Genomic DNA, 56745 nt, shown 5'->3' with positions numbered 1-56745 from the left:
TCGGAGCCGAACGTCAGCTTCAGTTCCTTCATGGGGCCGATCGTCATGCCGGAGTCACGTGTGCTCTCGTACATCGCCTGGGCCGCCTCGCGTGACTCGACGCGCAGGCCGTCCATGCCCAGGAACGCTCCGCCCTGGAAGCGGTAGAGGACCGGTGTGGTCGGCGCGAGCGTCGCGACGATCGCCGGGACGTCCCACACCACCTCCGCCCAGTAGTGGTCCCGCGCCGTCTCGAGCATGTGACGGTGGACCGGGTTGTCGAGACCCTCGATCACCGCATTGATCTCGTTGATGGTGTCGGTCGCCTTCGGAAACGCTCGCGTCGCCATGGGACTCCTCCTGCCGTCGGCGCGGGATCGCCGGGAAGTGGAACGCATCCTGCCAAACGGTTGGTAGATAAACAATCGAACGCGCGTTCACTCCGTGGCTGCTTTCGGCAGTGCACCGATGATGCGCACGGCGTCACGCATGATCCGGTCCACCAGCTCGGCGCACGACGGCAGGTCGTCGATCGCCCCGGCGACCTGCCCGGACGCCATCACCCCGAGGTCCGTCCGCCCCTCCACCATGGCTGCCCTCAGCAGCATCGGCGTGTTCGCGGCAAGCAGTACCTGGCTCCAGGTCAGGCGCCGTTTGCCGTGCCTGAGCGCGAGGCCGTCGCGGATCATCTGCGGCCAGGTGAGGCCGGAAAGTCTCCGGAAGCTCGACGCCCGGCCCGCCGCCCGCAGCAACGCCCCTACTCGCCCCGCGTGTTCCAGCGATTCGACGAACGGGGTGCGCAGCATGCGGTGCGGCAGGCCGTCCACGGCTCTGGTGACCGTGACGTCCTCCGCGGTCGCCGCCAGGTATGCGGCCTTCACCGCGTCGGGCACCGTCGAGTCCGAGGTGAGCAGGAACCGTGTCCCCATCGCGATGCCCGCCGCCCCGTACGCCAGCGCCGCGACCAGTCCGCGCCCGTCGAAGAAGCCGCCCGCCGCCACCACCGGGATGTCCACCGCGTCCACGACCCGCGGCAGAAGCACGCTCGTGGCCACCGCGCCGGTGTGCCCGCCCCCTTCACAACCCTGCACGATCACCGCGTCCGCACCCCAGGCCGCCACCTTCTCGGCATGCCGACTGGCACCCACGGAGGGGATGACGACCGTTCCCGCCGCCTTGAGTTCGGTGATCAGCTCATGGGAGGGGGCCAGCGCGAACGACGCGACCCGTACGCCCTCGTCCACGATGATCCGAACCCGGTCACCCGCGTCCTGGGCGTCCGCGCGCAGATTGACTCCGAACGGAGCGTCCGTACGGGACTTCACCTCCCGTATCGCGTCCCGCAGCTGGTCCAGGGTCATGGTCGCGGAGGCCAGGATGCCCAGCGCCCCCGCGTTCGCGGTGGCCGAGACCAGCCGGGGACCCGCTACCCACCCCATGCCGGCCTGCACAATCGGGTGCCGGACGCCGACGAGCCGGGTGAGCGCGGTCTCCATCAGCTCCCGACCTCCCGTGCGCGGGCGTTGCCCGGATCGATCACCTCGCGCATCAGGCGCAGTTCCTCGGCGGTCGGTTCGCGGGTGAACGGCACCTCGTCCGGGACGGTCAGGTCGAAGGAGGTCGCCTGCGTGACCTGTTCCACGGTGACCCCCGGGTGCAGTGAGACGAGCCGCATCGAGCGGTCGGGCGTGGCGAAGTCGAGGACGCCCAGGTCGGAGACGACCCGCGCGATGCGATGGAAGCGGGCGGTGCCCGGGTGGCCCGCCGCCCGGTCGTATCCCACCCCGCACACCATGTCGACCTTCTCGACGAAGACCCGCCGCGAGTGCTTCGGTATCCAGTAGCTGGTCGGATGGTTGAGGGTGTTGGCCGACGCGCCCCGCACGCCCAGGAGTTGCCGCTCGGGCCGCTCCCATGCGCCGATGCAGGAGATGTTCTGGTTGCCGAAGCGGTCGATCTGACTCGCGCCCATCATCACGTGCCGCCGCCCGGCGGTGACCAGTGCCAGATGCTGCCGGTAGGGCAGCCAGCCCTCGACGGTGCCGTCCGGGCCCACCAGCAGCGCCTCACCGTCGGTCAGCAGCAGGTCCGGTGAGAAAGTCCGCTTGGCCAGTCGCGCACCGATCGAGGGGATGAGACCCATGGGGCTGGCCAGGATCTCCCCGGCGTCCCGCCAGGCCTCGGCGCAGGCGACCACGCAGTACTCGGCGCGCGTGACCGCCTCGGCGGGGCTCATCGCCGCTCCTGGTGCCAGGCCTGGACGGCCGACCGGTAGGCCTGCTCGTCGCCGCCGAGGAACCGCTCGGCGAACTCCGGCCAGGGGCTCCTCGCGTAGTGTTTCTGGAAGGCCTCGTCCCGGACATGGTCGGGGGCGCAGGATGTGAAGTGGCTGCCGCCCGGTGCCTCGACCACACCGGTCACCGCGTGCCGTTTGACGAGCAGCGTCTGCGGCGAGGCCTCCTTCGTCAGCTCCGCAGTGTCGACGATCCGCTCGCAGGAGACGTACGCGGTGTCGGCCGCCTCGCAGAACAGGTCGTCGAAGTAGGGGTCCGGACCGAGGTACTGGCCGTTGCCCAGCCGGTCGGCGCGGTTGACGTGCACCAGCGCCGCGTCCAGCCGCAGCGCGGGCATCGCGACGAACTCCTCCGCGTCCAGGCCCTTCACACCGAACGGCCACTCGCTGTCATAGGGCGATGTCACCGTCCGCAGGCCGGGATTGACTCGCATCACGTCGGAACCGAGTCCGGCCCGCACCGGCAGGAAGGGCAGCCGGTTCGCCGCCGCGTGCAGGCCCCACATGAACATCGCCTCGTCGATCTCCATCAGCTCGAACGCCCCGCTCTCGCGCGCGGCCCGGTAGTGCGGTTCGAGCGGGACGGAGTCGAGGGTCACGAAGGCGGTGACCAGTTTCCGGATCCGCCCCGCGGCGGCCAGCATGCCGACGTCCGGGCCGCCGTACGAGACGACCGTGAGGTCTCGGACATCGGACCGCAGCAGCGCCCGCACCAGAGCCATGGGCTTGCGGCGTGAGCCCCAGCCGCCGATGCCGAGGGTCATTCCGTTGTGCAGCCGGGCGACCATCTCGTCGGCGGTCATCGTCTTGTCACCCACCTACGCACGCTCCTTCCCGAAGGAGGCCCGGACCCGGTCCGCGATCCCGCTGAGGTTCGCCTCGAAGGTGAAGCCCTGCTCGAAGCGGTAGCTGCGGCGCACGTCCACCGGATCGATGCCGTTGATGGCGGCCTTGGCGAGTCGGAGCAACGCGCCGTCCTTCGCCGCGATCTCGCCCGCCAGCTCCAGCGCGGCCTTGTGCAGTTCGCTCCGCGGTACGACCCGCCACACCGAGCCGTGCGTGTGCAGTTCGGCCGCGGTCACCGTACGCGAGGTGTAGTACAAGGTGCGCAGCAGATGCCCTGGGACCAGTCGTGCCAGATGCGTGGCGGCGCCCAGTGCCCCGCGGTCCAGCTCGGGCAGGCCGAACGTGGCGTCCTCGCTCGCGACGATAGCGTCGGCGTTTCCCACCAGCCCGATCCCGCCCCCGAGGCAGAATCCCTGCACCGCCGCCACCACGGGCACTTCGCACTCGTACACCGCGGAGAAGGCCTCGGCGCAGCCGCGGTTCGCCCCGATCAGCGCGCTTGCGCCCTGCGCCTGCAGCTCTTTGATGTCCACGCCGGCGTTGAACCCCCGTCCCGCCGCGGCCAGTACCACGCATCGGACGTCGCTGCGGCGGCCCGCCTCCCGCACGGCGTCGGCCAGGGCGAACCAGCCGCGCACCGGCAACGCGTTCACCGGCGGGAAGTCCACCGTCACGACGGCGACACCCTTCTTCGGTTCCCCTTGCCGCGGGTCCTCGGGGAACGAGGTGGAGACATTCATCAGCGCATCAGCTACCTTCCCGCGGCACCAGATTCCACCAAACATTTGTTAGGTGTAGTCTTTGAAGCTACCAGCGGGTGGATCCGAACGGCAGTCTCCGTCGAGAACCAAGCGGGAGGACCTGTGGACAAGGCGCATCAGCCTCTGGCCGGCCGGACCGTCGTCGTCACCGGCGGTACCCGCGGCGTCGGGGCCGGGATCGCGCGGACCTTCGCCGCAGCGGGTGCCGACGTCCTGGTCTGCGCCCGACGGGCGCCCGAAGTCCCGCTGAGGAACGTCGAGTTCGCCCCGCTCGACCTGCGCGACCCGCCCGCCGTACGCGCTTTCTTCGCGGCCCTGCCCCGCCTTGACGTGTTGGTCAACAACGCGGGTGGAGCGCCCTACCGCCCTCTCACCGCGGCAGACGCCGAATGGCACACCCGCGTCCTGGACCTCAATCTCACTGCCCCCCTGACTGCCTCGCTCGCCGCGTACGACCGTCTCAAGCGGGCCCGCGGATCGATCGTCATGATCGGCAGCGTGAGCGGCAGCCGCCCCTCACCGGGAACGGCCGCCTACGGGGCGGCCAAGGCGGGCGTGGAGCACCTGGCCCGCTCCATGGCCGTGGAATGGGCCCCGGAGGTCCGGGTCAACACCCTCGTCGTCGGCATGGTGCGCACCGAGAAGGCACATCTCCACTACGGCGACGAGGAAGCAGTCGCCGCCGTCTCGCGCACGGTCCCGCTGGGCCGGCTGGCCACCCCGGCCGACGTCGGCGAAGCCGCCGTCTTCCTTGCCTCCGACGCCGCCGCGTACATCAGTGGGGCCAGTCTGCTGGTGCATGGGGGAGGGGAACGGCCCGCGTTCCTGGATGCGGCAAAGGCCAACGAAGACAACGTGTGACAGCGGCCAACCATACGAAGGACAAGGGGGCATGAGGTGACAGGAATGGCTGAGGGGCGCGTGGTCGTCATCACCGGAGCGGGCCAGGGCCTCGGCCGAGCCCACGCCATCGCGTTCGCCGCCGAGGGGGCCAAGGTCGTCGTCAACGACCTCGGGGTCGGCCTCGACGGCACGCCGCGGCCGGACAGCCCGGCGGGACGCGTCGTGGACGAGATCCACGCGGCCGGTGGCGAGGCGGTCGCGCATCGCGGCGATGTGGCCACCAGCGAGGGCGCCCTCTCGCTGATCGACACCGCTCTGGAGGCGTACGGGAGGCTCGACACCCTCGTCAACAACGCCGGATTCCTGCGCGACCGCATGCTGGTCAACCTCGATGAGGACGACTGGGACGCCGTCCTGCGCGTCCACCTGAGGGGCCACTTCCTGCCCCTGAAACACGCGGCCGAGCGCTGGCGGGCCGAGGCCAAGGCCGGCCGGGCGCCGGTGGCGCGGATCGTCAACACCAGCAGCGGGGCGGGATTGTCGGGGGCGGTCGGGCAGGGCAACTACAGCGCGGCGAAGGCCGGCATCATGGGGCTGACCCTGGTCGCCGCGGCCGAACTCGGCCGCTACGGCGTCCAGGTCAACGCGATCGCGCCCGCGGCCCGGACGCGGATGACGGAGCGGACGTTCGCCGAGGCGATGGCAGCACCTGCGACCGGATTCGACTCGATGGCGCCCGAGAACGTCTCGCCCCTCGTCGTGTGGCTGGGTTCCGGTGCGAGCACGGGCGTGACCGGACGGGTCTTCGAGGTGGAGGGCGGGCGCATCACGGTCATGGAAGGATGGCGGCCGGGCCCGAGCGCGGACAAAGGGACGCGCTGGAGCCCGGCTGAGGCGGGGGAGGCGGCACTGACGTTGCTGGCGGATGCGGAGGTGCCGCGTGGCGTGTACGGCGCGCAGTGAACGCAGCCGGCATTCAACCTTGCGGGCCACCCCAGGCGGTACTCCACCAGGAGCACCACTCTCGCCTGAACTCTCGTCAGCAGTCCACTTCGTGACAGCTCGAGCTCAGAACATCGTGTTGTCGTTGGCCGAAGTCTCTGGAACCTCCTGCTTCGTGACCCAGTGTTCGACGATCCTCCCGCCTCGTACCCGGAACAGATCGAGGACCGCCCTTCCCCGCTCACCCGGCACATCCACGCAGTGGCTGTGGACGCCGACCAGGTCGCCCTCCGCGACCGACCGCTTCGGCATGACCTGCAGCTGCGGGAACTGCTGGAAGTACGCGCCCAGTCCGGCCTTGAGGCCGGTCACCCCGTCAGCCATGCCGGGGTCGTGCTCGTGGTACTCACGGCCGACGTACCTGTCGATCGCGCTCAGATCCCTCTTCACCAGGAGCCTGTCGAAGTACGCCATGACAAGCCGCTTGCTGTGGTCGGTCTGCCACCTCGGCCCGGGCTCCTCGGTCCGCGGCCGGCTCTCCGTGGAGAACATGTCGTTGCCGCCCGCGGAGTGCTCCGGCACCTCCTGCACGATGTCCCAGTGCTCGGCGATCTTGCCGTCCTGGAAGCGGACGATGTCGAAGATGGCCATTCCCCGCGTGCCCGGCGTCAGGATGAAGTTGGAGTGGGCCAGCACGTAGTCGCCTTGGGCGATGATCCGCTTGACGTTCCACCGGGCGTCCGGGTACTGGCTGGCGATCATGGCGGCCGTGGTCTTCAGGGCCGGCGTCCCATCCGGCGCGGACGGGCTGTGCTGGATGTAGTCGGCGAACATGTAACGGTCGACGTTCTCGGTGTTGCCGTCCTCGAACAACTCGTGGAGGAGCTGGATCTCGACGCGCTTGTGGTATTCGAGGCGGTCGGAGTCGCCGTGCCCGGAACCGGGCAGAGTGGCAGCAGCCGACGGAACCGCCGTAACAGGCACGGCAGTGGCGCCCACAACAGAGGCCGCAAGCGCGAAAAAGGCCCTGCGGCCATACTTGGTGGAGGTCATGATGCTTCCCTTACGAAAGTCAAGTGTCGAAATTGGATCTCTGGGGTGGGCTTTGGTGATGCCCTCATGAGGGTCGGCGGCACCACCTGAGTGGGTGGACTGTCAAGCACCGGTAGTCACGTCGCGCGCGGCTGCCAGCATGTCCGGCCAGGCGTCGACCTTCACTCGGGCCGCTGATCGCAGAGCGCCCCGTGCCACCTCCGCGGCGTCGATTCCGCTCCACCCTGTCCAGTCCACGACCGTGCCGAGCTCCCCGGTCGTCATCGGTTGGGCGGCCACGCGCGGGAGTGCGGGGTCGTTTTCCAGATCGGCAGCCAGTGTGGCGGCGGTGACCAGCGCGTCGGCCCGGTTCGTGCCTATGACTCCCGTCGGGCCCCGCTTGATCCAGCCGACCACGTACTCGCGACTCGTCGCGCCGTCGCCACGGTCCACCCGGCCGTCGATGTTGGGGACCACACCGCGGTGCTCGTCGAACGGCAGCCCCGCGACAGGCAGGCCGCGGCTGCCGACGGCGCCGAGGAGCAACTGCGCGGGCAGAGCCGTCTCCAGCCCGCCCCCGAGCGGGCTTCCGGCCGGCGTGAACACGGCTCGCTCCACCCTCGACGTGCCTTCGATCCGCGCGAGCGACAGACCGAAATGGAAGTGCACCGTCCGGGGCTTGCCCGACATCTCACGGCCGCGCCAGCCATCCAGGACGGCCGCGCAGGACGCCTCACCGGAAACCGGATGTGTCGCGGCCGCCGTCCGGTTGTCCGGATGCACCCGCACGTCGGCGTTGGCCAGTGCCCCCATCTCGGTGAGTTCCTTGAGCGTGAACTTCACTTCGTCCGGACCGCGGCGGGCGACGACATGGATGTCGAGCACTGTGCTGCGCGCCAGTTCGTCCAGCACCCGGTCCGGCACGTCAGTCATGGTCAGTTCCTGCGGAGACCTGGCCAGCACGCGAGCGACATCCAGGGCGACGTTGCCCGCACCGACCACAACGGCCGAGCGCACCGCGTCGAGGCCGGTGAAACGGTCCGCGTCCGGGTGGCCGCTGTACCACGATACGAAGTCCGTGGCCGGGTGAACACCGGGCAGCGTCTCACCCGGGACGTTCAGAGCACGGTGCCCGGAAGCACCTACGGCGTACACGACGGCGTCGTACCTGGCGCCGAGCTCCTCGCCAGTGATGTCCCGGCCGATCTCCACGTTTCCGAAGAAGCACACCCCGGGCAGCTGCAGCACCTTCTCCAGCACCGCGGTGAGCTTCTTCATCTTCAGGTGATCCGGTGCCACGCCGTACCGGAGGAGGCCGTAGGGAGTGGGCAGGCGTTCGAACACGTCGACCGCCATGCCGTACGTCCGCGCCAGTGTCTGAGCCGTGTACAGACCCGAGGGCCCGGCTCCGACCACGGCGACGTGCCGCTGCGGCAGCATCCTGATCGTTCTCCTTGTCTGCGGAAATCCCCGGAAGTCGGCCCGTCGGGACGGCGATCCCGGGCACCGGGATCCCTGGCCTACTCGCCGGGAATTCGGTCCGGACCCAGTGGGACGTCGACACCGCTGGCTCCGCCGGGCGATCCGACACCGTCGAAGAAGGCGCGGTTGGCCTCGATGTGCGCCCGCTGTTCGTCGGGAGCACTGGTGTCGAAGAAGATCGCGTCCTGCGGGCAGGCCGGCTCGCACGCCCCGCAGTCGATGCATTCGTCCGGATGGATGTAGAGCTTGCGGGGGCCCTCGTAAATGCAGTCCACCGGGCAGTGGTCGAGGCAGGAACGATCCATTACGTCGACACAGCCGCCGCCGATCACAAACGCCATGGTGCTTGTCTCCTCAGGAAATGATCAGAAGGCGGTCATGCCGCCGTCGACGAGGAAGTCGATGCCGGTGAGGAACCCCGCCTCGTCGCCGGCGAGGTGCAGGGCGAGCGACACGACGTCCGTGGGGACTCCGAGTCGCGCGGTCAGAGTCTGGGACAGGAGCCCGGCCTGGACCGCGGGATCGGCCAACGTCGCCGCCGTGCCAGGGGTTTCGATGGTGCCGGGGCTGATGCTGACGGCCCGGATTCCGTGCGGGGCGCCCTCGGCCGCGAGCTGGCGGGTCATCGCGACGACGCCGCCCTTGGTCGCCGAGTGCGCGAGTATGGGGACCTGCCGGTTGCCTCGATGGGCCGCCACCGATGCGATGTTGATGATGACGCCGCCTCGTTCGGCGAGATGGGGCCAGGCGGCGCGGGTGACGTAGAAGACGAGGTCGAGTTCGTTGCGGAGGGTGAAGCGCCAGTCTTCGTCGGACATGCTCGCCACCGGTGCGAAGCGCGCCGTGGAGGCGTTGTTGTACACCACGTCGATGCGTCCGTGCTCCCGCGCGGCCCGTTCGACCCACGCGGTTGCTTGAGCGCTGTCACCCAGATCGACGGGTGCTTGACCGTCCATCACCCCGCCCGCGGCCTCGACTTCGGACAGCGTCTGTTTGTTCGCCTCCTCGTCGACGTCGCAGCCGACGACGATCGCACCCGCGGCGGCGAACCGCAGCGCCGCCTCACGGCCCATTCCTCCGCCTGTGCCCGTGATCAGTACAACCTTGTCCCGCAGTCCTTGTCTCATGGTTCCTCTGTTCCTGGTGCGGTTTCTGTTGCCGGCCGGACGCCGTGGTCCGGCCGCTGAACACTGCCCGGCGCCCCGTCAAGGCGCAGGGTGGTGGTGAGGGGATCGGCCATCGTCCGGTCTGCCAGTAGGGGGCCGCGGACCATGGACGCGTCGACTGCTTCGATCCGGGCACCGAGCTCCGGGACCTCGTGAAACGTCATGGGAAGCCCCGAGCGCAGCCCGTCGAAGACCAGTCGGCATCCGCGGGCGGCGAGCACGTCACGGTCGCCGGCGAGGTCCTTCGACCAGACACCCAAGTGGTCGAACCGGGGTCCACCCGGTGTGTGCCACGGGCTGCCGGGCGGGCCCTCGATCAGTTCGAGGAACGGTGGGCCCTCGACGGAGAGCGCCACGAGTGTCACCCAGTCCCCGATCTGCCGGGACTTCACAGGCCCGAACTCCACCGACAGTGTCCGGCCGACGGCTGCCCGGGCGGCTTCGACATCCGGCATGGCGAAGCCGACGTGGTACAGGCCTCTCACCGACGGCCGCCCCATCCCTCGGGGACTGTCATGCCTCAGCTCCTCGGGGTGATGCCGAGTTCCTCGGACACGTCCCGCCCAGGGTCACCGTCGGGCAGGTAGGAGTAGTCCCCGGCCATTTGGCGGGCCACGAGTTCGTTGTAGACACGCCGGTAGCGCAGGCCCGCCTTGTCGAACCGGGAGCTGAGATCCCGCTGGCCACCCGGGTTCAGGTAGCTGCCGTTCTGCGGGCGCACCGCCCAGTTGTCCTGCCGGCCCACGATGTGCGCGGTGATCGGGAACAGGGCGCGGGCGTACGCGGGCATCCTCTGCGGGTCGTAGGTGACCGGCGTGCGGGCGCGGGTGCGGGACTCGGGGTTGACCGGGTGCAGCATCCGGATGTCCATGCCCGGCTGGAAGTCACCGCGCAGCAGGCAGATGCCGCTGCGCACGTGTGTGATCGTGACCATCCGGATGTCCTGCTTCTTGGCCCCGCGGGCCAGAGGCTTCTGCGCGTCCGGCATGGGTCGGCCGTGGGCGGTGCGGATCATGGTCACCGTCTCGGACGTCGATTCCACCTCGATGACGTCGTCCTCGGACAGCGCGTCGCCGGTCAGTTTGGAGTGCAGGAAGTCGGCGTGGGTGAGGTCGAGTAGGTTCTCGCAGACCAGCTCGTAGGTGCAGTCGAAGATCACCGAGCCCTGGAAGCGGCGCGGCATGCCCTCACGGGGCAGATGGGGGACGTTCGGCAGCAGGTCCGGGGAGGCGTGATCCGGGTCTCCGTACCAGACCCACGCGTAGCCGTACCGCTCGACGACCGGGTACTCACCGGTGCCGCCTGTGAACTCGCAGGCGCGGCGTAGCCCCGGCGGGCTGCCGGGCAGATCGTCGGTGGCGCGGATCCGGTCGCCGTCGCGCCAGAGGAGCACCGGTTCGCCGTGCATCGCGCGCCGGACCGGCCGCCGCCCCACCTGGGCGGTGTGCACGAGCGGAAACCATGTGTCACGCAGCGCGAAGGCACCCGGCGTGAACTCGGCGGGAACGGTCACCTCAGCGTGGGGAGGGGTGACGGTGGCGGCACTCACGGGGTTCCTCCTTGGGTGTGCGGGAAGGCTTGGACAGGGCGGAGAGCCCGAAGGGCCTCGAGTCCGTCGTCGACCGTGGTGGCCACGCGGTCGGCGGCTGCCTCCGGAATGTCGGAGGCCGTACGCAGTAGCCGGCGCCGGACGCTCGACGCGCCAGCCAGGGCGGAGCGCATGACCGCGCCGTTGCCGCGGGTCGTGGCACTCCAGCGCAGTACGGTGTGGTACGGGCCGACCGGCGTGAGAGCGGCGACCACGTGACACCCGCCGGATCCCCCGCCGGGCGCCACGGCGATGCGGGCGAGGCCGGTGGTCACCGAGAGCGTCGTGGTAGAGGTCAGCACGCGGCGGCTCAGGTCCCCGAAGGTCGATGCGCGCGGAAGGTCACGGGCGAGCCTCGAACGCCGGACGGTCACCGTGGCGGCCGGGCCGCTCCCGCTCGTCGTCACCGTGGGAGCGGAGACCTCCTCTCCCGCGCCCAGCAGTCCGGGCAGTCCGAGTGTGGCGCCCGGGTTCAGCAGCAGCGCCTCGGCGAGGTCGGTGTAGGCCGAACGGACGAGGACGGAACCGGTGACGGTGCGCCCGTCCGCCGCGGCGGCGGCCGACGATTCCACAGGCACCGCGGCCGCGTCCGGCAGGTCGCCCGCCCCGGTCCAGACCAGTACCAGTCCGTCGGCGAGTACGGCGTCGAACATGGTGGTGCCGCCGTCGGGTTCCTCACCAGTGGGCTCTCCGACGGCGGGAGCGGGAACCGGCGTGCGCAGTCCGAAGCCCAGGGCGTCGGCCACGTTCTCGGCCGTCCTGAAGGCGGCCACTCGTATCCCCCGCGGCACTCGCTCGTTCTGGCTGAGATTGGGGATGGCGGTGCACTGGCCGGTGGCGCCGTCGAAGCACCAGCCGTGGTAGGCGCATTGTAGATACCCGTCCTCGGTGATCCTGCCCATCGACAGCGGCAGCCGCCGGTGCGGGCAGGCGTCGTCCACGGCCCGGACGACACCGCCGAGATCGCGGTAGACCGCCAGATCCCGCGTGCCGATCCGGAACGCCGTGGGGTGTCTGCCGATCTCGTCTCCGTGAGCGATGGGCCACCAGGCGTCCGGAAGTCCCACCGACGGGCGCGGGCGTGACGGGCCCCCGCGGCCGGCCGCAGGGCCCTGCACCGTGGTCGTATCAGTCATCCGATGAGCCTCCTCGTTGAGGTCACGTATGAGTTCGCCACCGGTCGCCGTGTCAGTACGCGCCGACGGGGGTGATGTTGGGTTCGATGCCGAAGCGGTCGCGGCCGTAGATCTCGTAGCCGACGGAGGGGATGTGCGTCACGTGGCGCAGGCCGACGTGGAGGTCCTTCCAGAACCTCGAGAGGGGATTGGTGGTGGCGAACGCCGAGGAGCCCGCGATGTACATCAGCTGCTCGATCGAGTCGTGGATCAGCTGCACCGCCTGCGCGCAGGACGCCTTGTGGCGGGCGGCGTCCAGGGGTGTCCAGGACCGCCCCGCGACCGCGGAGGTGTCGATCTCCTCGGCGGCCTGCAGGGTGAGCAGCCGGGCGGTGTCGAGCTGGGCGGCGATCCTGCCCAGGTCGTGCACCACCACCTGGGACTGCGCCTTGGGCATGAACGTGGTGGTGACCAACGGCTTTTGCCGTACGTTCTCCTCGACCAGCTCCAGCATCGCCAGTGCGCCGCCGAGCATCAGGCCCAGTCCGGTCGCGCGCAGGGTCGGGAGCAGGGGCTGACGGTCGGATGCCTCGGTGAAGTGCCGCTTGTCCGGGGCATGGGTTCCGAACGGCTGATCGGCGGTGACGATCATGGCGTCGGGGACGAAGACGTCCTTGACGACGGTCGTGTCGGAACCCGTGGCCTGCATACCGACCATGTACCAGGAGTCCTCGATGGTGACCTGCTCCATCGGCACGTAGGCGAAGTTGATGCCGGGTGTCACCGGCTTGCCCTCGTCGCCCACGAGTATGAAGCCGCACTGGGCCCACTTCGCTTGGCGCGACCCCGAGCTGTAGGGGAACTTTCCGGTGATCCGGTAGCCGCCGTCCACTTTGGTGCCGATCCCGGGCGGGTTGTAGGCACCGCAGATGATGGTTGGGCCCTCCCCGAAGAGGCCTTCCTGCAGCGCGTCCGGTCCGGTGCTGGCGACCCAGGTGGTCGAATTGAGGATCTGAACGACCCACGCCACAGCGGCGTCGCCCTGTCCCAGCTCCATCTGGAACTCGACGAAGGCCCGGTTGGACAGACCGGCCCCACCCCACCTGCGCGGGGTGGCCAGTGAGAACAGATCGAGCTTGTGCAGGGCGGCCACGACCTCAGGGGTGAGGGTGCGCAGTTCCTCGGCTCGTGCGGCCTGCTCCCTGAGCAGGGGGCGCAGCTTGCGTGCAGCCTCGAGAAGCTGGGGCAGGCGGCTGTCGTCGTAACCCTCGATGTTCCGGGTCTGGGGCAGTGCGTCGTCAAGTGTGGTCATGGTGGTGCGCTTTCTTCCGTGCCGGCCGCTGGGTGCTTCCGGCGATGATGTGGTGACGGGGGGCAACCGACTTTGCGGTCAGACCCGAGCGCTGTCGGGTGGCCTGGTGTCGGTGGGCGCCTCACCCCTCGGCGTCGAGTTCGGCGACGAGCCGTTCGCGAAGCCGGAACTTCTGGATCTTGGTGGCGGACATCGGCCACGCGTCCACCACGCGCAGGTACCGGGGGACCTTGAACTTGGCGAGCCCGGCCTGGCAGAAGTCGAGCAGTTCCTCCGTGGTGGCGGTGGCCCCGACAACCAGCTGGACGAAAGCGGCCGGGACCTCGTCGTACTTGTGGTCGGGCACTCCGACCACGGCAGCGATGAGCACGGCCGGGTGGGTGGTGAGGTATGCCTCGACCTCCAGGGCGCCGACGTTCTCGCCGCCGACCTTGAGCATGTCCTTGCTGCGGCCCCGGTACGTGAAGTTGCCGTGCTCGTCGAGCGAGGCAAGGTCGCCGGTGGTGAAGAATCCCTCCGAGTCGAAGGACTCCGCGGTCTTGACGTCATCCTTGTGGTAGCCGCGGAAGACGCTGTACCCGCGCACCCAGACCGCTCCGGTCTCGCCCGCCGGCAGAATCTCGCCGGTCACGAGATCGCGGATCTGTACCTCGATGCCCGCGAAGGGCTTGCCGCTGGTGAGTCTTGCCTCCAGTGGGTCGTCGAGCCGCCCCATCACGGGCGAGCCGCCCAGCTCGGTCGAGCCGTAACAGCTGACGATCACGGTGCCGTCGCCGAGCTTCTTCTGGTAGTCGCGCAGCAGGTCGGGCGGACCGACACAGAGCACGGCGCGTACGCCTGAGAAGGTCGCCGGAGTACGGGAGGGGTGTTCCAGCATCGGACCGAGGAGGGTGGGGTAGGCGGGAAACATGAGGGTGACGCGCTCGCGGACGATCTGCTCGATGGCCTCGTCCGGCGTGAAGTGCGACATCGACACATAGGCTGCCCCGGCCTGTAGTACACCGGCGAGCGGGGCCTGGGCACTCACGTGGAACAAGGGCAGCGGGTTCCACATCCGGTCCTCAACCGTGATGTCGAATCCCTCGGCTCCGACGGCTGCGCCGAGCTCGATGACCGAGGAGTGCGGCAGCGGGCAGCCCTTGGGCATGGACGTCGTGCCGGAGGTGTACATCATGATGTACGGGTCGTCCGGCGTGACAGCCTCGGCCTGGGCGCGCACTTTCACGGGGTCCTGGTCCGCGCCCAGGCGCGTGAACTCCTTGCCGTCCAGGAATCCGGCCGCCTGCCGGGACCCCAGGACGACGGCGTGCTCCAGATCCGGCGCGTCCTTCAGCATGAGCCGCTCCCCGGCCTGGGCCTCCCGCAGGTCAGGGAACACCTCGTACACTCGGGCGACATAGTCGACGTACTCGTCGACCACATCAGTGAGCAGCAGAACCTTCACTCCCGAGTCAGGGATCACATAACCGAGCTCGCGTGGGCTCAGACGAGCGTTGATCGGCACGACCAGGGCGCCGGCCATGGTGGCACCGATCAAGGCGTGGACGAAGTGCATGGAGTTCGGCATCAGCAGCCCGACGGAGTCGCCCGGTCGGACGCCCAGCGCCCGCAGCGAAGCAGCCGTGGCGAGACAGGACGCCTCCAGCTCCCGGTACGTCTCGCGAGTGTCCGGAAAGACGAAGGCGTCGCGGTCGCCGTGGCGGCGGGCGCTCTCCATCACCAGTCGGGGGAGGGTGAGTCCCGAATCCGTCATGTGTTGCTCCCTGGGGTACGGGCCACGGGAACAAAGAGAGCCGTGGCAGTGCTCGAGGACACGAGTGCGGGTGTCGAAGGAAGAGGAAGGGGAGATGCCGCGGAACGGCTCGTCAGCTCGGCCGGCCGGCTGGCTGCTGGGACCCTTCGCGTTGTCCACCAAACGGTGGGTAGGTAGAAGAAGTTCCCTGGATTCTAGAAAGCTCGGCGAGCTGAGGGCAAGGCTTCCGCATCTTTCGGCCAGATGCCCGGGCGGCCTCAGATGCGCCGCGAGGTTGCCTCCAGTCCCCAGCGGACGCGTGACCAGCTGATCGCGATCTCGTCCGGGGTGAGCGAGGCCTGCAAGCCGGCCATCTTCAGGTCACGTCCCCAGCGCTGCCAGCGGCTGCTGTCGTACATCCCGCTGGCGTCTCCGGCGGTCAGTAGCCGCTCACCTGCCTGAAGCACCAGTTTCGCGGCCTGGGTCATGTCGCGGCGGAGGCGGACCCTTTCCTCCAGTTCCAGCTCCCGGCTCTCGTGGCCCACCATGCGCAGCTCGGCGAAGCCGTCCCTGAGCACCTTCGCCGCGGTGTCGATCTCGAACGAGGACTCGGCGAACTTCAGCTGCGTCACCTCGCGCTGGAACGCCTTCTGGCCGGAGTGCAGGTCGACCCGGCTCCGGGCCCGCTCCTCGAAGATGTCCAGCAGTCCTTGCCCCATCCCGATCAGCGGGGCGAGCAGCAGCAGGTTGGCCACCAGGTTCGGCGGCACCTGATACAGCGGTACGTCGGGATAGAGCTTGGCCCCGGGTGATCCCCCGGCGCGGAAGTCGGAACCGGGCAGAATGCGGTGCGGTGGCACCCATGCGTCGTCGATCACCAGCGACTTGCTGCCGGTGCCTCGCAGCCCCATGACGTACCAGTCGTCAACGATCCGGAAATCTCGGCGGGGCACCATGCAGACGCCGAGCGGGGCGGTCACGATGACCCAGTCTGCGTAGTCGATGCCGCTGGAGAACTTGATCGCGGTGTCGGTGATACGCGCACCGTCGCGTTCGGGGGAGGCGTTCATGCGCATCACCGCGGAGGCCGTGGACGACAGGGTGTCCGGGCCCGGGCCCCAGTACTCCTGCTGGAAGTCCAGCTCCATCATGCCGACCAGGAACTGGTGTCCCGGCCACTGGCTGGTCATCCACGCGGTCGACGGGCAGCCGCGGCCGACCTCGCGAGCCACCTCGGCCGCGGTGTCGAGCGAGGCGGACAAGCCCCCGAAGGGAATGGGCTGTCCGGCCAGGTGGAACTGCCTCTGCTTGAGTTCCTCGACGTTCTCGGGCGGGATGCGCCGCAGTTCCTCGGCGCGGGCGCTGCGTTCGATGAGTGTCGATCGCCACTGCCTGGCTCGGGCCAGCAACTCGTCATGGGACGGTCCGACGTCTGTCGCCCTGGTCAGCGATTCGGTCACGTTCAGTTCTCCCGGTAGCGCGGAGGGGACTCGGACGAGTCGCCGACTGGCACGGGAACGCGCACCGAAACCGGTACCTCGTTCCGACTACCAAACGATAGGTTGGTGGCTACCATAGAACCGGAATGCCGCCCGGTCGAGCCCCGTAACGAGGGAATTGCAATGAGGTGAACGCCATAGTCAAAGTTGCCATACAACCGTTTGGTGGGTGTTGACAGGAGGGAGGGACGGTCCTTGAGAATGAAGGGGTTGATCAGCCTGGACGCCCGCAGCGGGCTCGCCATCGGGGGCGCTCAGAAGCCTGTCACCGACGCCCTGAAGGGCTGTCTCCTGTCCCTATCCCCCCGAGACCCCTGCGGAGTCATCTTGCGCATCGCCAATCTCGCCGGACGTCTGGTCATCGTCGTTCCCACGCCGAAGGGCCCGACCGCGGTCGACGTGGAAAACGCCACGTCAGGCCGCTTCTCTTCTGATCCCCACAGCGTCTACGGGCGCTGGGACGAGTTCCGCGGCTGGGCCGCCGAGGCGGAGCTCCCGCCCGGCCGTCCCTTCGCGGCCGAGGAACTTCACGCACCGTCGCCCACGCCGAGCCAGGTCCTCGCCATCGGCCTGAACTATCGCGAGCACGCCGCCGAGACCGGCCACGCCGTTCCGGACACACCTCTGCTGATGTTCACCAAGTGGCCGACCTGCCTCACCGGCCCGGTCACCACCGTCGAGCTCCCGGCAGACGGAAACACCGACTGGGAGGCGGAGGTCGTCGCGGTGATCGGACGGACGGCCCGCAACATCGCTCCACAAGACGTGTGGGACCACGTCGCCGGCCTCACCGTGGGTCAGGATCTCTCCGAGCGCGTCATCCAGATGTCCGGTCCGCTGCCCCAGTTCAGCCTCGGCAAGTCGCTCCCCGGCTTCGGACCCACCGGGCCCTGGCTCGTCACGCCAGATGAGTTCACCAACCCCGACGACCTGGAGTTCGGCTGCGCGGTGAACGGCGAGGAGGTGCAGAAGGGTCGTACCCGCGACCTCGTCTTCAGCATCCCCGAGATGGTGGCGGGCCTCTCCCGGCACATTCCGCTGCTGCCAGGAGACGTGCTGTTCACCGGCACCCCCTCCGGCGTGGGTGTCGGGCGCAAGCCCCCGCGTTTCCTCGCTCCCGGCGACGAACTCGTCAGCCACGTCGAGGGCATCGGCGAGCTGCGCCAGCGCTTCACCGCCTAACCCGACTGGCTGGACCGCCAGCCCACCCTGCCCCCTCAAACCGTGACAGGAGGCCGATCCGATGGCCCTGCACCGGCTCTCGTCGGTCACGATCGGCGTGCCCAACGTCGACGAGACGATCCGCTACTACATCGACTTCGGACTGCATCCCGAGGAGGACGGCTGGTTGTCCACCTTGGACGGAGGCCGGCAGCTCCGCATAGTCCACGCTCCCGTCCGGCGGCTGATCGAACTCGTGATCGGCGTGGACGACATGGACGACCTCCACCGGATCGCTTCCCGCCTGCACCGTCTGGGCATCGACTCCCAGCCCGGCGCAGGCACGCTGACCGCGGTGGAGCGGGTCACCGGCGTCCGCGCCGTCATCGCGATCGAACCGCGGATACAGCAGCCCGAGGTCCCCCCGACCCCGTACAACGGGCCGGGACGGCTGGAGCGGGTCGGGACCAGGGCGCCCGGTGTTCTGCGGGAAGGGCCGGTCCGGCCGCGCAAGCTGGGGCACACGGTCATCGGCTCCACGGATTTCGAGACCTCGCAGTCGTTTTTCACCGACGGCATCGGGTTGAAGATCAGCGATCAGATGAAGGGCGCGGCCGCATTCATGCGCTGCTCGACGGACCATCACAACGTGCTGGTCCTGCGCGCTCCGGTCAACTTCCTGCATCACACGTCCTGGCAGGTGGACGACGTGGACGAGGTCGGCCGGGGCGCTTCGGCGATGCTGGCCGCCGATCCCGCACGGCATGTCTGGGGCCTCGGGCGGCACCATGCCGGCTCCAACTTCTTCTGGTATCTCAAGGACCCGGCCGGCAACTTCAGCGAGTACTACTCCGACCTCGACTGCATCGAGGACGACGCGCTGTGGACCCCTGAGACGTTCGAGGGCGCCAAGTCGCTGTTCAGCTGGGGTCCGCCGCCGCCCCCGTCGTTCGTGGAGCCGGAGGACCTGGCCGCGCTGATGACGGGGCAGCACTCACTGCGCTGAGCGACTCTTTCGCTCAAGGGCTGGATCAGGGGCCGCGACCGTTCACTGGTCGCGGCCCCTGATGTATGCGTTGTGACGTGGGGTGGGCGTGCATCACCACCGGGGCCGGCCCGGCTCCTCACGGGCCGGCCCGGGGCGTTGTCATGCTGTCCAGGCCGCGGCTCGGACCGTCGCCGTCCCTTGCCGTACCCGCCCGCCAGGCCGGTCGAGCCGGACCTCCCGCAGCGGGAAGATCACCGCTGCGGGAGGCCCGGCTCGACCCACGCGTTCCGTCATCGGTGGGGATACGGCTGCTCACAGCAGCGCCTGGACCTCGCCGCCGTCGGCCAGGATCGTTTCGCCGGTGGTGTAGCCGCCCGGAACCGAACTGAGGAACACCGCGAGACTCGCCACCTCGATCGGCTGTCCGGCGCGGCGCAGCGGATTGTTCTCGAAGAAGCGGTCGAGCATGTCCTGGTACGTCACGCCGGCTTCGTCGGCGCGTGCCTGCAGCCATGCCCGCGCCATGTCGGTCTCCACCGATCCGACCGCGATCGTGTTGAAGGTGATGCCGTACTTGCCGTAGTCGCCGGCGAGCGTCTTGTTCAGACCGACGGCGCCGGCACGAGTGGAGTTCGCGAGCACGTACGAGAACAGCTCGGTGGTCCGGATCGGTTGTTTGGCCGTGCCCGAACCGAGCGTCACCACACGGCCGAAACGCTTCTCGATCATCCCGGGCAGGACCGCGCGGACCATGTTGGCGTAGCAGATGGTGACCAGGTGGAAGGCATGCCGGAAGTCGTCGTCATCGAGGGCGGCGAACGAACCCGGCTTGGGCGCCTGGATGTTGAACACGGCGATCTCCGGGGCGCCGAACGTCTCTCGGGCGAACTCCACGGCGCGGGCGTAGTTCTCCACTTCGGTGAGATCGGCGGAGAAGCCGGCGGCCTCACCACCGGCGTCGCGGATGGCGTCCACGGTCTCGTCGATCGCCTTCTTCTCCCGGGCCACGACCACGACTCGGGCGCCTGCCTTGCCGAACAGCTTGCTCGCCTCGTGGCCGATGCCTTTGCTGCCGCCGGTCACGAGTGCGACCTTGCCAGAAATGCCAAGATCCATATCTTCCTCCTTAGTGCGCATGCCTGCTGACTTTGCGGGAGCACGGGGGAGCGGATGACCATGGCGCGGTCCGCGGCTCCTGGCTCACTCGGCCTGAAGCCGCGGACCGTGACCTCCAGCGGTCAGACAACGCCAACCGCCCGCCGCCGACGGTTCGTCAGGGACGGGTACGGATCGTCGCGGTCCCCTGCAGGACCCTCGTGCCGGGGCGGTCGAGCCAGACTTCGCAGGTGACCGTGCCGTCGTCGCTCGTCCCAGTGACGGTGCCTGACGCCGTGACCCGGTCGCCCGCGAAGACGTTGGCGAGCAGTCGGGTGGACAGGCCGGTGACCCGGCCCTCCGGAAACGCCTCCCGCAGCATGTTGAGCAGGTAGGCGATGTTGACGGGTCCCTGATTGACCGGTGCTTCGCCGATGCCGAGCGCCCGTACGGCGTCGGCGTCGACGTGGATGACGTTGGGGTCGCCGAGGATCAGCGCCATGACGTGCATCCGGGTGGCGTCCACCTCGCCCGTCCAGGTGGGCAGCTGGTCTCCGCTGTTGATCACGCCTGCACCGCCTCTCTCCGGGGCAGCACGAAAGTCTCCCGGCAGCGCGCCACCAGCTCCCCGTCCGTTCCGCGGACTTCGTACTCGACGGTGACCAGATCGAACACGCCCAGCGCGCGGCCCTTCTTGCGCGCGGCCCCCGTCACACGCCCGGTGACCGCGTACTCCATGCCGGCCTCGAAGGGCTTGAGCATGTCCAGGTCGCACTCGCCGAGCATCGGTCCGTCGGCACCGCTGCTGCCGAACAGCCCAAGAAGCCCTTCGACGTCGAGGCCGATGCCGGTCTGCGCGGCGACGAAGGACCAGATCGGGTGAGGCTCGGGGGAGGACCCTGACGAGGCGGGAGCGAGCACCGCGGCGTCCAGCATGCGGCTGACCACCGGATCGATCCGGTATCGGCCTGGCGGGAGCTCGGTGCCGACGAGGGCGGCGAGCTCCGCCTCGTCGGGCACGGTCGCGGCGCCCATCAGAACGACCTGGGCAGGCCGAGGCCTTCGGCGATCGTGTTGCGGGCCATCTCGTTGGTGATCGGGCCGATCCGGAAGAGGCGGGCGTCGCGCCAGTAGCGCTGCATGTCCGTCTCCGCCGAGTAGCCCATACCGCCGAGGATCTGGATGCCGAGGTCGGCGGCGTTGACCGCGTGCTCGGACGCGATCACCTTGGCCATGTTGGCCTCCTGACCGCACGGGAGGCCCTGCGACTGAAGCCAGGCCGCCTTCTGTACGACGAGCTCGGTCTGCGCGCGCCACATCGCGATGTTGGCGACGTGGTGCTGGAGTGCCTGGAACTCGCCGATCTTGTGTCCGAACGCCTCACGGACCTGCATGTAGGCGAGCGCGTCCTCAAGCACCCCGTCCAGGATGCCCAGGCAGAACGAGGACAGCATGATCCGCTCGTTGTTCAGGGTCGGCAGCAGCATGTACCAGGCGCGGTTGGGCTCGCCGAGCACGAGATCGTCCGGGATGAAGACGTCGTCGAGGTAGACGTCGCAGGAACCCATGGCCCGCATGCCGAGCTTGGGGATCTCGCGGATCGTCACGCCCTCGGACTTCGCGGGCACCACGAACAGCGTGACGCCCTGATGGCGCTTGGGCGCGTCCTTGTCGGTGAGGGCCAGCAGCAGGATGTAGTCGGCGACATGGGCCGCCGAGCACCAGGTCTTCTGCCCGTTGAGGATCCAGCCGCCGTCGCCGCGCACGGCGGTGGTGCGCATCATGCCCAGCAGGTCGGTGCCGCCGCTGGGTTCGGTGAAGCCGATGGACCAGCGGGAGCGGCCGGCCGCGATCTCGGGCAGGAAGCGGCGCTTCTGTTCCTCGCTGCCGTACAGGCCGATCGACTTGCCGCCCGCGAACGAGGTGATGCCCCAGATCCACGTCAGCCCGGCGAGTGAGCGAGCCAGCCCGCGGGCCAGGGTCATCTGGGTGAGGATGTCGCCGCCCTGGCCGCCGTACTCCTCGGGGATGCCGATGCCGTGGAAGCCGGCGTCGGCCAGCTTGTCCCACAGGGCGAAGGGGTAGTCGTGCTCGGCCTTCTCCAGCTCGCGGGCCCACTCCTTCGGGGCCTCTCCCTCGACCCAGTCGTGCACGAGCTTGGCGAGATCCTGCTGCTCCTCGGCCAGCTGAAAGTCCATGAATGCTCCTTACCGATCAAAGGCCTTGATGGGCCAGGGGGTTGGGGGTATCCGGCTGCAGGACCACCTTTCCGAAGACTTCGCCGCTCTCCAGCCGGGCGAAGGCCTTGGGCGCGTCCGCGAACGAGTGGACCCCGTCGATGTACGGACGGATTCCGTGGTGCACGCACAGCGCCAGCACGGACTCCAGATCGCGGCGGCGCCCCATCGCGCTGCCACGTACGGTGATGTTGTTCAGTGAGAGCCGTGACAGGTCGGCGGCGGGACCGGCTCCGGTGGTCCAGCCCGCGACCACGACGGTGCCGCCCGGGCGCACGCTGCGTACCGAGTGACCCCAGGTGGCCTCGCCGACCGTGTCGATCACGGCGTCCACCCGCTCCGGTAGCCGCTCGCCGGAGGCGAAGGTGCGGTCGGCGCCGATCGCGGCGGCCTTGTCCCGCTTGGCCTCCGACCGGCTGGTCACCCACATCCGCAGGCCCGCCGCCGCGCCCAGCTGGACGGCGGCGGTCGAGACCCCGCCGCCGGCGCCCTGCACCAGAACGGTGTCCCCGGGGCGGACGTCGGCCCGGTCGAACAGCATGCGATAGGCGGTCAGCCAGGCCGTGGGCAGACAGGCGGCCTCGGCGAAAGTCAGCTGCTCGGGTTTGGGCACCAGGTTCGCGGTGGGCACCACGACCTGCTCGGCGAAGGCCCCGCCGAGGGAGTCGGAGAGAGTGCCGCGCCTGGGGTCGAGGAGTTCGTCCCCGCCTCCGCGGGTGGCCTCGGCGACGAGGGCGTGGACCACGATGGGGGCGCCGTCGGGAGTGGTTCCGGCCACGTCGCAGCCCAGGACGTGCGGGTAGGCGGCGACGCCTCCCGCACCGCGCAGGGTCCACAGGTCGTGGTGGTTGAGAGAGGCCGCGGCCACCGTGACCAGCGTCTGTCCGGGGCCTGGTTCGGGGAGCGGCAGGTCGGTGACATCGACGCAACGCACAGGGTCGTCAGCGTCGGCAGAGGTAGCGACGACTGCTTTCATGAGGGCGACGCTAGCTTACCTGCCAACTGTTTGGTAGATAAGAGCGGGGATTCCACCTGCCAACTGTTTGGTAGATAGCATGGGAAGCCTCGTACCGGCACTGCTGTGATCCGTGCAGCGTGCCGAACTACACCGGGGACACACGGCGAGGAGGCCGACAGTGCAGGTACAGAACTCGGTTGCCCTGATCACAGGAGGAGCGGGCGGTCTGGGGGCCGGCGTGGCCCGGATGATCACTGCCGGCGGTGGGCGAGTGGTCCTCATCGACCTCCCTTCCTCGCCCGGCAAGGAACTGGTCGCGGAGCTTGGGACGGACAGCGCCTTGTTCGTCCCCACTGACATCACCGACACCGAACAAGTGGCGTCGGCGGTCGAGGCCGCCAGGGAGCGGTTCGGCCGGATCGACCTCTGCGTCAACGCGGCCGGGATTAGCCCCGGCATCCGCACGATCGACCGCTCAGGGAATCTCTTTCCGCTCGACGTCTTCCGCGCCGCCGTGGAGATCAACCTCATCGGTGCGTTCGACGTCTCCCGGCAGGCGGCCCTGGCGATGACCCACAACGAGCCGGGGGAGGACGGCGAGCGGGGACTGATCGTCCAGGTCTCCTCCATCGCCGCGGTCGAGGGGCAGGTCGGCCAGACCGCCTACACCGCCTCCAAGGCGGGCCTGGCGGCGATGGTGCTGCCGCTGGCCCGGGACCTGGCCCCGTCCGGCATCCGCGTCATGGGCGTGATGCCCGGCATCATGGACACCCCGATGCTGGCCGGCCTGGACGACAAGCGACGCTCGGCCCTGGTGGGACTGAGCCTCTTCCCCAAGCGCCTCGGCACCCCGGCCGACTTCGCCGCGCTGGTCCGGTCCTTCATGGAGAACACCCTGCTCAACGCCGACGTCGTGCGCCTCGACGCCGCCGCCCGGCTGGTGTGAACATGCGCAGAACACTGTTCACCGAGGCACACGGAGACTTCCGGGACGCGTTCCGTTCCTTCCTGCTCAAGCACGCTGCTCCCCACACTGAGCGCTGGGAGGCCCAGGGCTTCGTCGACCGCCCGTTCTGGAAGGAGGCAGGGGCAGCGGGGTTCCTCTCCTTCGAGGCATCGGAAGAGTACGGCGGACTCGGCGTCGACGACTTCCGCTACAACGTGGTCATCGCAGAGGAGCTGGTGCGGAACGAGGTAGCGGGGGACGGATTCGCCCTGCACAACGACATCGTCACGCCCTACCTGCTCCACCAGTGCAGCCCGCAGCAGCAGCGCCGCTGGCTGCCCGGCTGCGTCGCCGGCGACACGGTGACCGCGATCGCGATGACCGAGCCTGGTGCGGGCTCCGACCTGGCCAGGATCCGCACGACGGCGCGACTCGAAGGCGACGAGGTCGTGCTCGACGGTGCCAAGACCTTCATCACCAACGGGACCACCGCCGATCTGGTCTTTGTCCTCGCCCGGACCGGCGAGGCGAGCGGCCGCGGGATGACGCTCGTCGCGGTCGAAGCGGGCACGGCTGGCTTCGAACAGGGCCGTCCCCTGCACAAGATCGGGCGGCGGGCACAGGACACCGGCGAGATGTCCTTCACCGGGTGCAGGGTGTCGGCTGCCAACATCGTGGGAGAGCCGGGGCGAGCGCTGGAGCTCGTGAAGCAGAACCTTCCGCGCGAGCGGCTGTCGATCGCCGTGACCGCGGCCGCCGCGGCCCGGCACGCCTTCGAGCTGGCCCTGGACTACTGCAAGGAACGGCAGACCTTCGGCCAGATTCTCGCCAGGCACCAGACGGTGCTGCACCGCCTAGCCGAGATGCTTACCGCGATCGAGGTGACGGCCAGTCATATCGACCGGTGCGTGGAGGCGTTGAACGCCGGAGAACTGACCGCAGAAGAAGCCGCAGCCGCCAAACTCTGGGCCACCGAGACGCAGTGGTCGGTCACCGACCAGGCCCTGCAGCTCTTCGGAGGCTACGGCTACATGGAGGAATACCCCATCGCTCGCATCTGGCGCGACGCGCGGGTGCAGCGCATCTACGGAGGGACCAGCGAGATCATGACCGAGATCGTGGGACGGGGGCTGCTGCGATGAACGGACTCGACCTGGCCGGGCGGACCGCCCTCGTCACGGGCGGTTCACGGGGCATCGGAAGCGCGGTCGTACGCCGACTCGCCGCCGCGGGCGCAGACGTCGCCTTCTCCTACCGACGGGAGGAGGAACAGGCCGCGGCCCTGCGCGACAAGCTGCTCGCGGACGGCCGCAGGGCCGCGACGTTCCAGGCGGACCTCGCCGAGACCGGGGCCGCCGCACGGCTGCACCGCGACTGTGTGGCGGAGCTCGGCGTGCCGACCCTGCTGGTGTGCAACGCGGGTAACGCCTCGCGCGGCAACTCCGTCATCGAGACCCCCGAGACGGAGTTCGAGCTCCTGTGGCGGGTCCATGTCCTGTCCACCCTGGAACTGCTGAGAGCCGCCATACCGGCGATGAGGGCGGCGGGCGGCGGCTCGGTGGTTCTGGTGTCCAGCTCCTACGCGGCCTCCCGCCCCGCGGGCACCGCCCCCTACATCGCGGCCAAGTCGGCGCTGGAGGGCATCGCGACCGTGCTGGCCAAGGAGGAACGCCCGCACGAGATCCGGGTCAACGTCGTGGCCCCGGGCCTGGTGGCCACAGACATGGGCGACCGGTTGGTCCGCTCCGGCGGCGTCCACCGCAGCGCGAGGGACCTGGACGCCGGAGCGCCCTTCGGCAGAGTGTGCCGGCCCGAGGACGTGGCTGACGTCGTCCTCACCGCCCTGGCCCCCCTCTCGTCCTACGTCACGGGGCACCTCTACGTCGTGGATGGCGGTGACTCACTGTGACACTCCACTGCGAGGAGGTGTCGGGGGCCAACGGCGCTGTTGCAGTCGTCACCTTCGACAACCCGCCGGTCAACACGCTCACCTACGATCTCATGCGCCGATTTCTCGACCATGTGGACAAGTGGCGCGACGACGAGAACACCGCCGTGGTCGTCTTGGCCTCGGCCGTTCCGGACTTCTTCACGGCCGGTGGCGACGTGGGCGAGTTGCTCGCCTCCGCGGGCAGTGCGGACTCCATAGCTGCTCACACAGAGCTCACCGACATGCTGTTCGGAGAACTCGATGCGCTCCCTCAGCCGCTTGTCGCGGCTGTGGACGGCGTTGCCGTGGGGGGTGGGCTCGAACTGCTGCTCTGCTGTGACCTGGTGGTGGCCTCCGACCGATCCCGCTTCGGTACACCGGAGGTCACGCTCGGCCTGATCCCTGGGGCGGGTGGCACGCAACGGCTCCCCCGCCGGGTGGGCCCGGGACCGGCCCTCGACATGCTGCTCACCGGTCGCCTCGTCACAGCCGATCACGCCCGGACGATCGGGCTGGTGAACGAAGTCACCACGCCGCAACACGTCAAGGACCAGGCGCTGAGCCTGGCCGGACGCCTGGCCCGCCTGCCCCGTGCGGCGGTACGCGCCGCCAAGGCCGCAGGCAAGGCCGCGGCCGACATGTCGTTGTCCGATGGGCTTGTCTTCGAACGGAAGCTGTTCACCGACCAGCTCCTCGGTGACGAGGCGCGGGACCGGCTGGCCGCCTTCGTCAGGGGCGAGCGTCTCTGATCCGCCGACTCCTCTCGCGGAGGCGGAGGGTGCAGAGGCGTGGCGACTGAGCGGCGCCGGATCAGTCGGCACCGGACACGTGAGTGGCGGTGCCGCCATGGCCGGTGGCCTCGGCGGGCCCAAGCTCAGCGATCCGGCCCATGGCGGCCGCGTAGCTTTCGTGCGGGGGCGCGTCGTGTGGGCTGGACTCCTGTCTGGCCGAGTAGCGCGGGTGACGGGATGTGGCGCAGCAAGGGCGCTTCAACACCGCCGCCCGCACGTGTGATGCTGTCGAGTGCGACGGCGAACGCCTCGGGCGCCATGCACAAAACGCTCGTGGCTCCCGATGAGGGTGGCGTGCCCGTGAAGCAGCGGATCATACGGGTCTCCGGAAGTCCTCCTGTGCCTGGCATACCCGCTGGCGCTAGGTGGTGCGAAGGTGTGCTGTGCCGGGTCGCTACCATGGGCGGCATGGCAGACGAGCCGGGCGGACGGTCGCGCAAAGCACCGAGGGCTTCCCGAGGAACGTCCGGACTCAACAGGCAAGGCGGTGGCTGACAGCCACCCGCGGGTCACCCTTGAGACAGCGTCACAGAAAATTACCGCCGAGGACCTCGGACCTCGGTAAGGGCGAATCTGCGGTGCAAGAGGTCACCGGTGCCCAGGGCGGCCTGGTCAGCTGGGTGAACCCCCACCTGGGAGCAACGCCCCCCCGCCGAAGAACGCAGAGGAGTTCCCTTGGCCACCCCTGTACGCATTGGACTGATCGGCTACGGCTTCGGCGGCCGCGTCTTCCACGCCCCGCTGCTCGTTGCCGCCCCGGAGTACGAATTCCTGGGCGTGGTCACCAGTTCCCCTGAGCGCCGAGCCCAGGTCGCCCAGGACATGAGCCGACGGGTCTTCGACTCAATGGAGGACCTGGCCCGCGCCGGTGCCGAGGCGGTCGTCGTCTCCACCCCGGCGGCCACGCACGTGACCCTGGTGCAGCAGGCGCTGGAACTGGGCCTGGCTGTCGTCTGCGACAAGCCGTTCGCACTCGACGCGGCCTCGGCCCGTGCGACCGTCGAACTCGCGGAGAAGAAGGGCCGTCCGCTGACGGTGTACCAGAACCGTCGGTGGGACTCCGATTTCCTCACCCTGCGGACGCTGCTCGACAGCGGCGAAATCGGGGCCGTGCTCCGCTATGAGGCCCGGTTTGAGGTCTTCCGGCCCGAGGCAGGTGCTCCTGCCGCGGGTGGCGGCACCCTTGTCGACTTCGGCAGCCACCTGGTCGACCAGGCCCTGGTGCTGTCCGGCCCGGTGGAGCGGGTGTACGCGGAGATGCACCACCGCGAGGACGAGGAAGGACTCGACGACGACGTCTTCGTGGCCCTGACGCACCGCGACGGGGTGCAGTCCCACCTGTGGGGCAGCTGGCGGCAGGGTGCGCCGGGGCCCAGCCTGCGCGTGACCGGGACTACCGGGACCTTCGTGGTCGACCACAGGGACAGCCAGGACCGCGGGCTGATGACCGGTGCGACGCCGCAGTCCGAGGGCGACAGCTGGGGTACCGTGCCCGAACAACTCTGGGGCCAGGTGCGCCGCGGAGATACCGCCGAGCCCGTCATGTCGAGCCGCGGCAGGTGGGACCTGTTCTATACGTCCTTCGCCGCCGCGGTCCGCGGTGAGGGACCTGTTCCCGTCGACCCCTGGGACGCGGTGGCCACCGCCACCGTCCTGGACGCCGCGCGGTCCAGCGCCCGCGACGGCCAGGTGGTGCGCCTTCCTTGACGTGACCCCGCGCCGGTGGCTTGCGGGCGGTGGCTCAGGAGGCTGCTGGGCCACCCCGGCTGGGACGAGCGGTGTTCAGGCCGAACAGTTCGCATATCGGTCTGATCCGCCGAACTTCATCGTGCACGGTCGTATGTGAGCCGACGGACAAGTCCGATCCGGTCGGTGACCGCCTCGATCAGCCGGACGGTGTGGCGTCCGTCCGGCGCGACGTCGCTCCTGGATTCAGCGATACCGGTGCAGAAGAGAGAGGCCGGAACGCCGCGCTGGTCGTCGAGACCGGGCAGGCCGCCGTTGTACACGCCGTCGACGCGCACCGCGAACGGCACCTCGGTTCCGGCCGAGAAGGCGTCCAGGACGGTCCACCGCGCGTCCGACAGCACGGGCCGAACAGGAACTGCGCCGGTCGGCCCGTCGTCGAATCGGTCGGTCGGCGCGCTGTCGATTCCGCCTTCCCGCAGCCAAGCCACAACGGAGTTGAGCGCCGTGACGTCTTCAGCCGCGACCGGAGTGCTCCAGGGGTCGTGTCCCGGTGCGCCCACCGGGTCCGGGACGCCGTCGGTCAACTGCCGTCGCCTGGCGAAGTAGTCCTGCTCGACGGTGCAGTCGAGCAGCCGCGCACCGTCCCAGTGGTAGAGGCTGATGCCGCGCCAGGCGGCGAGCCGCCCCCCATGCCGCCGTGAGGCGCCGTGCTCGGTGAAGACCAAGGCGAGCCGTTCGCCGTTGGTGACGAGCCGGTGAACAGTGAATCCCAGGCCGGGGAACTGGTCGTACTGCCGCTGTGTGGCAGCGCGGTAGGCCGTGTCGCGGCCACGGATCTCGTGCTCGCCCATCCGCAGCAGGTAGTCGTCCACCATCAAGGAGGCCAGCTGCGAGAAGTCGTGGGACGCCGTATAGGCGAAGGAGTACCGGCGCATCAGGGCGTGGAAGGGCGTGAGGCCCGTCGCAGCGTCTGGGGAATCAGTTCGCAAGGGCATGATGTCAACCATACGTTTGTTTGGTAAATCGCCTCAAGGCCTCCCCGGGCCGACCGAACCGTGGACCCTGGGGGCGGGCTCTCAGGCCTCGAGGGATTTGCGGCACATGCGGGAGATCTCCTCCGCGATCGCCTCGGGCGAGGAGCTACCTCCGGGCCGGTACCACCGGTAGACCCAGTTCGCGGCCCCGAGTATGGTCAGCGCCCCCAGGCGGGGATCGGCATCGGGACGGATCGTGCCGTCATCCTTACCGTCGATGACGAGCTTCTCCAGCCTGACGATGAAACCGTGCACGGGCAGTTCGGCCCGGCGGTCCGCGGTGAGCTGATCCGCCTCGTGCAGGTACACGGTCGTTTCGGTGAGGTGCTCGATCAGGAAGATCACGTGCTCTCGGACCAGCACCTCCAGCCGGTCGATGGCCGGCCCGTCGTCCGGCACGCGCTCGGCCAGGCGTTCCTCAGCCAGTACGAGCACCGAGCGGACGAGCTCGAAGAGCAGGTCTTCCTTGGTACGGATGTAGTAGTAGAGGCTGCCCTTGAGCATGCCGAGCTCATCCGCGATGCCCTGCAGGGTGGTCGCGGAGTACCCCTTGTCCGCGAAGGTCTTCGCGGCGACCTGGAGGAGCTCGGCCCAGCGCTCGTCCCCGGGCTTTCGGGTGGCTTCCGTACGCCCGGGCCGACTCTTTCTGGCCGTGCGTCCGACCCCACCCACGCGCGTTTTACCAGTCACTTCGGGCACCTTACACGATCGCTGTTGACGGAACTCCGACTTGTATCGCAGGCTATTCTACCAACCGATCGTTTGACAGTGAGGTTCCCATGACGATCTACGTCGCTCCCGAGCTGGGAGACCTGGACCTGCGCGGCGAGTCCGCGAGCCGGGATCCCTATACCGTCTACGACGCCCTGCGGGCACGCGGTCCGGTCGTCCTGAGCTCCGTACACCGCGCGTGGCTGATTACCTCGCACGCCGCCGTCGCCGACGCGTACACCCGTCCTGAACTGTCGTCGGACCGCATCGGGGCGATGATCGACGCTGGACACGTCGGTCTGGGTGAGCACTCGCTCAGCGTGCTGACACTGATGCGTGACTGGATGGTTGTCTCCGACCCGCCCGCCCACACCCGGCTGCGCCGGGTCGCCGCAGCCGCCTTCAAGCGCCAGCGGATCGGTCTGATGGCCGACCGGATCCGGGACCGCGTCGACGAGTTGCTGGACGCCTTCGTGCGCTCCGGCGAATCAGACCTCATCGAACACGTCGCCCATCCTCTGCCGGCCTCCCTGATCGCGGAGCTGCTGGGCGCGCCCGCCGACGACCGGGACAGATTCCGTCACTGGTCGGACGACCTCGCCCTGGTGGCGTTCGGCGCGGGAGGCGAGGCGCAGGAGGAACGGCACGCCCGGGCGTTGTCCGGGCTGGAGAGCATGTTCACCTACTTCCGTGACCTTCTGGAGCGGGCTCGATCGGCATCCGACGACACGATGCTGTCCGTCCTCGCCGCTGCCCAGCCCGACGGCGAACGGCTGACCGACGACGAGATCCTGTCCATGTGCGCCCTGCTGCTGTTCGCCGGCCATGAGACGACGATCAACTCGATCTCCAACGGCATCCTTGCTCTGCTGCGTCACCCCGAGCAGCTCCAGCAGCTCAAGGCCGACCCGTCGCTGATGGCCGGCGCGGTGGAGGAGATGCTGCGTTACGACGGCCCGGTCAAGCTCACCGTACGGTGGGTGAACCGGGATCTCGAACTGGGCGGCCAGACGCTGCGCACGGGCGACCGCGCGTACCTCGTGAACTCGGCGGCCAACCGCGACCCGTCGGTGTTCGCCTCCCCCGCCTCCTTCGACATCCGACGCTCGCCCAACCCGCACTTGGCCTTCGGCCGCGGCGTGCACGCCTGCATCGGGGCCCAGCTGGCCCGGCTCGAAATGCGGGTCGCGATCGAACGGATCCTGGAGCGGCTGCCCGGGCTGCGCCTGGACGAGGAGCCGCAGTGGCTGCCGAGCCTCGCCTCGCGGGCCATGCGCGAACTGCCGGTGGTGCACGATGCCCGCTGAGCGCGCCGATCCCCACGCCGCAGAAGCCACGGGGACTGTCCGGGTCGTCGCACGGACCGAAACCTGCGAGGGCAGCGCCCAGTGCATGCTGGCCCTCCCCGACCGCTTCGTCCTCGACGGACGGTCCCGAGTCGTCGTCGAGGTCGCCGAAGTGGACGAGGCGGACTACGACGATGTCGCGGCGGCGGTGCGGAACTGCCCCACCGGCTCGCTGCGGATCGAGTTCTGAATGACCCGGCCCGTGCCTGCGCCGCAGGACACAGGCCGGTCCGGAAAGAAGGGAAGAGATGACGACTCATGAGACATCCCTGGTGATCGGGAGCGATCTTCAAGGCCGGTTCCGTGAGGTGATGGCCGGCGTCGCCACACCCGTCTCGGTGGTCACCGCGCTGAGCGACGGCCGACCGCATGGCACCACGGTCAGTGCCTTCACGTCACTGTCTATGGCGCCGCCGATGGTGCTGGTCTCGCTCGATCGCCGTTCGAACCTGCTTGCGCTGATTCGACGTTCAGGCCGGTTCGGCCTGAACGTCCTCGGAGCACACCAGACCGCGCTGGCCATGGCATTTGCCAAGAAGGGCGCCGACAAGTTCACCGACGTGGTCTGGAGCCAGGAAGACGCGGTGCCCCGTCTGTCCGGCGCGCTCGGGTGGCTTTCGTGCGACGTGACAGACCTCGTCGACGGGGGCGACCACGTGGTGGTGTTCGGTGCGGTCCGCGCCGCCCAGGCCACCGAGGGCAAGCCCCTGACCTACCACGCTCGGATGTTCGGCACCCACGCGGCACTCGAACAGGTCTGACCGACCAGCCCCGGCGTCTGCCTGGGCAGCCTCGCGGCGGGACAGCGGTGACCGGCGTTTGCCGGGCACTCCCGCGTCGTGCGCCGCCCCTCGGGGAGTTCTCCGCCCTCATCTTTCGTAGCCAGAAGCGCCTTGGCTGTGTCCGCCGGATACGAGACGTGGCAGCAACACGGGGCTCACTGGGCGGAACTTCGCGGTCAACGCGGACCAGGCCTCCAAGAACCACCGGGCCACTGCACAGCCACCGGCAGGGCGAAGAGCGCTCCTACTCCCGACTGGCTACTGCCGTCCCCGTCATGATCCGAGGAAATCGCACGTGACCACGGCCGGGACGCGTGTGAGTCGACACATCGCCACGGCCAACTTTTCCCGAACCTTCACCTCCTTCTTCTTCCTGGAGTTCCCTGATGCGAGACGCAGTCATCGTCGAAGCGGTACGTACTCCTCTCGGCAAGCGCGGCGGGGGGTTGTCCGGCGTGCACGCCGTGGACCTCGCGGCTCACGTGCTCGAAGCCCTGTCCGAACGCTCCGGCATCGACCCCGCAGTCGTGGAGGACGTGTTCTGGGGGTGCGTCAGCCAGACCGGCGAGCAGACCTTCAATATCGGCCGCAACGCGGTCCTGGCGGCGGGCTGGCCCGAATCGGTGCCCGGCACCACCATCGACCGGCAGTGCGGCTCTTCCCAGCAGGCGGTCTCCTTCGCGGCGGCGACGGTGATCAGCGGCCAGGCGGAAGTCGTCGTGGCCGGAGGTGTGGAGTCGATGAGCCGGGTGCCGATGGGCTCCGCCAACGGTGACGGCTCGGTCGGGCATCCGCTCGGACCGCGGTTCCTGGCGCGCTACGACGGTGTGTATCCGAACCAGGGCCTGGGTGCGGAGATGATCGCGGAACGTTGGGGCTTCTCACGGACGCAGCTTGACGAGTTCTCCCTCGCCTCGCACGAGAAGGCCGCGAAAGCCCAGGCCGCGGGGGCATTCGAGGCGGAGATCGCGCCGGTGCCGGTGGGCGACGGCCGGGTCGTCGGCGTGGACGAGGGCGTCCGGCCGGGCGGCACGCTGGAGATCCTCGGCGGCCTCAAGACACCGTTCAAGCCGGACGGCGTCATCAGTGCGGGTAACGCCAGCCAGATCTCCGACGGTGCGGCCGCCCTGCTCGTGATGACTTCAGAGAAGGCACGTGAGCTGGGGTTGCGCCCGATCGTCCGGATCCACACGACCGTCATGGCGGCCGACGACCCCATGATCATGCTGACCGCCCCGATGCCTGCCACGCGGAAGGTGCTGCAGCGGGCCGGGCTGACCCTGGACGACATCGGAATCTACGAGGTCAACGAGGCGTTCGCACCAGTACCGCTCGCCTGGCTGCACGACCTGTCCGCGGACGAGAGCCGACTCAACCCCCTGGGCGGGGCGATCGCCCTGGGCCACCCGCTGGGTGGTTCCGGCGCCCGCATCATGACCACCCTCGTCCACCGGATGCGGGCCACCGGCACGCGCTATGGACTGCAGACGATGTGCGAGGGCGGCGGCATGGCCAACGCCACCGTGCTGGAGCTGCTGGACCAGTGACGCAGCCCGAATCCGTGGCGGAACAGGACGTTCCGGCGAGCTAACTATCTACCGGTTGTTTGATAGACCCGATAGACTCCTTCACCAGCGGGAGCAGGGCTCCCGCCCGACGCCTGGTGCGCTCGACGGCGACCGCACGAAGGGAAGCACATCATGGAAGCTCCCAAGCTCACGTCCCACGTGGACATCGACTCGCTCACGCATCTCACGCCGGAGCAGAGGAAGCACGTGCAGACCTGGATGGATCTCCAGGACCTCCTCAACACCGGCGAGTTCGGCGAGAAGATGGACGCCTTCTTCCACCCGGACATGACCTACGGCAACCCCTCGCGTCCGGACCTGGGCACCTACCGGGAGTGGAAGGTGTCCCCGCGTGAGCTGTACAAGAGGTTCCCGCCCTCGCGCTATCGGACGCTCAGCGCGCTCGGCAAGGGCGACAACGAGATCTGGGTCCACTGTGAGCACATGGGCGAGCACGTCGGCGGCCGCTACATGGGCGTAGAGCCGACGGGAAACCCTGTCAGGGTCGAGTGGTTCTCGATCGTCACCTTCAAGGACGGCCTGATCCACCGGATCTTCAGCATCGCCGACACCCTCAGCATGCTGATCCAGGTCGGTGTGGTGGCGCCGTCGACCCTCCCGGTCGACCCCTACAAGTAGCCCCCCTCACCGGCAGCAGCCGACGCCACCGGGCGAGCGCTGCGCACCGTAACCCCCTCTTGATCCTTCCTACACCCCTCAACGGCGAGAGACGGAGCCCCGATGACGACTTATGTACTCCTGCACGGCGGCGGAATGGGCGGATGGGTCTGGCGCCACGTCGCCGCCCCGCTCCGCGCGGCCGGCCATGACGTGCTGACTCCGACCTTCACCGGCTTCGGCGAACGGGTGCACCTGCTGTCCAAGGACCACGGGCACGACGTGCACGTCCAGGACGTGCTCGGAGTCCTGCGGTACGAGGACGTCAGCGATGTCGTCCTCGTCGGACACAGCTTCGCGGGAACCGTGATCCCGGGCGTGGTGGCCCAGGAGGGCGGCCGCATCGGGCGCGTCGTCTACCTGGACGCGGTGATGAGCTATTCCGGCGAGAGCGTCTCCGAGACCATGGGCCAGATGCTCGCCGACCAGATGCCAGGTGTTCGCGCCGCGGTCCAGGGTGGGCAGGCCGGCCCAGGGACGGACGTACACCTGCGCCAGCGTGAACTGCTGGCGGCCAATCCCCACGACGTGCCGGCTGAGCGCATGGAGTGGCTACTCGAGCACCTCTCCGACATGCCGCTGCGGTCCGTGGTCGACCCGGTCGCCGTCGGTGTGGAGACCCTTCCCCGGACCACCGAGTACATCGCCGCCAAGAACGACCCGACGATGGCCAGGTCCCACGAACGCGCGGTCGAACTCGGCTGGCAGGTGCACGAGTGGAAGGCCGACCACAGCTTCATCGTCGGCCAGCCCGAGCAGGTGGCCGACTTCCTGCTGGGCCGCAGCTGACCCGAGGAGCCGCGCGGTGTACGAGACGTTCTCCGTTGCCGGTCGGACAGCCCTGGTCACCGGTGCCACCTCCGGGATCGGAGCGATGGCCGCGGCGGCCCTGGCCGAAGCCGGGGCCACGGTGCACATCGTGGCCCGCGGCGCCGCCGACTGCGAAGAGACCGCGGCCAAGCTCCCTGGCGCGGTCGCGCTCCCTGGGGACGTGTCGACCCTGGACGGCGTGGAGGCGCTGGCCGGCCACGTGACGGGTCCTGTGCACATCCTGGTCAACAACGCCGGAACGGTGCGGGAGAACCCGCTGGGATCCTTCACCGAGGCCGACTGGGACGATGTGGTCGATCTCAATCTCAAGGCCCCGTTCTTCCTCACCCAGCGGCTCCTTCCCGCACTGCGGGCTGGCGCCTCCCCGCACGCGCCGGCCACGGTCATCAACGTCGGCTCGGTCGGCGGGCTGCGCGTCGGCCCCCGGCAGACGTACTCGTACGCCGCCTCCAAGGCCGGGCTGCACCAGCTGACCAAGTCGATGGCACGGCGGCTGGCCGGCGAACACATCACGGTGAATGCGATCGCCCCGGGGCTTTTCCCCAGCCGGATGACACCGGGCGACGGCGAGGCCGTACAGGCGGCGGTGAGCGTGTCCGTCCCCCGGGGCCGCATCGGGCGAGCCGAGGACATCGGCGGCGCGGTCCGCTTCCTCGCCTCGCCCGCCGCCGGATACATAACCGGCACCATCATCCCGGTCGACGGCGGCATGAGCCTGTAGACCCTGGTCGCAGTCATGCCGTGCCCGGCCGCGCCGGACACGGCCGGGCACACGGAAAGACAGGAACGAGGAGAGCATCACCATGGCTCCTGGAGCGGCACCTCCCGGTGACGGCGTGTTGTGGCGGCCGACCGAGTCGTCGATCGCCGCCACCCGGCTCGGCGCGTTCGCCCACTGGGTGTCCGAGCGGCGTGGCACCGCCTTCGGCGAGCCCGTGGACTACGACAGAATCTGGCACTGGTCGGTCGAATCGCCCCAGGAGTTCTGGGGCGACCTCGCCACCTGGACGGGCGCCCTGCCCGGTGTCCCCGACGCGGAGGTCCTGACCGACGCATCCATGCCCGGCGCGACCTGGTTTCCCGGCCGCACCCTCAACTACGCCGAGCAGGCGCTGCGACCAGCCGTCGACGGGCGCGTCGATCCGGGCAGCCCCGCCCTGATCGCGGTGGCCGAGGACTCCGAACCGGTCGACATCTCCTGGCAATCGCTGCGCGGACAGGTCGGAGCGCTCGCCGCGACCCTGCGGCGGCTCGGCGTGCGACCAGGCGACCGGGTCGTCGGCTACCTGCCGAACATCCCCGAAGCCGTGGTGGCCCTGCTCGCCACGGCCGCCGTCGGAGCCGTCTGGTCCGCATGCGCTCCCGACTTCGGTGCCCGCGCCGCGCTCGACCGCTTCACCCAGATCGAACCGGTCGTCCTGATCACGGTTGACGGGTATCGCTTCAACGGGCGGGCCCACGACCGTCGCGAGGCCGTCGGCGAGCTGCGCGCCGCGCTGCCCACGCTCCGGGCCACGATCCATGTGCCGCGACTGCAACCGGAGGAACTTTCCGAAGGTGGGCTGGCCTGGGCCGACACTGTCGCGGACTCGCAGGAGCCCGTCTTCGAGGCCCTCCCGTTCGACGCTCCCCTGTGGATCGTGTACTCCTCGGGCACCACCGGCCTGCCCAAGGGCATCGTCCACGGCCACGGCGGCATCGTGCTGGAGCAGTTGAAGATCGCCCAGCTGCACCAGGACGTGCACCCCGGTGACCGCTACTACTGGTACGCCTCAACCGCGTGGATCATGTGGAACATCGCCACGTCCGCCCTGCTGTCCGCCGCCACGGTGGTGGTGCACGACGGGGCGCCCGGCTTCCCCGACCTGGACGCCCAGTTCTCCGTTGCCGCTGCCACCGGCGTCACCCATCTGGGCACCAGCGCCGGGTACCTCAGCACCTGCGAGAAGGCTCGTCTGCACCCCGGCAAGGACCATGACCTCAGCAGACTGCGTGTCGTGGGCTCCACCGGCTCACCCTTGCCCACCTCGACGTTCTCGTGGGTGTACGACGCGATACGGCCGGATGTCCTCCTGGCCTCCATCTCCGGGGGCACGGACGTGGCCACGGGCTTCCTCGGAGCGAGCCCGCTGCTGCCGGTGATCGCCGGAGAGCTGCAGCGCCCCATGCTCGGCGTCGCCGCGGCCGCCTGGGACGAGGACGGCCACGCCGTGCGGGGCGAACTCGGCGAACTGGTCGTCACCCTGCCGATGCCCTCCATGCCCCTGTACTTCTGGAACGACCCCGACGGCACCCGTTACCGCCAGGCCTACTTCGAACCGTGGCCCGGAACCTGGCGGCACGGGGACTGGATCGAGACCACGGGCAGCGGCGGAGTGGTGGTCACGGGCCGGTCGGACGCCACACTCAACCGTGGCGGGGTACGCATCGGCACCGCCGACATCTACGCCATCGTCGAGCACCTGCCGGAGATCGCCGACTGCCTGGTCCTCGGCGTCGAGCAGCCCGACGGCGGCTACTGGATGCCGCTGTTCGTCCAGCTCACCGACGGACAGGAGCTCACCGAAGCGCTCACCGAACGGATCCGGCAGTCGATCCGCCACCAGGCCAGCCCCCGGCACGTGCCGGACGAGATCCTGGAAGTCCCGGGCGTCCCCCGCACCCGGACCGGCAAACGGCTGGAAGTTCCGCTCAAGCGACTCTTCATGGGCATCGCGCCGGACTCGGCGGTCAACCCTGCCACCGTCGACGATCCAGATCTCCTCGCCCACTACGCACGCCTGGCCCGTGAGCGCGGCGCCACCACGACCTGACCCCCTCTTGCTTGCCTTTCCGTCCTCGACAAGTCCGTGGAGTGAATCCCGACATGCATCGCATCCTGGTCGTCAACAGTTCTACCCGGCAGGGACGGTTCAGCGACGGCGTCGCCGGCTGGGCCGTACAACGGCTGAAGGAGCGAGGCGACTTCCTCGTCGACCTGCTCGACCTGCGCGACCACCCCCTGCCTCTCTTCGACGGCGCTCCGCCGGCCTACCACCCCCGCGAGTACGCCGACGAGAACGTCGCCCGCCTCGCCCGGCGGATCGACGCCGCCGACGGCTACGTCGTCCTGGTCGCCGAATACAACCACGGATACACCGCCGCCCTGAAGAACGCGCTCGACCACACCTTCGCCGAGTGGCAGCGCAAGCCCGTGACCTTCATCGGCTGGGGCAACGTCGGCGGCGCCCGCGCCATCGAGCAACTGCGCGAGGTCGCAGTCGAGTTCGAGATGGCCCCGCTGCGCCACGCCGTCCACATCCTGCCGGACGTGATGCGGGCGGCCCGCGACCGGGGCGGCCAGGCCGACGAGACGCTGCTCGCTCCGCTCGAGCCGCGGCTCGAACTCCTCGCGAACGACCTCGCCTGGTGGACCGACGCCCTGGCGTCAGCGCGTACGCGAGAAGACCACTGACCCGACGCGGATGAGAACGGCGCACCTCAGGATCGGACATGCGGCATGGTGACGCACCCGCGAGCCTCACCGTCCCTTCACTCCGTCGGGAGTCTGCCGGCCGACTCCCGACGGACCCGCCGCCTCCCCAAGCACACGCCCCGCACAGGAGAAACCCCATGCCCACTGCCCCTTCAGGCCCCCTCGCCGGGCTGCGCGTCCTCGAACTCGGAGGCATCGGCCCCGGACCGTTCTGCGGGATGATCCTCGCCGACATGGGCGCGGAGGTCATCCGCATCGACCGGACGGCCGAGGCGGGACGCCCCGCCTTCAACCCTGTTCTGCAACGAGGGCGCCGCTCGGTCGCTCTGGACCTGAAGGCCACTGAAGGGACCCGGACGGCGTTGAGGCTGGTCGACACCGCCGATGCGCTGATCGAGGGCTTCCGGCCGGGTGTTGCCGAGCGCCTCGGCCTGGGCCCGGAGGAATGCCTGGCACGCAACCCCAAGCTGGTCTACGGGCGGATGACCGGATGGGGCCAGGACGGCCCGCTCGCCCACACACCGGGCCACGACATCAACTACATCGCGCTGTCCGGGGCGTTGCACGCCATCGGGCCGGCTGACGGCGATCCCACCGTGCCGCTCAACCTGATCGGCGACATGGGTGGCGGGGGCCTGCTGCTCGCCCTGGGCATCGTCGGCGGGCTGGTGCACGCCAGGGCCACCGGCCGCGGCCAGGTAGTGGACGCGGCGATGACCGACGGCAGCGCCCTGCAGCTCGCCCTGGTCCACGGCATGATGGCTCAGGGACAGTGGACCGACCGGCGGGGCGGCAACCAGCTCGACGGCGCCGCGCCCTTCTACCGCACCTACCGTTGTGCGGACGTCGGCCACATGGCCGTGGGCTGCATCGAGCCGCAGTTCTACGCGGAGTTCCTCGACGTGCTCGGACTGAGCACCGACCCGCTGTTCGCCAAACAGAACGACACCTCTGCCTGGCCGGCCATGGCCGCCCGTCTGGAGGAGATCTTCGCCCACCGCACGCGCTCCGAATGGACCGCCGCTTTCACGGACCGCGAGGCCTGCACCACCCCGGTGCTCGACTTCACCGAGGCCGCCACCCACCCGCACAACGTCGCGCGCGGCACCTACCTCACCCGGGACGACGACCTCCTCTCGCCCGCCCCTGCCCCCCGCTTCCTGGGAACGCCCACCGCGGCAGGCCACCCGGCCCCTTCAAACGGTGCGCACACCGACGAGGTCCTCCTGGCCGCCGGACTCAGCGCCGACGAACTTGCCGCCCTGCGCACCCAGGGCGTCATCGCCTGACCAACCCCGTCTGCCTCACCCAGCAGCGTCTGCTGTCCCCGGAGGTCCGGCAGAGCCGCTCGCACGCCGCGGCCGCACGCTCCCGCATCCACCACCGCAGCGACTCCGATCGGCCGCTCCCGCCTCCTCGCACAAGGAGTTCAGCATGAAAGCCTGGCACTACGTGTCCATCGACAAGCCCCTCACCGAGGTCACTCTGCCCGATCCCGTGGCAGGCCCCGGCCAAGTCGTCATCGACGTCAAGGGCGCCGGTCTGTGTCACACCGACATCTCTTTCCTCGACGGCCATGTCCCCGGCATGCCCACCCACCTTCCGATCGTGCTCGGCCACGAGGTGGCCGGCGTCATCACCGAACTCGGCGACGACGTCACCGACTTCGCGGTCGGCGAGCGGGTCGCCCTCGCCCCGAACGGGAATCCGTTCACCGCACCCGGAGTCGGCCGTGACGGCGGATTCGCCGAGCGCACCATCGGCCTTGTCCCCGAACTCGTACGGATTCCGGACAGCGTCTCGTATGCCCAGGCCGCGACGGCCACCGACGCGGGCGGAACCGCCCACCACGCGGTCAAGGTCGTCGGTGGTGTGGAGGCCGGCGTGCGTCTCGGAGTGATCGGCCTCGGCGGCCTGGGCCAGATGGGCGCGCGTATCGGCGTGCTGCTCGGCGCGGAGGTCTACGCCGCCGACATCCGCGAGGAACAGGAGCCGGTGGCCTGCGCATTGGGGGTGGCCGGCTTCTTCGCGGACGCCGCCGGGTTCGCCTCGCTGGGCCTCGACGTGATTGTCGACTTCGCTGGGGTCGACACGACCGCGACCGCGATCGACGCGGTCCGTGCGGGCGGGCGCGTCGTCCAGATCGGCGCGTCCAAGCCGGATACCACCATCAACCTGATATCGCTGGTCAACCGCAATGTCTCGCTGCTCGGCAGTCTCGGCGGTGACAAGGCGGATGTTGCTGCGGTCATCGATCTGTTCGCGACCGGAGAACTCGCCCCTCCGATCAGCACGCTCCCCTTCGAGGAGATCGGCACGGGCATCGAGGCGTTGCGCCGCGGCGAGGTGGCCGGTCGCAGCGTGTCCGTCCGGCCGTGAGTGAGGGATGGTTTGCTGGGCACCAAAGGTATTGATGGCGGGACAACAGTCACAGGCAGTGCTTGATCATCAACGCGCAGGTGTCGTTGATCCTGTGCTGATCGTGCCGAGATTCGCGGCCAACGTACGGACGTCGGGCGTCGGTGTCGTGCCCTGTGCCGGATCAGCTCTTGGGGTGTTGATCTCTTCGGTCGGCTGGGGGAAGCGTCAAACATTTTTCTTGGGCAGTGGCCTCTGAGCGACCGCACCACCGACGGACAACACCCCGCTCCTCGGCCTCAGAGCGCTGGTGAGGAGTTCGTGGTGATGGGCTGCTCGGTCCAGATGGTCTTGCCATGTTGCCCGTAGCGGCTGCCCCAGCGGGTGGTGAGCTGGGCGACCAGGAACAGGCCACGTCCGCCTTCGTCGGTGGTGAGGGCGCGGCGCAGGCGCGGCTGGGTGTTGCTCGGGTCGGTGACTTCGCAGACCAGGATGTCCTCGTGGATGAGCCGCAGGCCGAGCGGGGCGCCGCCGTAGCGGATGGCGTTGGTGACCAGCTCGCTGACGATCAGCTCGGTGGTGAGGACCAGGTCGTCCAGCCCCCAGGCGGTCAGCTGACGGGTCGCCGCTTCGCGGGCCTTTGTGACAACGGCGGGGTCCGCGGGGAACTCCCAGCTCGCGATGTTCTCTGCGGGCGTCGCGCGGGTGCGGGCGAGGAGCAGGGCGATGTCGTCGCTGGGCGGGGTGTCATCGGTGTCGGTCAGCAGTGCGCGGCCGGTGTCATCCAAACGCCGGTCGGGGCTGCACAGAGCGATGAGCCTGCGCGTCAGCCGGTGGATGCCGGCGTCGACGTCGTGGTCGTCGCCTTCGACCAGGCCGTCGGTGAACAGGGCGAGAAGGCTGCCGGGCTCGAGGGTGACTGTGGTGGTCTCGAACGGCATGCCGCCGACACCCAGGGGCGGGCCGGGGGAGACCTCGAAGTCCTGAACCGTGCGGTCGGGCCGGACTGCGATGGGTGGGAAGTGCCCGGCGCTGGCCATGGTGCAGCAGCGGCTGACCGGATCGTAGACGGCGTACAGGCAGGTGGCGCCGACGGTGTCCCGGTCTTGAGGAGGAGCCTCGGCGGCGAGTTGCTGGACGAGGGCGTCGAGGTGGGTGAGGAGCTCGTTCGGCTCCAGCTCGAGATCGGCCAGGGTGCGGACGGCGGTGCGCAGGCGTCCCATCGTGGCGCTGGCGCGCAGGCCGTGGCCGATCACGTCACCCACGACGAAGGCCACTCGGAGGGAGGGCAGGGGGATGACATCGAACCAGTCGCCGCTGATGTCCGCCCCGCCGGCCGCAGGCCGGTACAGGCCCGTGGTTTCGGCGGCCGGGGTGTCGGTGGTGGCGCGGGGAAGGAGGCTCTGCTGCAAGGCAACGGCCGCCCGGTGCTCACGGGCGTACCGGCGGGCGTTGTCCACGCTCAGAGCGGCTCGTGACGCGATCTCCGCGAGCAGGTCGGCGTCATCCTGGTCGTGGGGTTCGGTCTGCTCGGTGCGCCAGACCGAAACCACCCCCAGCATGAGGCCACGGGCGAACAAGGGAGCGGTGACGTTCGAATGTCCACGCTCCGGCACGTTCAGACGTATCAGTTCGGTGTTGTCTTCGACCGCTGAACTGATGCTCGCCACATCAGGCACAAGGATGGTCTCACCGTACTGGAGGCGCCGCAGTACGGCGATGTCGGGCTGAATCGGCATCGTGGAGCCCGGCTGAAGCAGGCCAGCGGGCCACTGGCCGCTGGCCGAGGCGACGGCGGCCCGGTGCATGTGCCAGAGCCCCGGGCCGAGGATCTTCGGTGGTTCGTCACCCTTGAGGACGGCCTCGGCCAGGTCCACCGACGTCAGGTCCCCGAGGGCAGGGACGAGGACGTCCGCCAGGTCCTGGGCGGTGCGGGTGATGTCGAGCGAGCCGCCGATACGGGTGGCGGCTTCGTGCCTCAGGTCCACATGCCGACGGGGTTGCTTACTTTCGGTGACCATCGCTGCGACCCCTGTGGGGCGGCCCGCTGCGTCCTCCAGCCGGAAGGCGGACAAGGAGAAGAACGACTGGCTTCCTGGTTCGCGTGGCGATCGCATCCGCTGCGTTTGGTCGATCACCGTTCTCCCTGTCTCCAGAACCCGGCGCAGCACTGCTTCGGTGTGCTCGGTGGAGATGGCGTCACGCAGCCGAGGAGCAAGGCCTGGACGCGGTCCGTCGCAGATGGCAGAGGTGGCGTTGGTCCGTACGACGTTCATGCCGGTGTCGTGGATGCGCACCGCGATCCGGTCCTGGGCGAGCAGTGAGTGAAGGAAGGACGCGCTCTGTTCCCAGTCGGCCACGCCTGGAGCGGGGCTCGCCAGGATCAGCAGTTCGGCCGAGCCGTCCAGGGGCAGGGCGTGGAGAACAACCTCTATCCTCCGGCCCGAGCGGTGTTGGAGCGTCACCCGACCCGTCGGCGGGCTCCACGGCGTAGACCGCGGTGCCAGGGAGCCCCCGTCGTCCGCTTCGGGGAACAGCGTCCGGATAGGCCGGCCGCAGACCTCGGCTGCTGTACGGCCCACCAGCTCCGTGGCCGTACGGGACCAGCGCAGCACCGTGCCCTCTTCGTCGACCAGGACCGCTGCCATGCCGCTGAGTGAAAAGGCACTACCCGGATCGCCAGAGGAGTTCATCCCGCTCCCCGTAGATGGTGTGGTGACAATCACCTTACATGTGCATATAAGGGGTAGCAGATGTCCGCGGCGATCGGCACTCGATCAGGGACCCCGGATCCCCCGATGCGGTGCGTGGCGACCATGGCGCGCGAGCAGGGCACTGAGTCGGCGACGGTGCGCGCCCCGAGGGACAGCAGCGGCGGTCTGATCCCCAGCCGTGCTCTGCACAGCGTGAAGCCCGCCTCCTCCGCCTGTTCCGGTTCACGGATGGCCGACTCCTGCCGGCCGGAGGCGACGGGCGCGCGGAAGAGGTCTCGTCGCGGTCAAGCACACGAGGGCTTGACCGCGACGTCAAGGGTGGACGGGGCGGAGTCTGGGCCGGTGAGGCCGTGTGGGGGAGGAACTCGACCAGTCAGTCGCTGTAGGGGTAGAAACCACGACCGGTCTTACGCCCGAGGTGACCGGCGGCGACCATGCGGCGCAGCAGGGCGGGCGGTGCGTACAGCGGTTCCTTGAACTCCTCGTACATGGACTCGGCCACCGCCTGCGCGGTGTCCAGGCCGATGAGGTCGAGCAGGCGCAGCGGGCCCATGGGATGGGCGCAGCCGAGCTCCATGCCCTGGTCGATGTCGTCCGGGCGTGCTGCGCCGGACTCCACCATACGAACCGCGCTGAGCAGATAGGGCACGAGGAGCGCGTTGACGACGAAGCCGGAGCGGTCGGGGGCTTGGACGGCCTGCTTGCCCAGCTGCGCGGCGAAGTCGCGAGTGCGCTGCACCGTGTCCGTGCTGGTCGTCAGGGCCGGGATGACCTCGACCAGTTGCTGCACGGGCACGGGGTTGAAGAAGTGCATGCCGATGACATGCGTCGGCCGCTCAGTGGCTACGGCGAGATCGACGATGGGGATGGAGGAGGTGTTGGTGGCCAGGATCGCCATTGGGTCTTCCATGACCTTGGCAAGCGTTCCGAGCACGGCGGTTTTGATGTCGCGATTCTCGGCGACGGCCTCGACTACGAACTGACGGTCGGCCAGATCGCCCAGGTCGTGGGTGAACGACAGTCGGGCGAGGGCCTGGTCGCGCTGCTGCTCACTGAGCTTGCCGCGTCGTACTCCTCGATCGAGGGATGCGGTGAGTCGGCGGCGGCCGCTCTCCAGCGCGTCGGGATTGGCCTCTGCGACGCGGACGTCGATACCGCCGCGGGCGGCGATTTCGGCGATGCCGGAGCCCATGAGGCCGCAGCCGACGACTCCGAGGCGGGTGACGGGGTCCATCTGGTGTCCAATCCTGGGTCAGACGTTACGGCGGTACTGGCCGCCGACCTCGAAGAAGGCGTCGGTGATCTGCTGCAGTGAGCAGACCTGGGCGGCGTCCATGAGGACGGCGAAGACGTTGCTGCCGCTCATGGCCGCGTCCCTGAGGGCGGCGAGGGCGGCGTGGGCGGGCTCATGGTGGCTGGCCTGGTAGTTCCGGACGCGGTCGAGCTGGGACTGCTTCTCCTCTTCTGTGGCTCGAGCCAGCTCGATGGTGCCGGGTCCGGTGGTGTCGGCGTGGGGGTTGCGGAAGGTGTTGACGCCGATGATGGGCAGGGTGCCGTCGTGCTTGCGCTGTTCGTAGAGCATGGACTCGTCCTGGATGCGGCCGCGTTGGTAGCCGGTCTCCATGGCGCCGAGGACGCCGCCGCGCTCGCTGATCCGCTCGAACTCCTGCAGGACGGCCTCCTCGACGAGGTCGGTGAGTTCGTCGATGACGAACGACCCCTGGAGGGGGTTCTCGTTCATGGCCAGGCCCCATTCCCGGTTGATGATCAGCTGGATGGCCAGGGCCCGGCGGACGGAGTCCTCCGTGGGAGTGGTGACCGCTTCGTCGTAGGCGTTGGTGTGCAGGCTGTTGCAGTTGTCGTAGATCGCGATGAGCCCCTGCAGGGTGGTGCGGATGTCGTTGAAGTCCATCTCCTGGGCGTGCAGGGAGCGGCCGGAGGTCTGGACGTGGTACTTCAGCTTCTGCGACCGCTCGTTGGCCCCGTACTTCTCCTTCATCGCCACCGCCCAGATCCGGCGGGCGACCCGGCCCAGCACCGAGTACTCCGGGTCCATGCCGTTGGAGAAGAAGAACGACAGGTTGGGCGCGAAGTCGTCGATGTGCATGCCCCGCGCGAGGTAGGCCTCGACGTAGGTGAAACCGTTGGCCAGGGTGAAGGCGAGCTGGCTGATGGGGTTCGCGCCGGCCTCGGCGATGTGGTAGCCCGAGATGGACACCGAGTAGAAGTTGCGGACCTGCTGCTCGATGAACCACTCCTGGATGTCGGCCATCATCCGCAGGGAGAACTCGGTGGAGAACAGGCAGGTGTTCTGCCCCTGGTCCTCCTTGAGGATGTCGGCCTGGACGGTGCCGCGCACGTTCGCCAGCGCGTGCGCCCGCAGTTCGGCTGCCTCGTCGGGTGAGGGGTCGCGGCCCTCGGCGGCCCGGAAGCGGTCGATCTGCTGGTCGATGGCGGTGTTGAGGAAGAAGGCCAGGATGGTCGGCGCGGGCCCGTTGATGGTCATGGAGACGGAGGTGGTCGGGGCGACCAGGTCGAAACCGTCGTAGAGCGCCTTCATGTCCTCCAAAGTGGCCACGGAGACTCCGGAGGTGCCGACCTTGCCATAGATGTCGGGGCGTTCGTCTGGGTCGCGGCCGTAGAGGGTGACGGAGTCGAAGGCGGTGGACAGCCGGGTGGCCGGCTGACCTTCGGAGAGCATCTTGAAGCGCCGGTTGGTGCGGAACGGGTCGCCCTCGCCGGCGAACATCCGTGCCGGGTCCTCGCCGTCGCGCTTGAACGGGAACACCCCGGCGGTGAAGGGGAAGGCGCCGGGCAGGTTCTCCCGGCGCCAGAAGCTCACGAGCTCCCCGTGGTCGGTGAAGCGGGGCAGCGCGACGCGGGGAATCCTGTTGCCGGAGAGGGACTCGCGGGTCAGCTTGGTGCGGATCTCCTTGTCCCGGACCGTCACGACCTGCTCGTCGCCGGAGTACGACGCCACGACAGCGGGCCAGTTGCTGATCTGCTCGGTGATGGCGCGTGGGAGGTTCCTCCGGGCGTCATCGAGTAGCGACTGCACGTTCGCGACGTCGGAGCCGGCGTCGGCGAGTTCGCTCCTGACGGTCTCCAGACGCTGCACCCGCCGGGCCGACTCCGCGAGCTGCGCGGTCTGCGAGTGATACCCGCGGATCGTCTCGGTGATCTCGGCGAGATAGCGCACCCGGTCCGTGGGAACCACCTGCCGGATGCCGGATGAGTGGCGCACGTCGACCGGCGTCAGCGTGCCCTCGGACAGTGGCAGACCCTTCTCGGCCAGAGCGGTCCTGAGATGCTGGTAGAGCCCGGTGACGCCGTCGTCGTTGAAGGTGGCCGCGGAGGTCCCGTACACCGGCATGTCCTCGGGACGCAGGCCGAACGCCTCTCGGTTGCGGACCAGTTGGCGGCCCACGTCGCGCAGGGCGTCCTTCGCACCCCGCCGCTCGAACTTGTTGATCGCCACGACATCCGCGAAGTCGAGCATGTCGATCTTCTCCAGCTGCGAGGCGGCGCCGAACTCCGGCGTCATCACGTACAGCGAGGTGTCGACGAACGGCACGATCGCCGCGTCGCCCTGGCCGATACCGGGTGTCTCCACGATCACCAGGTCAAAGCCGGATGCCTTCACCACATCGATCACATCCGCCAGGTGCTCAGGCAGCTCGCGACTGCCACGGGTGGCCAGGCTCCGGAAGAAGACCCTGTTGCCGTCGAGGGAGTTCATGCGGATCCGGTCGCCCAGCAGCGCGCCCCCGCCCCGGCGGCGGGTCGGGTCGACTGCGATCACCGCGATCCGCAACTTGTCCTGCTGATCGACACGGAAGCGGCGCACCAGTTCGTCGGTCAGCGAGGACTTTCCCGAGCCGCCGGTGCCGGTGATGCCGAGCACTGGCGTGACCCGTGCCGCCGCCGCGGCACGCAGCTGTCCCAGGAGATCCGGGGGCAGCTTGCCGAACTCCGCACCCGTGATGGCACGGGCGATCGCGAACCGGTCGCCGGCAAGTACAGCGGCGGCGTCGGCCGGCCCGCCGTCCCACAGGTCGAAGTCGCACTTCAGCACCACCGAGTTGACCATCCCGGCCAGGCCCAACCGCTGGCCGTCCTCCGGCGAGAAGATGGTCACCCCGCTGTCGCGCAGCCGGTCTATCTCCTCGGGCACGATGACGCCGCCCCCGCCGCCCACCACGCGGACGTGGTCGGCGCCCTGCGCCCGCAACGACTCGACCAGGTACTCGAAGTACTCGACATGCCCACCCTGGTAGGACGAGACCGCTACGCCGTGCGCGTCCTCCTCGAGCGCCGCGTCCACGACCTCCTGCACGGACCGGTTGTGGCCAAGGTGGATCACCTCGGCGCCCTGGGACTGGAAGATCCGCCGCATGATGTTGATCGAGGCGTCATGCCCGTCGAACAGGGCCGAAGCGGTAACCAGACGGACGGGGTGCACGGGACGGTGCTGATCGCTCATGTGGGCCTTCCCAGACAGGTCAGGGGGACTGACCCCAAAATACTAGGACGTCCTAGTAAATCGCCTCGGGTCTGGAAGGCTGTGGCGAGAAGCACAGAGGGTGCGTGAGTTCCGGCCCGTGAGTGTTCGTGCCGGCCAACGCCCGCGGCGTTTGACCGACAGGGCGGAGTCCTGGCCGGATTTCGCTGCCGAGCTTGACGTCTTGGGCGGTGTCCAACGACGCTTGAGCGAACCACTTGGTCATTGTCCAAGAGGGTCGGGTTCGGGAGGATTCCGCCACGACCGACGTGACGCCTGCTGTGCCCTGCCTTGACCGGCCCTCACGCGACATGTCCGGCGGATGGGATTGCAGTGAGGGAAGAGTGGTGGATCAGGTCTCAGATGGGTGTGCCACGCCCGTGTCCGCGGCGTGATTCGCCGGGGCGGCCCATGGTTCGCATCCGTGATGGACGCGGTCTCGTCCTTGGGGGCCTGCCTGCCGCCGCCGCGTCGCTGCACCCGTTGTCCTGCTCGGTCGTCGCGATCCGGATGGCCGAGCCCTGCAGATTGCGATGGTCGGCCACTCCGCTCCCGGTCTGGCGCGGACCTGGCTTCTCGGGGCCGGGCAACGGCGTCCGTCCGTCTTCTCGTTTCGGCGAACGCGCCGTTCGGGCTGTTCCAAGGACCGAGTGACGCCATGACACCTCTGTGAGGAACGCGCTGTGAGTACAGATCGATTCATCCACCTCCCGCAGGGCGAGAGCAGGCCCACCCGCGTACCTGTGCAGCCCGTGTTCGCGGTGAAGGCGGGAAGCGAGGACACCGGCGGTGTCTTCTCCCTGCTGGAGGTGGTCGTCGGCCATGACGTGCCCCTCCACATCCACCACAATGACGACGAGGTCGTCTACATGCTCGAGGGTGAGATGGAGGCGACGTTCGACGGCCGCGTCTACGCGGTCAAGCCGGGCGACTTCTTGTTGCTGCCCCGCGGTGTTCCACACGCCATTCATCCGACCTCGGATGTCCCGCCCCGCCTGCTTCAGGTCTCGTCCCCTGGTGGATTCGAGCACTTCATCGAAGATGTGGCCGCAGGTATGGGGGAGGCAGCTTGAACGACTTTTCCCCCGACGCGGTACAGGAGATCACCGACAAGCACGGAATAACCTTCCTGCCTCCGCGTTCTTGATCTAGTGGCGCGGACTTCGTCCGCTTCGGGCGGCCTGCATGCCGACGGTGTGGGCCGCCCGGATGAGTCGGAAGTGCGCACAGGTGGCGTGCCGCGTCGCCGTGGTTCTCGACGAACCGGAAGGCGGACAGGTTCGCAGAACAGCTCGGCGTGCCCCGTGGTTGAACGTGCAGCGGCCGAATCCGCGCCCGCGGTGCCATCGCTCTCCCGTGCGGGACGGCCCCTGAATGGACCGAGGCGATAGGTCGCACCAGCCGTTTGCCGCCCACCCTCTTCCCGCCCTGTCGTGGCCGAGTGGGGCGAACGGTAACGGGACTTCGGCCTTGACCGACTGCGTGACGATGATCCCGGCCATCGACTCCGTGTCGCGGCACTCCCGCTCGCGCACCCGTCGTCGCGGCTACGCCGCCCGGCGGGACATGATCGATCTCCTCGGCTGTGCGGCCTCCCGGCAGGCCCATCGTGTGCAATGGGAGTGTGTGGTCAGTGGGGCTGAACCGACGTCCATCGCCAAGATCTGGAGGTCGGGTGTAGCCGGAAGTCATCTGGTGAGTGATATGCGTCTCATGTGAGAGGGGTGGAAGTGGAGAGCTTTCTCCAGTTGTCTTGGATGGTGAACAAGGAGGGCGCCCCGTTGGGGTGACGTACCCCTCCTGCCCGGGAGCAAGGGAACACATGAACTCAGATACCAGGGTGGACACACAGGGTGGGCGCCTTCCGTTGAAGCGCCGCGGCCTGCTGGCAGGAACGGTCGCTGCCGCGGGTGTCGCGATGACGGCCGGACTTTCTTCCCCCGCGCAGGCCGCCACGACGAGCGTGACCGAGCCCGATCGCTTCCCCGCCGGCCGGCCGCTGCTCATCCGCGGGGCCACCGTCATCACGATGGACCGAGCACGCGGGATCTTGCCGGATACCGATGTCCTCGTCGTGCGCGACAAGATCAAGGCGGTGGGCAGAAAGCTGTCCGCGGCGCACGGTGCGACCATCATCGAGGCCAGGGGCGCCCTACTGATCCCGGGCTTCGTCGACACCCATCGCCACATGTGGCAGAGCGCGCTGCGTGGTGCGGGCGCCGACTGGACGCTGACCAACTACCTGACCGCGATGGGGATGTTGCCCCCGCTTTTCCGCCCCGAGGACATTTACGCCGGCAACTACCTCGGCATGGTCGATGCGGTGGCCGACGGCGTCACCACCGTCCTGGACTGGTCCCACGGGTCCGTCACGCCCGCCCACGCCGATGCCGCCGTCGATGCCCTGATGGCCGTACCCGGCCGGGCACGCTGGGCGTACGGCCGGTTCCCCCTCGACCTCTCCTGGGTCACCAGCGGTGAGGTCGACCGGATCAGGGAGGCGCGGTTCAGCAGCGATGACCAGCTGGTGACCATGCAGCTGGCACTGCACGCGCCGTCGGACTCCGTCGGGGATGCCGCGTGGCGCTACGCGGTGGAACACGATGTCCCGGTGAACTCGCACGTCGGCTTCTTCGGCGCGGCCTCGGACTCGGACGTCAGGCGCCTGGTGGAGAACAAGTTCCTGAGCCCGAGCACGACGCTCGCCCACGCCACTGCCATGTCGGACGACTCCTACCGGCTGATCGCCGACAGCGGTGCCTTCGTATCGCTGTCGGCGGAGAGCGACCTGAACATGGGACAGGGCTACCCGCCCACGGGGGTGGTACGTCGCTTCGGCATCCCCATCTCCCTGTCCGTCGACAGCCTGCTGGGGTGGAGCGGCGACATGTTCTCCAACATGCGGGCCATCCTCAGCGCCGAGCGCGGGCTGGTCCACCTGCGCGCACATGAGCGCGGGGAAATGGTGGCCAGCCTCGACCTGCGCGCCGCCGACGTTCTGCGCTATGCCACCCTCGGCGGCGCCGAGGCCCTGGGCATGGCCGACCGGATCGGCTCCATCACACCGGGCAAGCTCGCCGACCTCGTGCTGCTCCGGCAGGACACGCCGTCGATGACTCCAGTGAACAACCCCATCGGACACCTGGTGTTCCATGCGGGACGCGGGGACATCGACACCGTCGTCGTGAACGGCAGAGTGCTCAAGCACCGAGGCGAGCTGATCGGCGTCAACCTCCCCCGGGCGCGCCGACTGGCCGAGGCGACCCAGGACCATCTCGTTTCCTCCATAGGGGAAGAGGCGTGGCGAAACCTGATCGATCCGCCTCGCCCCTGAACTGTCCTGGACCTGACGGAAGGCTCCGCCGCCGTCAGCCGCGGCCTACCGGATGCGCGGTCGTCGTGGGCGTCGCCACCGACGACCGGCGTGGCCATCACCACCCGACTGACCGAGCGAGCGGCCGGCGGACGACGCGGAGTTCCCGCTCTCCGTCGGCGCCGCCGCCCTCGGACCGCTGGGGACGGCATCCTCGGGCGCATCAGCCTCCGCGTCGACGACCGCACGCTCCTCGTCCGCTGCCGGGGGCCGCGCGAACGCGGCCTGCTGTACACCGAGCCGGACGACATACGCCTGGTCGACCTCGAGGAGCCGCGGCCGCTCTCGGGAACTCGACGGATGGGCCGCACCGAACGAACTCCCCCTGCACACGGAGGTCCTGCGCAGCCGCCGGGATGTGACCTGCGTCGTCCACGCGCATCCCCTGGCGGTCGTGGCGGCCGATCTCGCGGGACTGCGGTTCCGCCCCCCTCATCGACGCCTTCGACATCCCCGGCACACGGCTGCCGCTCGTGCCGTACCGGTCCACCCGCGAGGGGTCCTGATCCGCGACCGTCGGCTCGCGTCGAGATGGCCGCCGCGCTCGGGGACGGTGAGGCCGTCGTGCTGCGCGGTCACGGACTGACCACCACCGGCGCCGGCGTCCCCGAGGCCGTACTGCGTGCCATCCCGGTCGACACCATCGCCCGCCTCTCCCTGGACGTCGTTAAGGCGGGCGGAACCCTGACGCATCTCCCCGATGAGGGCATGCGCGAACTCCCCGGTCTTGGTGGCTCGTTCAACCACGACATGGCGTGGCGACACGAACTGGCCCGGCTCGTCCGGCACATGCAGGGAACCGCACCAGGGTCCCGGTTCCTTGCCTCTTGAGCGTCGAACTCGGGGACTTCAGCTGCTTGGGCCGTGTGGAGGCTGATGTGGCACGTATCGCCTCCGAGCGGACAGCTGACATGTCTTCAGCTGTTGACCGAGTGGTAATAGTAATGGACACGACACTCGGGGAGTGCGTCCGATTACTCTCTGTGTCGGCCTGGTGGTCGAGGGTCTGACGAAACGCGCGACAGTCGGCTGCGGGGCGTCGCTGGGGGCTCCCCTGCTGTCACAGCTTGCGGAAGTCCCAGGAGGCGATCTTCGACGGGGTCAGGCGGATCCATGCGTGGCGGCCGTCGTGCGGCATTGCCTCCAGGTCGAAGTTCTTACGGGCGAACAACGCTTCCAGCGCGTTGAGCTCGGTGCACGGTTCTCCAGTGCGGGGAATCTCGCCCACGAACTCCACGGTTCCCGACAGTTCGGCCCCGCGCAGCTCTCCGTACCCCTCGCCCGAGTCGATGAGTATCGCGACGCGCGGGTCGTGACGGAGGTCGGCCCACCGCTTGCTGCGCACGATGGAGTACAACCACAACGAGGTCCCGTCCCATGCGAACCACAGGGCACTGACGTGCGGGGTGCCTGCGCTTGACACGGTGGCGGTCCGGCAGGTGCGCTCGGTGGTGAGGAACTCGTCCAGCTCGTCCGGCGTCATCATGATGCTCCGGCTCCTGCGCTGAGTTGCAGCCATGCGGACCTCTCTTCACTTGCGTCAGGACGTCGGGATGTCGGAACGTCAGGGGCCACGTCGTTTCTGACGTACCGTCAGAAGCATGGGTCATTTTCCTTGAGCTCGCAATGGATGAGAACCCTCTTCCGGCTCCCGACGTCGATCGACGCGCCCTGCGTCCGCGACGGCTGCGCCGGGTGTTCCCGCAGTCGGGTACGCGGGAGCAGTCGATATGGTTCCGTCGCGTGGACGTCCGGCTCCGCGCCGCCTGGAGGAGGCGGTGGCTGGTGAGTGTCGAGCCTGCGGCCGGAGGCGATCCGAGGCGTCCGGGGCGATGCGGGTCCGCAGGCCGGAGCCGGTGACTGGTGGCGCTGCGGGCACGTGGTCGAGACCGTCATGCGAAGCGGGTGAAGCCGTCCTCGCCGCAGCCCCGAGCGCCGGCCCGGCCTGGAGGTGCTTCTCGACCTGCTTCGCACCGACGCCCTCCGCCGACGATGACGCGCGGCCGTCGAACTCGGGACACCGGGCCCTCGCGGACACGGTCGAGGCCCGCCACTTCGTACTGCTCCGACGGGGTCACGGCCGTCCGGCGCAGTGTCTGACGGGTCAGCCGACGGGGTGGCCGACGGCCTTGGGGGAGGGGCCGTAGTGGTTGACGTCCGGTGTGCTGTCCACCGTCATGCCCACGAGGTAGATGATCGGGCCGATGAGGGGGATCAGGGCGATGAGCATTCTCCAGCCCGACTTGCCGGTGTCGTGCAACCGACGAACGGAGACCGACAGCATGGGCACGAGGAACGGCAGTAGGAGGATGGTGAGAAGCGGAAGTTCGAAGGCGAAGCTGATCCCGACAATCGCGGCGGCGGCGCCCGTGTACACCACGGAGAACCACCAGTACTCCGAGCGCGGCGCGCGACCGGAGAACGTGGCGTACTTGGAGGTGAGGCACGTGCGTGCCGCGTCGGTGAACGACATGCTGGGCACGGCGATCCTTTCGCAGAGATATGGAATGGAGAGGGAGGTGGATCGGGCCGTAGGGTCCGGCCCGATCCGATGATCCAGGCGACGCCATCTCGGGCGGAGTGGACCGTGGGGATGCCCCCACATGGGGGGGTGTCTGGCCAGTGATCCGGATAGGGTTTTCCGGTTTGGCCCGGTCAGTCTAGCACGAAAAATGGATAGGGCAATCCGATTGCTGGGAGAGGCCACCGCGACTGCAGAGGAGGACCACACAGGCACAGGCCCCGACACCGGTCTCGGTCGGCATCGAGGCCTCGGATGGCCATCTCGAACGCACCTCACTGAACGTCCGGTCCCGTTCCGCACGCATCCCGCGGGGTGTCTTCGTCCCCGTCGGCCGTCTGGCGATGAGTGCTGCGGTCAGCGCGGTTCGCGGACGACGGCGACGCCTCCCGGTGGGACGGTGACGGTACCGGTGATCGGTGTGCCGGTGAGGAGTTCGATGCCTTCGGCGCGCGCTTCGGCCCCCTTTCCGGTGTGGTCGATGAGGAACAGGTAGTCGGCCTCCGTGCCCCGCCGCCGCACGACCTCGACGCCGGCGAGCGCCTCGTGCTCCGGTGTGACGCCCGCCTCCTGGCGAATGCGGTGGAGCAGGGCGGCGAGCGTGTCCTGGTCGGGGCGGGTGGCCAGATACCAGGCGGTGCCGTTGCCGTACTGGTGCCGTGTCACGGCGGGGTGGCCGGTCAGTGGGCCGTCGGCGTAGGAGGCGACGGTGGCTGCGCCGGTGAGCCGGACCCGTTCCGACCACAGGTCGGCGGTGGCGGCCGGAGGCACATCGCCGGTCAGGCCGGTCGCCTCTCCCGGCAGGAGGGGGAAGAGCTCGTCGGTGACCACGCCGAGCACGTCGCGGAACGCACCGGGGTAGCCGCCCAGGTATACATGAGCGTTCTCGTCGACCATGCCGCTGTGGAAGCCCACGGCCAGGGTGCCCCCGCTTTCGGCGAAGCGGGCGAGGCCGGCCGCGGCCGCCTCTGTCACCAGGTACAGAGACGGGGCGAGGACGAGCTTGTAGTGGTCGAGTCCGGGGTCGTCTGGGCGTACGAAGTCGACGGCGACTCCGGCCCGCCACAGGGGCGTGTACCAGTCACGCACCAGGTCCTGGTAGCGCAGTTCGCCGCTGGGCTGGGAGGGCAGTTCCAGCGCCCAGCGTGCGTCCCAGTCCCACACGATCGCCACCTGCGCCGCGCTGACGGAACCCCGCACCTCGGCCAGGGCCTTCAACTCCGTGCCCAGTTGGACGACGTCCCGCCAGATCTGGCTGTCGGTACCGGAGTGCGGGAGCATCGCCGAGTGCCACTGTTCGGCGCCGGCCTTGGCCGCACGCCACTGGAAGAACGAAATGCCGTCGGCGCCGTGGGCCACGTGTGCCAGGGCGTTGCGCCGCATTTCTCCTGGCCGCTTGGCCCGGTTGACGGGCTGCCAGTTGACGGCGCCGGTCGAGTGCTCCATGAGGAACCACGGGCCGCCGGCGAGGGATCGCATCAGGTCGCCGTTGAGGGCGATGTCGATCTCGGCCTCCGGGTCGTCGGACATCAGGTAGTGGTCGTTGGAGAGGATGTCCAACTCGGGTGCCCAGCGCCAGTAGTCCATCGCGTCGATGGTGCGCAGGACCATGAAGTTGGTGGTGGCGGGGAGGTCCGGAGCGGCCCGGCGCAGCACGTTCCGCTCGGCGGTGCACAGCGAGAGCAGCTCGTCCGAGCAGAAGCGGCGCCAGTCCAGCTGGTGGGTGGGGTTGGGGACGGCGCCGGTGGCGCGGGGCGGCAGGATCTGGTCCCAGTCGTAGTACCACTGGCTCCAGAAGGTGGTGCCCCAGGCATGGTTGAGGGCGTTGAGGTCGTCGCCGTAGCGGGCCCGCAACCAGGTGCGGAACGCGGCGGCGCTGGTGTCGCAGTAGCAGGCGTCGTTGTGGCAGCCGTATTCGTTGTGGATGTGCCACAGGGCGACGGCCGGGTGGGCGGCGTAGCGCTCGGCGAGGGCCTCGGCGATGCGCAGGGCGGCTCTGCGGTAGGCGGGGCTGGACGGGCAGAAGGTCTGGCGGCTGCCGTACGACAGCGTGCGGCCGTCCTTGTCGACCGGCAGTGCTTCCGGGTACGCCTGGAAGAACCATGCGGGCGGGGAGGCGGTGGGGGTGGCGAGGTCGGCGGCGATGCCGTTCTCGTGCAGCAGATCGAGGATCTTGTCCATGCGGGAGAAGTCGTAGACGCCCTCCGCGGGTTCCAGCAGGGCCCAGGAGAAGATGCCGACGTTGACCATGGTCACCCCGGCCTCGCGCATGAGGCGCATGTCCTCGGCCCAGACCTCCTCGGGCCACTGCTCGGGGTTGTAGTCGCCGCCGTAGGCGATGCCGGGCAGGCGAAGGCGGCGTTCAGTACTCACTGGTGGTGCTCCACGAGGTAGCAGGAACAGATGATTTGAGAGGGCCGTCAGCCCTCGACGGCGCGGATCAGCCCTTGTTGGCGCCGAGGGTGAGG

Annotated in this window: 52 protein-coding genes (1 of these 52 only partly in view); 24 read left to right on the top strand and 28 right to left on the bottom strand. The window is 69.0% G+C overall.

Going from position 1 to position 56745, the window contains the following annotated elements; genetic code table 11:
* The 5 genes from AC3ETA_RS38305 to AC3ETA_RS38285 all read right to left on the bottom strand — a co-directional run.
* Nucleotides 1-329 carry the 5' portion of a hypothetical protein gene (locus AC3ETA_RS38305; RefSeq protein WP_432197516.1) on the bottom strand. 235 nt of this gene lie to the left of the window's left edge, so only the first 329 of its 564 coding nucleotides appear in the window; the start codon lies at nucleotides 327-329; its stop codon lies off the left edge, out of view.
* Between the two features lie 87 nt (nucleotides 330-416).
* Entirely contained in the window at nucleotides 417-1475 is a 1059-nt protein-coding gene (locus AC3ETA_RS38300; RefSeq protein WP_432197515.1) for an NAD(P)H-dependent flavin oxidoreductase, read from the bottom strand.
* On the bottom strand, nucleotides 1475-2215 hold the full coding sequence (locus AC3ETA_RS38295) for a CoA-transferase subunit beta (protein WP_432197514.1): 741 nt from the start codon (nucleotides 2213-2215) through the stop codon (nucleotides 1475-1477). Before AC3ETA_RS38295 ends, AC3ETA_RS38300 begins: the two co-directional genes overlap by 1 nt.
* Nucleotides 2212-3090: a CoA transferase subunit A gene (locus tag AC3ETA_RS38290; protein ID WP_432197513.1), complete on the bottom strand. Its 879-nt coding sequence runs from the start codon at nucleotides 3088-3090 to the stop codon at nucleotides 2212-2214. Before AC3ETA_RS38290 ends, AC3ETA_RS38295 begins: the two co-directional genes overlap by 4 nt.
* Nucleotides 3091-3858: an enoyl-CoA hydratase family protein gene (locus tag AC3ETA_RS38285; protein ID WP_432197512.1), complete on the bottom strand. Its 768-nt coding sequence runs from the start codon at nucleotides 3856-3858 to the stop codon at nucleotides 3091-3093.
* Nucleotides 3859-3981: 123 nt separating this feature from the next.
* On the opposite strand from AC3ETA_RS38285, the gene AC3ETA_RS38280 reads away from it, so the two are divergent.
* Both AC3ETA_RS38280 and AC3ETA_RS38275 read left to right on the top strand, forming a co-directional pair.
* A complete protein-coding gene (locus AC3ETA_RS38280; RefSeq protein WP_432197511.1) occupies nucleotides 3982-4740 on the top strand; it encodes an SDR family oxidoreductase in 759 nt (252 codons plus the stop codon).
* A 36-nt stretch (nucleotides 4741-4776) separates the two neighbouring features.
* The gene (locus AC3ETA_RS38275; protein ID WP_432197510.1) at nucleotides 4777-5685 is read left to right on the top strand and encodes an SDR family oxidoreductase; all 909 of its coding nucleotides are present in this window, start codon (nucleotides 4777-4779) and stop codon (nucleotides 5683-5685) included.
* 105 nt (nucleotides 5686-5790) lie between these two features.
* On the opposite strand, the gene AC3ETA_RS38270 is transcribed toward AC3ETA_RS38275, so the two are convergent.
* The 10 genes from AC3ETA_RS38270 to AC3ETA_RS38225 all read right to left on the bottom strand — a co-directional run bounded on the left by AC3ETA_RS38270 (nucleotide 5791) and on the right by AC3ETA_RS38225 (nucleotide 16551).
* Entirely contained in the window at nucleotides 5791-6717 is a 927-nt protein-coding gene (locus AC3ETA_RS38270; RefSeq protein ID WP_432197509.1) for a nuclear transport factor 2 family protein, read from the bottom strand.
* A gap of 102 nt (nucleotides 6718-6819) precedes the next feature.
* Nucleotides 6820-8136, bottom strand: coding sequence for an FAD-dependent oxidoreductase (locus tag AC3ETA_RS38265; protein ID WP_432197508.1), 1317 nt, complete (start codon nucleotides 8134-8136; stop codon nucleotides 6820-6822).
* A gap of 80 nt (nucleotides 8137-8216) precedes the next feature.
* Nucleotides 8217-8519, bottom strand: a complete 303-nt coding sequence (gene fdxA, locus AC3ETA_RS38260) for a ferredoxin (RefSeq protein ID WP_432197507.1) — start codon at nucleotides 8517-8519, stop codon at nucleotides 8217-8219.
* A 24-nt stretch (nucleotides 8520-8543) separates the two neighbouring features.
* Nucleotides 8544-9305: an SDR family NAD(P)-dependent oxidoreductase gene (locus AC3ETA_RS38255; RefSeq protein ID WP_432197506.1), complete on the bottom strand. Its 762-nt coding sequence runs from the start codon at nucleotides 9303-9305 to the stop codon at nucleotides 8544-8546.
* Nucleotides 9302-9829, bottom strand: a complete 528-nt coding sequence (locus AC3ETA_RS38250; RefSeq protein ID WP_432197505.1) for a VOC family protein — start codon at nucleotides 9827-9829, stop codon at nucleotides 9302-9304. The genes AC3ETA_RS38255 and AC3ETA_RS38250 overlap by 4 nt, the downstream gene beginning before the upstream one ends.
* Nucleotides 9830-9864: 35 nt before the next feature.
* Nucleotides 9865-10893 carry a hypothetical protein gene (locus AC3ETA_RS38245; RefSeq protein WP_432197504.1) on the bottom strand — a complete coding sequence of 343 codons (1029 nt, stop codon included), beginning with the start codon at nucleotides 10891-10893 and terminating at the stop codon, nucleotides 9865-9867.
* Nucleotides 10890-12068, bottom strand: coding sequence for a Rieske 2Fe-2S domain-containing protein (locus AC3ETA_RS38240; protein WP_432197503.1), 1179 nt, complete (start codon nucleotides 12066-12068; stop codon nucleotides 10890-10892). Before AC3ETA_RS38240 ends, AC3ETA_RS38245 begins: the two co-directional genes overlap by 4 nt.
* Nucleotides 12069-12120: 52 nt before the next feature.
* Nucleotides 12121-13359: an acyl-CoA dehydrogenase family protein gene (locus AC3ETA_RS38235; RefSeq protein ID WP_432197502.1), complete on the bottom strand. Its 1239-nt coding sequence runs from the start codon at nucleotides 13357-13359 to the stop codon at nucleotides 12121-12123.
* Nucleotides 13360-13480: 121 nt separating this feature from the next.
* Nucleotides 13481-15112, bottom strand: a complete 1632-nt coding sequence (locus tag AC3ETA_RS38230; protein WP_432197501.1) for a class I adenylate-forming enzyme family protein — start codon at nucleotides 15110-15112, stop codon at nucleotides 13481-13483.
* A 257-nt stretch (nucleotides 15113-15369) separates the two neighbouring features.
* Nucleotides 15370-16551, bottom strand: coding sequence for an acyl-CoA dehydrogenase family protein (locus tag AC3ETA_RS38225; RefSeq protein WP_432197500.1), 1182 nt, complete (start codon nucleotides 16549-16551; stop codon nucleotides 15370-15372).
* 366 nt (nucleotides 16552-16917) lie between these two features.
* On the opposite strand from AC3ETA_RS38225, the gene AC3ETA_RS38220 reads away from it, so the two are divergent.
* Together AC3ETA_RS38220 and AC3ETA_RS38215 are read left to right on the top strand one after the other, a co-directional pair.
* On the top strand, nucleotides 16918-17772 hold the full coding sequence (locus AC3ETA_RS38220) for a fumarylacetoacetate hydrolase family protein (protein ID WP_432197499.1): 855 nt from the start codon (nucleotides 16918-16920) through the stop codon (nucleotides 17770-17772).
* Nucleotides 17773-17833: 61 nt separating this feature from the next.
* Nucleotides 17834-18757 carry a VOC family protein gene (locus tag AC3ETA_RS38215; RefSeq protein ID WP_432197498.1) on the top strand — a complete coding sequence of 308 codons (924 nt, stop codon included), beginning with the start codon at nucleotides 17834-17836 and terminating at the stop codon, nucleotides 18755-18757.
* A gap of 294 nt (nucleotides 18758-19051) precedes the next feature.
* Here AC3ETA_RS38215 and AC3ETA_RS38210 read toward each other — a convergent pair whose 3' ends face one another.
* The 5 genes from AC3ETA_RS38210 to AC3ETA_RS38190 all read right to left on the bottom strand — a co-directional run bounded on the left by AC3ETA_RS38210 (nucleotide 19052) and on the right by AC3ETA_RS38190 (nucleotide 23047).
* Nucleotides 19052-19855: an SDR family oxidoreductase gene (locus AC3ETA_RS38210; RefSeq protein ID WP_432197497.1), complete on the bottom strand. Its 804-nt coding sequence runs from the start codon at nucleotides 19853-19855 to the stop codon at nucleotides 19052-19054.
* A gap of 157 nt (nucleotides 19856-20012) precedes the next feature.
* On the bottom strand, nucleotides 20013-20402 hold the full coding sequence (locus AC3ETA_RS38205) for a MaoC/PaaZ C-terminal domain-containing protein (RefSeq protein WP_432197496.1): 390 nt from the start codon (nucleotides 20400-20402) through the stop codon (nucleotides 20013-20015).
* Nucleotides 20399-20869 carry a hypothetical protein gene (locus AC3ETA_RS38200; RefSeq protein WP_432197495.1) on the bottom strand — a complete coding sequence of 157 codons (471 nt, stop codon included), beginning with the start codon at nucleotides 20867-20869 and terminating at the stop codon, nucleotides 20399-20401. The genes AC3ETA_RS38205 and AC3ETA_RS38200 overlap by 4 nt, the downstream gene beginning before the upstream one ends.
* On the bottom strand, nucleotides 20869-22032 hold the full coding sequence (locus tag AC3ETA_RS38195) for an acyl-CoA dehydrogenase family protein (RefSeq protein WP_432197494.1): 1164 nt from the start codon (nucleotides 22030-22032) through the stop codon (nucleotides 20869-20871). The genes AC3ETA_RS38200 and AC3ETA_RS38195 overlap by 1 nt, the downstream gene beginning before the upstream one ends.
* Before the next feature lie 16 nt (nucleotides 22033-22048).
* A complete protein-coding gene (locus AC3ETA_RS38190; RefSeq protein ID WP_432197493.1) occupies nucleotides 22049-23047 on the bottom strand; it encodes a zinc-binding dehydrogenase in 999 nt (332 codons plus the stop codon).
* A gap of 160 nt (nucleotides 23048-23207) precedes the next feature.
* Between AC3ETA_RS38190 and AC3ETA_RS38185 the strand changes: the two genes are divergently transcribed.
* The 5 genes from AC3ETA_RS38185 to AC3ETA_RS38165 all read left to right on the top strand — a co-directional run bounded on the left by AC3ETA_RS38185 (nucleotide 23208) and on the right by AC3ETA_RS38165 (nucleotide 28403).
* Nucleotides 23208-23975: an SDR family NAD(P)-dependent oxidoreductase gene (locus AC3ETA_RS38185; RefSeq protein WP_432197492.1), complete on the top strand. Its 768-nt coding sequence runs from the start codon at nucleotides 23208-23210 to the stop codon at nucleotides 23973-23975.
* 2 nt (nucleotides 23976-23977) lie between these two features.
* A complete protein-coding gene (locus AC3ETA_RS38180; protein ID WP_432197491.1) occupies nucleotides 23978-25117 on the top strand; it encodes an acyl-CoA dehydrogenase family protein in 1140 nt (379 codons plus the stop codon).
* A complete protein-coding gene (locus AC3ETA_RS38175) occupies nucleotides 25114-25884 on the top strand; it encodes an SDR family NAD(P)-dependent oxidoreductase (protein WP_432197490.1) in 771 nt (256 codons plus the stop codon). Before AC3ETA_RS38180 ends, AC3ETA_RS38175 begins: the two co-directional genes overlap by 4 nt.
* Nucleotides 25881-26654, top strand: coding sequence for an enoyl-CoA hydratase/isomerase family protein (locus tag AC3ETA_RS38170; protein WP_432197489.1), 774 nt, complete (start codon nucleotides 25881-25883; stop codon nucleotides 26652-26654). Before AC3ETA_RS38175 ends, AC3ETA_RS38170 begins: the two co-directional genes overlap by 4 nt.
* Nucleotides 26655-27371: 717 nt before the next feature.
* Entirely contained in the window at nucleotides 27372-28403 is a 1032-nt protein-coding gene (locus AC3ETA_RS38165) for a Gfo/Idh/MocA family protein (RefSeq protein ID WP_432197488.1), read from the top strand.
* A 116-nt stretch (nucleotides 28404-28519) separates the two neighbouring features.
* On the opposite strand, the gene AC3ETA_RS38160 is transcribed toward AC3ETA_RS38165, so the two are convergent.
* Both AC3ETA_RS38160 and AC3ETA_RS38155 read right to left on the bottom strand, forming a co-directional pair.
* Nucleotides 28520-29380, bottom strand: coding sequence for a nuclear transport factor 2 family protein (locus AC3ETA_RS38160; protein WP_432197487.1), 861 nt, complete (start codon nucleotides 29378-29380; stop codon nucleotides 28520-28522).
* Nucleotides 29381-29461: 81 nt separating this feature from the next.
* Nucleotides 29462-30109 carry a TetR/AcrR family transcriptional regulator gene (locus AC3ETA_RS38155; RefSeq protein ID WP_432197486.1) on the bottom strand — a complete coding sequence of 216 codons (648 nt, stop codon included), beginning with the start codon at nucleotides 30107-30109 and terminating at the stop codon, nucleotides 29462-29464.
* Nucleotides 30110-30198: 89 nt separating this feature from the next.
* Between AC3ETA_RS38155 and AC3ETA_RS38150 the strand changes: the two genes are divergently transcribed.
* The 11 genes from AC3ETA_RS38150 (at nucleotide 30199) to AC3ETA_RS38100 (ending at nucleotide 41189) form a co-directional block, all read left to right on the top strand.
* Entirely contained in the window at nucleotides 30199-31437 is a 1239-nt protein-coding gene (locus tag AC3ETA_RS38150) for a cytochrome P450 (protein ID WP_432197485.1), read from the top strand.
* On the top strand, nucleotides 31427-31666 hold the full coding sequence (locus AC3ETA_RS38145; RefSeq protein ID WP_432197484.1) for a ferredoxin: 240 nt from the start codon (nucleotides 31427-31429) through the stop codon (nucleotides 31664-31666). Before AC3ETA_RS38150 ends, AC3ETA_RS38145 begins: the two co-directional genes overlap by 11 nt.
* Nucleotides 31667-31724: 58 nt before the next feature.
* A complete protein-coding gene (locus tag AC3ETA_RS38140) occupies nucleotides 31725-32237 on the top strand; it encodes a flavin reductase family protein (RefSeq protein ID WP_432197483.1) in 513 nt (170 codons plus the stop codon).
* A 407-nt stretch (nucleotides 32238-32644) separates the two neighbouring features.
* Entirely contained in the window at nucleotides 32645-33805 is a 1161-nt protein-coding gene (locus AC3ETA_RS38135; RefSeq protein ID WP_432197482.1) for a thiolase family protein, read from the top strand.
* Nucleotides 33806-33958: 153 nt separating this feature from the next.
* Nucleotides 33959-34465 (top strand): ester cyclase, encoded by a 507-nt coding sequence (locus tag AC3ETA_RS38130; RefSeq protein ID WP_432197481.1) that lies wholly within the window; start codon nucleotides 33959-33961, stop codon nucleotides 34463-34465.
* 102 nt (nucleotides 34466-34567) lie between these two features.
* Nucleotides 34568-35293 (top strand): alpha/beta fold hydrolase, encoded by a 726-nt coding sequence (locus AC3ETA_RS38125; RefSeq protein WP_432197480.1) that lies wholly within the window; start codon nucleotides 34568-34570, stop codon nucleotides 35291-35293.
* 16 nt (nucleotides 35294-35309) lie between these two features.
* A complete protein-coding gene (locus AC3ETA_RS38120; protein WP_432197479.1) occupies nucleotides 35310-36056 on the top strand; it encodes an SDR family oxidoreductase in 747 nt (248 codons plus the stop codon).
* A gap of 82 nt (nucleotides 36057-36138) precedes the next feature.
* Nucleotides 36139-38148, top strand: a complete 2010-nt coding sequence (locus AC3ETA_RS38115; RefSeq protein WP_432197478.1) for an acetoacetate--CoA ligase — start codon at nucleotides 36139-36141, stop codon at nucleotides 38146-38148.
* 53 nt (nucleotides 38149-38201) lie between these two features.
* Entirely contained in the window at nucleotides 38202-38789 is a 588-nt protein-coding gene (locus AC3ETA_RS38110; protein WP_432197477.1) for an NADPH-dependent FMN reductase, read from the top strand.
* A gap of 158 nt (nucleotides 38790-38947) precedes the next feature.
* On the top strand, nucleotides 38948-40099 hold the full coding sequence (locus tag AC3ETA_RS38105; protein ID WP_432197476.1) for a CaiB/BaiF CoA transferase family protein: 1152 nt from the start codon (nucleotides 38948-38950) through the stop codon (nucleotides 40097-40099).
* 145 nt (nucleotides 40100-40244) lie between these two features.
* Nucleotides 40245-41189, top strand: a complete 945-nt coding sequence (locus AC3ETA_RS38100; protein WP_432197475.1) for a zinc-binding dehydrogenase — start codon at nucleotides 40245-40247, stop codon at nucleotides 41187-41189.
* Nucleotides 41190-41467: 278 nt separating this feature from the next.
* On the opposite strand, the gene AC3ETA_RS38095 is transcribed toward AC3ETA_RS38100, so the two are convergent.
* The 3 genes from AC3ETA_RS38095 to icmF form a co-directional block, all read right to left on the bottom strand.
* The gene (locus tag AC3ETA_RS38095) at nucleotides 41468-43861 is read right to left on the bottom strand and encodes an ATP-binding SpoIIE family protein phosphatase (protein ID WP_432197474.1); all 2394 of its coding nucleotides are present in this window, start codon (nucleotides 43859-43861) and stop codon (nucleotides 41468-41470) included.
* A gap of 394 nt (nucleotides 43862-44255) precedes the next feature.
* Nucleotides 44256-45116 carry a 3-hydroxybutyryl-CoA dehydrogenase gene (locus AC3ETA_RS38090; RefSeq protein ID WP_432197473.1) on the bottom strand — a complete coding sequence of 287 codons (861 nt, stop codon included), beginning with the start codon at nucleotides 45114-45116 and terminating at the stop codon, nucleotides 44256-44258.
* An 18-nt stretch (nucleotides 45117-45134) separates the two neighbouring features.
* Nucleotides 45135-48365, bottom strand: coding sequence for a fused isobutyryl-CoA mutase/GTPase IcmF (icmF, locus tag AC3ETA_RS38085; protein ID WP_432197472.1), 3231 nt, complete (start codon nucleotides 48363-48365; stop codon nucleotides 45135-45137).
* 701 nt (nucleotides 48366-49066) lie between these two features.
* Between icmF and AC3ETA_RS38080 the strand changes: the two genes are divergently transcribed.
* The 4 genes from AC3ETA_RS38080 to AC3ETA_RS38065 all read left to right on the top strand — a co-directional run bounded on the left by AC3ETA_RS38080 (nucleotide 49067) and on the right by AC3ETA_RS38065 (nucleotide 52587).
* Nucleotides 49067-49456 (top strand): cupin domain-containing protein, encoded by a 390-nt coding sequence (locus tag AC3ETA_RS38080; protein WP_432197471.1) that lies wholly within the window; start codon nucleotides 49067-49069, stop codon nucleotides 49454-49456.
* 794 nt (nucleotides 49457-50250) lie between these two features.
* Nucleotides 50251-51717 carry an amidohydrolase family protein gene (locus AC3ETA_RS38075; RefSeq protein ID WP_432197470.1) on the top strand — a complete coding sequence of 489 codons (1467 nt, stop codon included), beginning with the start codon at nucleotides 50251-50253 and terminating at the stop codon, nucleotides 51715-51717.
* Nucleotides 51718-51895: 178 nt separating this feature from the next.
* Entirely contained in the window at nucleotides 51896-52342 is a 447-nt protein-coding gene (locus AC3ETA_RS38070) for a class II aldolase/adducin family protein (protein ID WP_432197530.1), read from the top strand.
* On the top strand, nucleotides 52288-52587 hold the full coding sequence (locus tag AC3ETA_RS38065; RefSeq protein WP_432197469.1) for a class II aldolase/adducin family protein: 300 nt from the start codon (nucleotides 52288-52290) through the stop codon (nucleotides 52585-52587). The genes AC3ETA_RS38070 and AC3ETA_RS38065 overlap by 55 nt, the downstream gene beginning before the upstream one ends.
* 229 nt (nucleotides 52588-52816) lie before the next feature.
* Here the strand turns inward: AC3ETA_RS38065 and AC3ETA_RS38060 are convergent, their stop codons facing one another.
* From AC3ETA_RS38060 to AC3ETA_RS38050, 3 genes are all read right to left on the bottom strand, one after another.
* Nucleotides 52817-53275 (bottom strand): pyridoxamine 5'-phosphate oxidase family protein, encoded by a 459-nt coding sequence (locus AC3ETA_RS38060; RefSeq protein WP_432197468.1) that lies wholly within the window; start codon nucleotides 53273-53275, stop codon nucleotides 52817-52819.
* A 585-nt stretch (nucleotides 53276-53860) separates the two neighbouring features.
* On the bottom strand, nucleotides 53861-54229 hold the full coding sequence (locus AC3ETA_RS38055) for a DUF805 domain-containing protein (protein WP_432197529.1): 369 nt from the start codon (nucleotides 54227-54229) through the stop codon (nucleotides 53861-53863).
* 405 nt (nucleotides 54230-54634) lie between these two features.
* Nucleotides 54635-56650, bottom strand: a complete 2016-nt coding sequence (locus AC3ETA_RS38050; RefSeq protein ID WP_432197467.1) for a beta-galactosidase — start codon at nucleotides 56648-56650, stop codon at nucleotides 54635-54637.
* Between the last annotated feature and the right edge of the window lie 95 nt (nucleotides 56651-56745).

Source organism: Streptomyces sp. bgisy027, from assembly GCF_057710365.1.
Note: the sequence above shows the minus strand (reverse complement) of the source record. Positions and strands in the feature narration are given on the sequence as shown.

Bases quoted from the DNA above. Each gene is read 5' to 3' on its own strand.
- AC3ETA_RS38300 (WP_432197515.1), bottom strand. From the start codon at position 1,475: ATGGAGACCGCGCTCACCCGGCTCGTCGGCGTCCGGCACCCGATTGTG.
- AC3ETA_RS38295 (WP_432197514.1), bottom strand. From the start codon at position 2,215: ATGAGCCCCGCCGAGGCGGTCACGCGCGCCGAGTACTGCGTGGTCGCC.
- AC3ETA_RS38285 (WP_432197512.1), bottom strand. From the start codon at position 3,858: ATGAATGTCTCCACCTCGTTCCCCGAGGACCCGCGGCAAGGGGAACCG.
- AC3ETA_RS38270 (WP_432197509.1), bottom strand. From the start codon at position 6,717: ATGACCTCCACCAAGTATGGCCGCAGGGCCTTTTTCGCGCTTGCGGCC.
- AC3ETA_RS38265 (WP_432197508.1), bottom strand. From the start codon at position 8,136: ATGCTGCCGCAGCGGCACGTCGCCGTGGTCGGAGCCGGGCCCTCGGGT.
- fdxA (WP_432197507.1), bottom strand. From the start codon at position 8,519: ATGGCGTTTGTGATCGGCGGCGGCTGTGTCGACGTAATGGATCGTTCC.
- AC3ETA_RS38255 (WP_432197506.1), bottom strand. From the start codon at position 9,305: ATGAGACAAGGACTGCGGGACAAGGTTGTACTGATCACGGGCACAGGC.
- AC3ETA_RS38240 (WP_432197503.1), bottom strand. From the start codon at position 12,068: ATGACTGATACGACCACGGTGCAGGGCCCTGCGGCCGGCCGCGGGGGC.
- AC3ETA_RS38235 (WP_432197502.1), bottom strand. From the start codon at position 13,359: ATGACCACACTTGACGACGCACTGCCCCAGACCCGGAACATCGAGGGT.
- AC3ETA_RS38230 (WP_432197501.1), bottom strand. From the start codon at position 15,112: ATGACGGATTCGGGACTCACCCTCCCCCGACTGGTGATGGAGAGCGCC.
- AC3ETA_RS38215 (WP_432197498.1), top strand. From the start codon at position 17,834: ATGGCCCTGCACCGGCTCTCGTCGGTCACGATCGGCGTGCCCAACGTC.
- AC3ETA_RS38210 (WP_432197497.1), bottom strand. From the start codon at position 19,855: ATGGATCTTGGCATTTCTGGCAAGGTCGCACTCGTGACCGGCGGCAGC.
- AC3ETA_RS38200 (WP_432197495.1), bottom strand. From the start codon at position 20,869: ATGGGCGCCGCGACCGTGCCCGACGAGGCGGAGCTCGCCGCCCTCGTC.
- AC3ETA_RS38195 (WP_432197494.1), bottom strand. From the start codon at position 22,032: ATGGACTTTCAGCTGGCCGAGGAGCAGCAGGATCTCGCCAAGCTCGTG.
- AC3ETA_RS38190 (WP_432197493.1), bottom strand. From the start codon at position 23,047: ATGAAAGCAGTCGTCGCTACCTCTGCCGACGCTGACGACCCTGTGCGT.
- AC3ETA_RS38180 (WP_432197491.1), top strand. From the start codon at position 23,978: ATGCGCAGAACACTGTTCACCGAGGCACACGGAGACTTCCGGGACGCG.
- AC3ETA_RS38175 (WP_432197490.1), top strand. From the start codon at position 25,114: ATGAACGGACTCGACCTGGCCGGGCGGACCGCCCTCGTCACGGGCGGT.
- AC3ETA_RS38160 (WP_432197487.1), bottom strand. From the start codon at position 29,380: ATGCCCTTGCGAACTGATTCCCCAGACGCTGCGACGGGCCTCACGCCC.
- AC3ETA_RS38150 (WP_432197485.1), top strand. From the start codon at position 30,199: ATGACGATCTACGTCGCTCCCGAGCTGGGAGACCTGGACCTGCGCGGC.
- AC3ETA_RS38145 (WP_432197484.1), top strand. From the start codon at position 31,427: ATGCCCGCTGAGCGCGCCGATCCCCACGCCGCAGAAGCCACGGGGACT.
- AC3ETA_RS38140 (WP_432197483.1), top strand. From the start codon at position 31,725: ATGACGACTCATGAGACATCCCTGGTGATCGGGAGCGATCTTCAAGGC.
- AC3ETA_RS38135 (WP_432197482.1), top strand. From the start codon at position 32,645: ATGCGAGACGCAGTCATCGTCGAAGCGGTACGTACTCCTCTCGGCAAG.
- AC3ETA_RS38130 (WP_432197481.1), top strand. From the start codon at position 33,959: ATGGAAGCTCCCAAGCTCACGTCCCACGTGGACATCGACTCGCTCACG.
- AC3ETA_RS38125 (WP_432197480.1), top strand. From the start codon at position 34,568: ATGACGACTTATGTACTCCTGCACGGCGGCGGAATGGGCGGATGGGTC.
- AC3ETA_RS38115 (WP_432197478.1), top strand. From the start codon at position 36,139: ATGGCTCCTGGAGCGGCACCTCCCGGTGACGGCGTGTTGTGGCGGCCG.
- AC3ETA_RS38110 (WP_432197477.1), top strand. From the start codon at position 38,202: ATGCATCGCATCCTGGTCGTCAACAGTTCTACCCGGCAGGGACGGTTC.
- AC3ETA_RS38105 (WP_432197476.1), top strand. From the start codon at position 38,948: ATGCCCACTGCCCCTTCAGGCCCCCTCGCCGGGCTGCGCGTCCTCGAA.
- AC3ETA_RS38100 (WP_432197475.1), top strand. From the start codon at position 40,245: ATGAAAGCCTGGCACTACGTGTCCATCGACAAGCCCCTCACCGAGGTC.
- AC3ETA_RS38095 (WP_432197474.1), bottom strand. From the start codon at position 43,861: ATGAACTCCTCTGGCGATCCGGGTAGTGCCTTTTCACTCAGCGGCATG.
- AC3ETA_RS38090 (WP_432197473.1), bottom strand. From the start codon at position 45,116: ATGGACCCCGTCACCCGCCTCGGAGTCGTCGGCTGCGGCCTCATGGGC.
- icmF (WP_432197472.1), bottom strand. From the start codon at position 48,365: ATGAGCGATCAGCACCGTCCCGTGCACCCCGTCCGTCTGGTTACCGCT.
- AC3ETA_RS38065 (WP_432197469.1), top strand. From the start codon at position 52,288: ATGGCCGCCGCGCTCGGGGACGGTGAGGCCGTCGTGCTGCGCGGTCAC.
- AC3ETA_RS38060 (WP_432197468.1), bottom strand. From the start codon at position 53,275: ATGGCTGCAACTCAGCGCAGGAGCCGGAGCATCATGATGACGCCGGAC.
- AC3ETA_RS38055 (WP_432197529.1), bottom strand. From the start codon at position 54,229: ATGTCGTTCACCGACGCGGCACGCACGTGCCTCACCTCCAAGTACGCC.